Source organism: Methanothermobacter thermautotrophicus (genome assembly GCF_014889545.1).
GTDB classification, from domain to species: Archaea; Methanobacteriota; Methanobacteria; order Methanobacteriales; family Methanothermobacteraceae; genus Methanothermobacter; species Methanothermobacter thermautotrophicus_A.
On sequence record NZ_QKOF01000005.1, the window covers coordinates 284862 to 341457 of the forward strand.

General features: G+C 49.5%; 58 protein-coding genes and 2 tRNA genes (2 of these 60 only partly in view). 35 read left to right on the forward strand and 25 right to left on the reverse strand.

From position 1 onward, the window contains the following. Both hcp and DNK57_RS03985 read left to right on the forward strand, forming a co-directional pair. Positions 1-1427 carry the 3' portion of a hydroxylamine reductase gene (gene hcp / locus DNK57_RS03980; RefSeq protein WP_192961746.1) on the forward strand. It extends 49 nt beyond the left edge of the window, so the window shows 1427 of its 1476 coding nt (coding positions 50-1476); its start codon lies beyond the left edge, outside the window; the stop codon is at positions 1425-1427. A 5-nt stretch (positions 1428-1432) separates the two neighbouring features. Continuing rightward, on the forward strand, positions 1433-1750 hold the full coding sequence (locus DNK57_RS03985; protein WP_192961747.1) for a cupin domain-containing protein: 318 nt from the start codon (positions 1433-1435) through the stop codon (positions 1748-1750). 33 nt (positions 1751-1783) lie between these two features. On the opposite strand, the gene DNK57_RS03990 is transcribed toward DNK57_RS03985, so the two are convergent. Then, positions 1784-3013: an MgtC/SapB family protein gene (locus tag DNK57_RS03990; protein ID WP_192961748.1), complete on the reverse strand. Its 1230-nt coding sequence runs from the start codon at positions 3011-3013 to the stop codon at positions 1784-1786. An 84-nt stretch (positions 3014-3097) separates the two neighbouring features. Here DNK57_RS03990 and ilvD point away from each other — a divergent pair, with 84 nt between their 5' ends. The 3 genes from ilvD to argS are packed head-to-tail and all read left to right on the forward strand — an operon-like array spanning position 3098 to position 6890. Beyond that, positions 3098-4747 (forward strand): dihydroxy-acid dehydratase, encoded by a 1650-nt coding sequence (gene ilvD / locus DNK57_RS03995; RefSeq protein ID WP_192961749.1) that lies wholly within the window; start codon positions 3098-3100, stop codon positions 4745-4747. An 8-nt stretch (positions 4748-4755) separates the two neighbouring features. Beyond that, positions 4756-5190 (forward strand): signal peptidase I, encoded by a 435-nt coding sequence (locus tag DNK57_RS04000; RefSeq protein WP_192961750.1) that lies wholly within the window; start codon positions 4756-4758, stop codon positions 5188-5190. A 17-nt stretch (positions 5191-5207) separates the two neighbouring features. Next, a complete protein-coding gene (argS, locus tag DNK57_RS04005; protein ID WP_192961751.1) occupies positions 5208-6890 on the forward strand; it encodes an arginine--tRNA ligase in 1683 nt (560 codons plus the stop codon). 183 nt (positions 6891-7073) lie between these two features. On the opposite strand, the gene argF is transcribed toward argS, so the two are convergent. Further along, complete coding sequence (gene argF / locus DNK57_RS04010; RefSeq protein ID WP_192961752.1) at positions 7074-7979, reverse strand: ornithine carbamoyltransferase; 906 nt, start codon at positions 7977-7979, stop codon at positions 7074-7076. A gap of 12 nt (positions 7980-7991) precedes the next feature. After that, positions 7992-9305, reverse strand: a complete 1314-nt coding sequence (gene purD / locus DNK57_RS04015; protein WP_192961753.1) for a phosphoribosylamine--glycine ligase — start codon at positions 9303-9305, stop codon at positions 7992-7994. A gap of 137 nt (positions 9306-9442) precedes the next feature. Here purD and DNK57_RS04020 point away from each other — a divergent pair, with 137 nt between their 5' ends. From DNK57_RS04020 to DNK57_RS04035, 4 genes are all read left to right on the forward strand, one after another. Then, on the forward strand, positions 9443-11170 hold the full coding sequence (locus DNK57_RS04020) for an acetolactate synthase large subunit (RefSeq protein WP_192961754.1): 1728 nt from the start codon (positions 9443-9445) through the stop codon (positions 11168-11170). Between the two features lies 1 nt (position 11171). Further along, positions 11172-11669 carry an acetolactate synthase small subunit gene (ilvN, locus tag DNK57_RS04025; RefSeq protein WP_192961819.1) on the forward strand — a complete coding sequence of 166 codons (498 nt, stop codon included), beginning with the start codon at positions 11172-11174 and terminating at the stop codon, positions 11667-11669. Positions 11670-11764: 95 nt separating this feature from the next. Continuing rightward, on the forward strand, positions 11765-12751 hold the full coding sequence (gene ilvC / locus DNK57_RS04030; RefSeq protein ID WP_192961755.1) for a ketol-acid reductoisomerase: 987 nt from the start codon (positions 11765-11767) through the stop codon (positions 12749-12751). A gap of 31 nt (positions 12752-12782) precedes the next feature. After that, a complete protein-coding gene (locus DNK57_RS04035) occupies positions 12783-13775 on the forward strand; it encodes a methanogenesis marker 12 protein (protein ID WP_192961756.1) in 993 nt (330 codons plus the stop codon). 29 nt (positions 13776-13804) lie between these two features. Here the strand turns inward: DNK57_RS04035 and DNK57_RS04040 are convergent, their stop codons facing one another. From DNK57_RS04040 to surE, 6 genes are all read right to left on the reverse strand, one after another. Further along, a complete protein-coding gene (locus tag DNK57_RS04040) occupies positions 13805-14008 on the reverse strand; it encodes an LSM domain-containing protein (protein ID WP_192961757.1) in 204 nt (67 codons plus the stop codon). A 120-nt stretch (positions 14009-14128) separates the two neighbouring features. Next, positions 14129-14446, reverse strand: a complete 318-nt coding sequence (locus DNK57_RS04045) for a hypothetical protein (RefSeq protein WP_192961758.1) — start codon at positions 14444-14446, stop codon at positions 14129-14131. Beyond that, on the reverse strand, positions 14443-14727 hold the full coding sequence (locus tag DNK57_RS04050) for a winged helix-turn-helix domain-containing protein (RefSeq protein ID WP_192961759.1): 285 nt from the start codon (positions 14725-14727) through the stop codon (positions 14443-14445). The genes DNK57_RS04045 and DNK57_RS04050 overlap by 4 nt, the downstream gene beginning before the upstream one ends. Before the next feature lie 224 nt (positions 14728-14951). Next, a complete protein-coding gene (locus DNK57_RS04055) occupies positions 14952-15635 on the reverse strand; it encodes a hypothetical protein (protein WP_192961760.1) in 684 nt (227 codons plus the stop codon). Continuing rightward, positions 15632-15946, reverse strand: coding sequence for a hypothetical protein (locus DNK57_RS04060; RefSeq protein WP_192961761.1), 315 nt, complete (start codon positions 15944-15946; stop codon positions 15632-15634). Before DNK57_RS04060 ends, DNK57_RS04055 begins: the two co-directional genes overlap by 4 nt. Before the next feature lie 216 nt (positions 15947-16162). Further along, positions 16163-16939: a 5'/3'-nucleotidase SurE gene (gene surE / locus DNK57_RS04065; protein WP_192961762.1), complete on the reverse strand. Its 777-nt coding sequence runs from the start codon at positions 16937-16939 to the stop codon at positions 16163-16165. 244 nt (positions 16940-17183) lie between these two features. Here surE and DNK57_RS04070 point away from each other — a divergent pair, with 244 nt between their 5' ends. Beyond that, a complete protein-coding gene (locus DNK57_RS04070; RefSeq protein ID WP_320056856.1) occupies positions 17184-17960 on the forward strand; it encodes a restriction endonuclease in 777 nt (258 codons plus the stop codon). Between the two features lie 106 nt (positions 17961-18066). Here the strand turns inward: DNK57_RS04070 and DNK57_RS09055 are convergent, their stop codons facing one another. The 4 genes from DNK57_RS09055 to DNK57_RS04085 form a co-directional block, all read right to left on the reverse strand. Continuing rightward, positions 18067-18462, reverse strand: a complete 396-nt coding sequence (locus DNK57_RS09055) for a hypothetical protein (protein WP_320056865.1) — start codon at positions 18460-18462, stop codon at positions 18067-18069. A 66-nt stretch (positions 18463-18528) separates the two neighbouring features. Continuing rightward, complete coding sequence (locus tag DNK57_RS09060) at positions 18529-18687, reverse strand: hypothetical protein (protein ID WP_226891035.1); 159 nt, start codon at positions 18685-18687, stop codon at positions 18529-18531. Between the two features lie 220 nt (positions 18688-18907). Then, a tRNA-Val gene (locus DNK57_RS04080) sits at positions 18908-18979 on the reverse strand. Between the two features lie 22 nt (positions 18980-19001). Then, positions 19002-19073 (reverse strand) — tRNA-Val (locus DNK57_RS04085). 108 nt (positions 19074-19181) lie between these two features. Between DNK57_RS04085 and ilvE the strand changes: the two genes are divergently transcribed. After that, complete coding sequence (gene ilvE / locus DNK57_RS04090) at positions 19182-20102, forward strand: branched-chain-amino-acid transaminase (RefSeq protein WP_192961764.1); 921 nt, start codon at positions 19182-19184, stop codon at positions 20100-20102. 53 nt (positions 20103-20155) lie between these two features. Then, positions 20156-20986: an undecaprenyl-diphosphatase UppP gene (gene uppP, locus DNK57_RS04095; RefSeq protein WP_192961765.1), complete on the forward strand. Its 831-nt coding sequence runs from the start codon at positions 20156-20158 to the stop codon at positions 20984-20986. 144 nt (positions 20987-21130) lie between these two features. On the opposite strand, the gene DNK57_RS04100 is transcribed toward uppP, so the two are convergent. Then, the gene (locus tag DNK57_RS04100; protein ID WP_192961766.1) at positions 21131-21772 is read right to left on the reverse strand and encodes a hypothetical protein; all 642 of its coding nucleotides are present in this window, start codon (positions 21770-21772) and stop codon (positions 21131-21133) included. 22 nt (positions 21773-21794) lie between these two features. Beyond that, on the reverse strand, positions 21795-22868 hold the full coding sequence (gene cobT / locus DNK57_RS04105; RefSeq protein ID WP_192961767.1) for a nicotinate mononucleotide-dependent phosphoribosyltransferase CobT: 1074 nt from the start codon (positions 22866-22868) through the stop codon (positions 21795-21797). A gap of 93 nt (positions 22869-22961) precedes the next feature. Between cobT and DNK57_RS04110 the strand changes: the two genes are divergently transcribed. From DNK57_RS04110 to DNK57_RS04130, 5 genes are all read left to right on the forward strand, one after another. Next, complete coding sequence (locus tag DNK57_RS04110; protein ID WP_192961768.1) at positions 22962-24566, forward strand: bifunctional N(6)-L-threonylcarbamoyladenine synthase/serine/threonine protein kinase; 1605 nt, start codon at positions 22962-22964, stop codon at positions 24564-24566. A gap of 57 nt (positions 24567-24623) precedes the next feature. Then, positions 24624-25187, forward strand: a complete 564-nt coding sequence (locus DNK57_RS04115; protein WP_192961769.1) for an XTP/dITP diphosphatase — start codon at positions 24624-24626, stop codon at positions 25185-25187. Further along, positions 25187-25588, forward strand: coding sequence for a 30S ribosomal protein S15 (locus DNK57_RS04120; RefSeq protein WP_192961770.1), 402 nt, complete (start codon positions 25187-25189; stop codon positions 25586-25588). Before DNK57_RS04115 ends, DNK57_RS04120 begins: the two co-directional genes overlap by 1 nt. Then, positions 25554-26927, forward strand: coding sequence for a single-stranded-DNA-specific exonuclease RecJ (locus DNK57_RS04125; protein ID WP_226891037.1), 1374 nt, complete (start codon positions 25554-25556; stop codon positions 26925-26927). Before DNK57_RS04120 ends, DNK57_RS04125 begins: the two co-directional genes overlap by 35 nt. Before the next feature lie 88 nt (positions 26928-27015). Further along, positions 27016-28197 carry an aconitase X catalytic domain-containing protein gene (locus tag DNK57_RS04130; RefSeq protein ID WP_192961771.1) on the forward strand — a complete coding sequence of 394 codons (1182 nt, stop codon included), beginning with the start codon at positions 27016-27018 and terminating at the stop codon, positions 28195-28197. A 10-nt stretch (positions 28198-28207) separates the two neighbouring features. Here DNK57_RS04130 and DNK57_RS04135 read toward each other — a convergent pair whose 3' ends face one another. Beyond that, entirely contained in the window at positions 28208-29719 is a 1512-nt protein-coding gene (locus tag DNK57_RS04135) for a GAF domain-containing protein (protein WP_192961772.1), read from the reverse strand. Positions 29720-29836: 117 nt separating this feature from the next. Here DNK57_RS04135 and DNK57_RS04140 point away from each other — a divergent pair, with 117 nt between their 5' ends. The 6 genes from DNK57_RS04140 to pyrB all read left to right on the forward strand — a co-directional run bounded on the left by DNK57_RS04140 (position 29837) and on the right by pyrB (position 35729). After that, a complete protein-coding gene (locus DNK57_RS04140) occupies positions 29837-30505 on the forward strand; it encodes a DUF169 domain-containing protein (protein WP_192961773.1) in 669 nt (222 codons plus the stop codon). A 1-nt stretch (position 30506) separates the two neighbouring features. Continuing rightward, complete coding sequence (locus DNK57_RS04145) at positions 30507-31304, forward strand: DsrE family protein (protein ID WP_192961774.1); 798 nt, start codon at positions 30507-30509, stop codon at positions 31302-31304. A gap of 10 nt (positions 31305-31314) precedes the next feature. Continuing rightward, positions 31315-31635: a DUF5400 domain-containing protein gene (locus tag DNK57_RS04150; RefSeq protein WP_192961775.1), complete on the forward strand. Its 321-nt coding sequence runs from the start codon at positions 31315-31317 to the stop codon at positions 31633-31635. 175 nt (positions 31636-31810) lie between these two features. Next, positions 31811-34027 carry a DEAD/DEAH box helicase gene (locus DNK57_RS04155; protein WP_192961776.1) on the forward strand — a complete coding sequence of 739 codons (2217 nt, stop codon included), beginning with the start codon at positions 31811-31813 and terminating at the stop codon, positions 34025-34027. Between the two features lie 6 nt (positions 34028-34033). Continuing rightward, entirely contained in the window at positions 34034-34762 is a 729-nt protein-coding gene (locus tag DNK57_RS04160; RefSeq protein ID WP_192961777.1) for a tRNA (adenine-N1)-methyltransferase, read from the forward strand. 28 nt (positions 34763-34790) lie between these two features. Next, positions 34791-35729: an aspartate carbamoyltransferase gene (gene pyrB / locus DNK57_RS04165; protein ID WP_192961778.1), complete on the forward strand. Its 939-nt coding sequence runs from the start codon at positions 34791-34793 to the stop codon at positions 35727-35729. 22 nt (positions 35730-35751) lie between these two features. Here the strand turns inward: pyrB and cdc6-1 are convergent, their stop codons facing one another. Both cdc6-1 and DNK57_RS04175 read right to left on the reverse strand, forming a co-directional pair. Then, entirely contained in the window at positions 35752-36900 is a 1149-nt protein-coding gene (gene cdc6-1 / locus DNK57_RS04170; RefSeq protein ID WP_192961779.1) for an ORC1-type DNA replication protein Cdc6-1, read from the reverse strand. Positions 36901-37685: 785 nt separating this feature from the next. Continuing rightward, complete coding sequence (locus tag DNK57_RS04175; protein WP_192961780.1) at positions 37686-38153, reverse strand: DUF2299 domain-containing protein; 468 nt, start codon at positions 38151-38153, stop codon at positions 37686-37688. Between the two features lie 97 nt (positions 38154-38250). Here DNK57_RS04175 and cbiB point away from each other — a divergent pair, with 97 nt between their 5' ends. The 3 genes from cbiB to DNK57_RS04190 all read left to right on the forward strand — a co-directional run bounded on the left by cbiB (position 38251) and on the right by DNK57_RS04190 (position 40505). Then, positions 38251-39144 (forward strand): adenosylcobinamide-phosphate synthase CbiB, encoded by an 894-nt coding sequence (gene cbiB, locus DNK57_RS04180; protein WP_192961781.1) that lies wholly within the window; start codon positions 38251-38253, stop codon positions 39142-39144. A 43-nt stretch (positions 39145-39187) separates the two neighbouring features. Then, complete coding sequence (locus DNK57_RS04185) at positions 39188-40177, forward strand: cobalt-precorrin 5A hydrolase (RefSeq protein WP_192961782.1); 990 nt, start codon at positions 39188-39190, stop codon at positions 40175-40177. A gap of 73 nt (positions 40178-40250) precedes the next feature. Then, on the forward strand, positions 40251-40505 hold the full coding sequence (locus DNK57_RS04190; protein WP_192961783.1) for a UPF0147 family protein: 255 nt from the start codon (positions 40251-40253) through the stop codon (positions 40503-40505). A gap of 62 nt (positions 40506-40567) precedes the next feature. On the opposite strand, the gene DNK57_RS04195 is transcribed toward DNK57_RS04190, so the two are convergent. Next, entirely contained in the window at positions 40568-41143 is a 576-nt protein-coding gene (locus DNK57_RS04195; RefSeq protein WP_192961784.1) for a class II aldolase/adducin family protein, read from the reverse strand. Positions 41144-41216: 73 nt separating this feature from the next. After that, positions 41217-42665 (reverse strand): DNA-directed DNA polymerase II small subunit, encoded by a 1449-nt coding sequence (locus DNK57_RS04200; protein ID WP_192961785.1) that lies wholly within the window; start codon positions 42663-42665, stop codon positions 41217-41219. 152 nt (positions 42666-42817) lie between these two features. Between DNK57_RS04200 and DNK57_RS04205 the strand changes: the two genes are divergently transcribed. From DNK57_RS04205 to DNK57_RS04220, 4 genes are all read left to right on the forward strand, one after another. Beyond that, the gene (locus DNK57_RS04205) at positions 42818-43315 is read left to right on the forward strand and encodes a hypothetical protein (RefSeq protein WP_226891040.1); all 498 of its coding nucleotides are present in this window, start codon (positions 42818-42820) and stop codon (positions 43313-43315) included. 72 nt (positions 43316-43387) lie between these two features. Further along, positions 43388-44443 (forward strand): precorrin-3B C(17)-methyltransferase, encoded by a 1056-nt coding sequence (gene cobJ, locus DNK57_RS04210; RefSeq protein ID WP_192961787.1) that lies wholly within the window; start codon positions 43388-43390, stop codon positions 44441-44443. Between the two features lie 170 nt (positions 44444-44613). Beyond that, entirely contained in the window at positions 44614-45177 is a 564-nt protein-coding gene (locus DNK57_RS04215; RefSeq protein ID WP_192961821.1) for a potassium channel family protein, read from the forward strand. Between the two features lie 34 nt (positions 45178-45211). Then, on the forward strand, positions 45212-46543 hold the full coding sequence (locus DNK57_RS04220) for a magnesium transporter (protein WP_226891042.1): 1332 nt from the start codon (positions 45212-45214) through the stop codon (positions 46541-46543). On the opposite strand, the gene DNK57_RS04225 is transcribed toward DNK57_RS04220, so the two are convergent. After that, on the reverse strand, positions 46530-47315 hold the full coding sequence (locus tag DNK57_RS04225; RefSeq protein WP_192961788.1) for a hypothetical protein: 786 nt from the start codon (positions 47313-47315) through the stop codon (positions 46530-46532). The two genes, DNK57_RS04220 and DNK57_RS04225, sit on opposite strands and share 14 nt — an antisense overlap. A gap of 46 nt (positions 47316-47361) precedes the next feature. Continuing rightward, positions 47362-48264, reverse strand: a complete 903-nt coding sequence (locus DNK57_RS04230; RefSeq protein WP_192961789.1) for a hypothetical protein — start codon at positions 48262-48264, stop codon at positions 47362-47364. Positions 48265-48536: 272 nt separating this feature from the next. On the opposite strand from DNK57_RS04230, the gene DNK57_RS04235 reads away from it, so the two are divergent. Genes DNK57_RS04235 through amrS form a run of 4 tightly spaced genes read left to right on the forward strand, consistent with a single transcriptional unit; the run spans position 48537 to position 51368 of the window. Next, positions 48537-48935, forward strand: a complete 399-nt coding sequence (locus tag DNK57_RS04235; protein WP_192961790.1) for a Zn-ribbon domain-containing OB-fold protein — start codon at positions 48537-48539, stop codon at positions 48933-48935. Beyond that, complete coding sequence (gene cfbA, locus DNK57_RS04240; protein ID WP_192961791.1) at positions 48907-49338, forward strand: sirohydrochlorin nickelochelatase; 432 nt, start codon at positions 48907-48909, stop codon at positions 49336-49338. Before DNK57_RS04235 ends, cfbA begins: the two co-directional genes overlap by 29 nt. 28 nt (positions 49339-49366) lie before the next feature. Next, positions 49367-50350: a thiamine-phosphate kinase gene (gene thiL, locus DNK57_RS04245; RefSeq protein ID WP_192961792.1), complete on the forward strand. Its 984-nt coding sequence runs from the start codon at positions 49367-49369 to the stop codon at positions 50348-50350. Positions 50351-50360: 10 nt separating this feature from the next. Beyond that, positions 50361-51368 (forward strand): AmmeMemoRadiSam system radical SAM enzyme, encoded by a 1008-nt coding sequence (amrS, locus tag DNK57_RS04250; RefSeq protein ID WP_192961793.1) that lies wholly within the window; start codon positions 50361-50363, stop codon positions 51366-51368. Between the two features lie 70 nt (positions 51369-51438). On the opposite strand, the gene DNK57_RS04255 is transcribed toward amrS, so the two are convergent. Both DNK57_RS04255 and purE read right to left on the reverse strand, forming a co-directional pair. Next, the gene (locus DNK57_RS04255) at positions 51439-52710 is read right to left on the reverse strand and encodes a UbiD family decarboxylase (RefSeq protein ID WP_192961794.1); all 1272 of its coding nucleotides are present in this window, start codon (positions 52708-52710) and stop codon (positions 51439-51441) included. Between the two features lie 56 nt (positions 52711-52766). Beyond that, complete coding sequence (gene purE / locus DNK57_RS04260; RefSeq protein WP_192961795.1) at positions 52767-53771, reverse strand: 5-(carboxyamino)imidazole ribonucleotide mutase; 1005 nt, start codon at positions 53769-53771, stop codon at positions 52767-52769. Between the two features lie 152 nt (positions 53772-53923). On the opposite strand from purE, the gene DNK57_RS04265 reads away from it, so the two are divergent. Beyond that, positions 53924-55618 (forward strand): glycosyltransferase, encoded by a 1695-nt coding sequence (locus DNK57_RS04265; protein WP_192961796.1) that lies wholly within the window; start codon positions 53924-53926, stop codon positions 55616-55618. A gap of 63 nt (positions 55619-55681) precedes the next feature. On the opposite strand, the gene mmp11 is transcribed toward DNK57_RS04265, so the two are convergent. Continuing rightward, positions 55682-56596: the 3' portion of a methanogenesis marker protein 11 gene (gene mmp11, locus DNK57_RS04270; RefSeq protein ID WP_192961797.1), read on the reverse strand. It continues 18 nt past the right edge of the window; 915 of the gene's 933 nt are visible here — the last part of the coding sequence; the start codon falls outside the window, past its right edge; it ends in the stop codon at positions 55682-55684.

Here is a 56596-nt window from a genome sequence, read left to right on the forward strand (position 1 = left end):
GTGACCCCCGCTCAGGTATAGAACCCGGGACACCCTTTGAGGAACTCCCGGATGACTGGCTCTGCCCTGTGTGCAACGTGGGCAAGGACCAGTTTGAACCCCTCAGGGGTGAAATAAAACACGTGAGGCCAGAGGATATAGACATGTTCTGTTATCAGTGCTCCCAGACCGTCCGTGGAAGGGCCTGCACAATCAGGGGGGTCTGTGGAAAGGAACCAACAGTTGCCAGACTCCAGGACAACCTTCTATTCGCAATAAAGGGGATTTCAGCCTATCTCTACCATGCCAGGGAACTCGGATACACTGATGAGGAGGTGGACGCCTTCCTAGAGAGGGGATTCTACTCAACCCTCACAAACGTTAACTTCGATGCAGAGGAGTTCATAGACCTTGCCCTTGAAGCGGGTGAGATGAACCTCAGGACCATGAAGCTCCTGAAGAAGGCCCACATTGACACCTACGGGGAACCTGAGCCCACAGAGGTGAGGGTGGGGGCCCTTGAAGGTCCCGCCATAATAGCAACCGGCCACAGCCTCAGGGCCCTTGAAGAGCTTCTGAAGCAGACAGAGGGTACCGGTATCAACGTATACACCCATTCAGAGCTCCTGCCAGCCCACGGCTATCCAGGACTCAGGAAGTACCCCCACCTGGCCGGTCAGCTGGGGGGTCCATGGTTCGACCAGAGGGACACCTTCTCACGCTACAGCACGGCCATACTTGGAACTTCAAACTGCGTCCTCCTTCCCCGCGACGCTTACAGGGACCGCATGTTCACCTGTGGCGTCGCAGCATTGCCAGGAGTTGAACACCTGGAGGGTTATGACTTCAGTCCAGTCATAGACAGGGCCCTTGAATTACCCCCACTCACTGAAGAGGATGCCACGACCCTTACAACAGGTTTCGGGTTATCAACCATACTCTCACTGGCAGATAATATCAAAGAACTGGTTGAGGATGGTAAGATAAGGAGATTCTTCCTTGTGGGTGGCTGTGACTCCCCCCTCCCAAAGGCAAAATATTACACTGATTTCGTGAGAAAACTGCCAGATGACACCGTTGTCCTTACACTGGCCTGCGGGAAGTACCGGTTCAACTCCATGGAACTGGGTGACATTGATGGGATTCCGCGGCTAATAGACCTAGGTCAGTGCAACGACGCCATAGTGGCAGTTGAACTCGTCGAGGCCCTCAGCAACCTCTTCCAGATGGACATAAATGAGCTTCCACTCAGCATAATCCTTAGCTGGATGGAGCAGAAGGCCGCAGCAATACTCTGGAGCCTCCTTTCACTGGACCTCAGGGGCATGTACATAGGTCCCATACTCCCTGGATGGGCCAACGAGGACATAGTGAAGTTCCTGGTTGACAGATATGACCTCACACCAATAGGTGACCCCGAAGAGGATATAAGGAAGATACTGGGGTGATTGGGATGGAACTCAGGGGAAAGGTAATTAAGATCAGCGACCTCATTGATTACCAGGACGACTCGGTGGTCAGCAGGGAGATAATCCGCAGGGAGACCGGCACTGTGACCCTATTTGCCTTTGACAGGGGCCAGGGCCTCAGTGAGCACATCGCCCCCTTCGATGCCATGGTACAGGTCATTGATGGTGAAGCCGAAGTCACCATAAGCGGAGAGAGGCACCGCCTGGTTGCAGGTGAGATGATAATCATGCCAGCAGGCAAACCCCATGCGGTGATGGCTGTGAAGCCCTTCAGGATGCTCCTTACCATGATAAGGTCCTGAACCGCCAGGAAAGGTCACAAACAATGCCTTGAGCTATGTTAGTAGGGCAGCCAGCAAGCCGGCTGTTACGATTGCAATGAAAAGGGTTCCCACCCTTCTCCCGAATTTTTTTGTTCCGAGGACAAGGGCTATTCCACCCTTTATCAGGGTGTTTGACACTCCGGCCAGTGTTATGGCGGCTGCAGCAGTTGATTGTGAGATGGAGCCCCCAGATGCAAGAATGGACATGCTCACAGTGATTGCATCAACATCAGCAACGCCTGAGATCACACTGGCCACAAGTACACCCCCACGGCCAAGATAGACACTGGCAGCCTTTGATATGAAGAGTATGGCAAGGAATAGTGCCCCGAATATGAGGGCCGGTTTAACAGAAAAGGGGTTTTCGATTTTGATCTCTGAATCGATTCCTGATGATGACCTCATGAAGAGGGCTGCAAGCATAACACCCAGAAAACCCATGGTAATCATGGGAGGGGCCACATAGACCAGAAGTGATGTGTTAATAACAGATACCTCCAGCAGTATCCTGAAGAACATCATTGAACTTGAAATGACCGCCGCGAATACTGCTGGCCCCATAAGGTCCTCTGATTCTCTCACCCTGCCTGCCATGGCAGTTACCACTGCAGTACTTGAAACCAGACCTCCTATGATCCCTGTGGCCCCAAGACCCCTTTCAGGTCCGGCTATTTTCATGGCTATGTACCCGGCATAGCTTATTGCAGATATGAAAACCACCATGAGCCAGACCTGGTAGGGATTGAAGACACCCCACGGGCCAATTGAGGTGTCAGGAAGGAGGGGGAGGATTACGAAGGCTATTATCAGGAACTTTATGGTGTCTATCATCTCCCTCTCACTTATCCTCCTCACTGCGATGTGTATGTACCTCTTCAGGGCCAGGATGGCCGTTACTATGATTGAGAGCATCACCGCCAGCCGGTAATCATATGCAACACACATGGCCCCCAGGAGAAATGTGACAAGGGCTGCCACCTCCCCGGTTATCCCTATATCACCGCCCTCCCTTGTGCTTGCGGTGTAACTTACGATTATTAGGAGGATGAGTCCAAGGAATGCCACAGGAAATGCCAGGAAAAACGTCCCTGAAAGATAGGCTGAAAGTGCCCCTACAAGTGATATGAGCATGAAGGTCCTTATACCTGCAAATTCAGTCCTCTTGATCTTCCGCTCCCTTTCAATGCCCACCAGTGCACCTATTGCAAGGGCTATCAAAAACTTAATTACCGGGAAGTCCATGTTATAATATATGGCAGTAAGTTTAATATTAATTATCCCCTAATATTTAATAATAATCGGGTTGATGATAATAATGGTGATTCCATGAAGAGCGATACAGTAAAGAGGGGAATACAGAGGGCACCCCACAGATCCCTCCTGAGGGCCTGCGGCCTCACAGATGATGACTTCGAGAAACCATTCATAGGTATAGCCAACAGTTACACTGACATAGTCCCCGGGCACATCCACCTCAGGGAACTTGCAGAGGCTGTTAAGGAGGGTGTGAATGCTGCAGGAGGCGTTGCATTTGAATTTAACACCATGGCAATATGTGATGGAATAGCCATGAACCACGATGGGATGAAGTACTCCCTGGCATCAAGGGAGATAGTTGCAGACACGGTGGAGAGCATGGCCATGGCCCATGCCCTTGACGGTCTGGTACTGCTTCCCACCTGCGACAAGATAGTCCCGGGGATGCTGATGGCAGCGGCCAGACTTGACATACCGGCCATAGCAGTGACAGGTGGGCCCATGCTCCCTGGAGAATTTAAAGGGAAAAAGGTGGACCTCATAAACGTGTATGAGGGTGTTGGAGCAGTCAGCGCAGGTGAGATGTCAGAGGATGAACTGGAGGAACTCGAAAGATGCGCATGTCCAGGGCCAGGATCCTGCGCAGGCCTATTCACAGCCAACACCATGGCATGCCTCACAGAGGCCCTGGGCATGAGCCTCCCTGGCTGTGCAACGGCCCACGCTGTAAGTGCACGTAAGAGGCAGATTGCAAGGCTCTCTGGTAAGAGGATAGTTGAAATGGTGAGGGAGAATCTGAAGCCGACCATGATAATGAGCCAGGAAGCCTTTGAGAATGCTATTATGGTCGACCTCGCCCTGGGGGGTTCAACAAATACCACACTCCACATCCCTGCCATCGCTGCAGAGATTGATGGTCTCAACGTCAACCTGGACCTCTTTGATGAACTGAGCAGGATGATACCCCACATAGCATCAATCTCACCGGCAGGTGAACACATGATGCTGGACCTTGACCGTGCAGGAGGGATACCCGCCGTCCTAAAGACCCTGGAGGACCATATAAATGGGGAATGCCTAACATGCACCAGCAGAACAGTGCAGGAGAACATTGAAGGGGTGGAGGTAAGGGACAGGAACGTCATAAGGTCCCCTGAAAAGCCAGTCCACAGTGAGGGGGGCCTTGCAATACTCAGGGGGAATCTGGCGCCCCGGGGATCGGTTGTGAAACAGGGAGCCGTTGCAGAGGACATGATGGTGCATGAAGGTCCTGCGAAGGTCTTTAACAGCGAAGATGAATGTGTGGAGGCCATATTCGGTGGCAGGATAGAGGAGGGTGATGTTGTCGTCATACGCTATGAGGGACCCAAGGGGGGCCCCGGCATGAGGGAGATGCTCAACCCGACATCTGCAATTGCAGGCATGGGCCTTGAAAGGGTTGCCCTTATAACCGATGGAAGGTTCTCAGGTGGTACAAGGGGACCCTGTGTTGGTCATGTATCGCCTGAAGCCATGGAGGATGGCCCCATCGCCGCGGTGAAGGACGGGGACATCATCAGAATAGATATACCCTCCCGAAAGGTTGAAGTTGACCTTACTCCCCATGAAATTGAGGAGAGACTTCAGGGCGCAGTTAAACCCCTCCGCAGTGTGAAGGGGTGGCTTGCACGTTACCGTAAACTTGCAGGGTCAGCAGACACGGGTGCAATACTCAGATAGGTGTTCATATGAAGGACAGGCGCGAAGTAATTGAGGCAGGCGCATACATCCTCCTGCTTGTGCTGGCAGTGGTTGCCTCCCAGCACATGAACGTTGTTGTATCCGGGAGCATGGAACCCGTCTTCTACCGTGGAGACATAGTCATAATCGAGAAGACCAGCTTCCTGGGGATACAGGAGCTGAACCCTGAAAGCATCAGGAAGGGCGATATAATCATCTATGACGCCACCTGGTTCCCTGAACCAGTGATACACCGGGTTATAGGTGTTGAGACTGATAGAAACGGGAACAGATATTACATCACAAAGGGTGATAACAACCCTTCACCGGACCCGGCCCCTGTCTATCCATCACAGGTTGAGGCGAGGGTGCTGACGGTGGGGTCACAGCCACTCATGATACCCAGGGTTGGATACATAACACTATGGCTTAAGGGACTCTGAAGAAGGCAGGTGAAGAGATGTTCAGGTACATTGAAAAAGAGGCTAGAGATTCTATAACAGCGGCGCTTGAAAAGCTCGGGGTACCGGTACCCCATGAGATAAAGCTTGAGGAACCACCAAACCCCCAGCTCGGGGACCTTGCATCCACGGTATCCTTCGAACTTGCAGGTGAACTGAAAAGGGCCCCCATTGAAATAACGGCTGATATAATGTCTGTGATAGAAACTCCTGACATATTTGAGGCCATTGAATCCAAGGGGCCATACATAAACTTTTTCGTCGATTACAGTAAATTCTCCAGAAGACTCCTGGAGTCCATCAGGGATGACTACGGTTCACACCCCCCCAGGGGGGAGAAGGTGATCCTCGAGCACACCTCAGCCAACCCCAACGGCCCCCTTCACATAGGCCACATAAGGAACGCCATCATAGGTGATTCCCTTGCAAGGATACTGAGGATGGCTGGCTACGACGTCGAAACCCAGTACTACGTGAATGACATGGGGAGACAGATCGCCATGATAGTATGGGGCCTCCTGAACCTTGATGGAGACCTTGAGGACTACCCGGGGGATAAGATGGACCACAGGGTTGGTAAACTATACTTCGAGGTTAATCAGAGGCTCCAGGAAAATCCAGGGATCAGGGATGAGGTGGATGAATTAATAAGGAAGTACGAGGCCGGTGAGAATGAGGAGATTTTCAGGAGGGTCGTTGAGTACTGCCTCAGCGGGATGAAGGAAACAATGAAGAGGCTCCACGTTCACCACGACCGCTTCGTATGGGAGGGCCAGTTCGTAAGGGATGGTACCGTTGAGAGGGTGATAGAAGCCCTCAGGGAAACAGGTTACGCCCAGGAGAACGAAGTCCTCTACCTGGACCTTGAGGAGTTCGGCCTTGAGAAGGAACTGGTCCTCACAAGGTCAGATGGAACCTCCCTCTACTCGACCAGGGACATAGCATACCACCTGCAGAAGTCAGAGGATGGGGATGTTATCATCGATGTCCTTGGATCTGACCATAAGCTTGCAGCCGAGCAGGTGGGGATCGCAGTGGAACTACTGGGTGGTAAACGGCCCGAGGTCATATTCTATGAGTTCATAACACTCCCTGAGGGTTCAATGTCCACCAGGAGGGGTGTTTTCATATCCGTGGATGAGCTAATGGATGAAGCCCACGGCAGGGCCCTTGATGAAGTTAAAAAGCGTAGGGATCTTCCTGAAGATGTTGCAGATGATATCGCAGAGTCCATAGGCAACGGTGCCATAAGGTACTACATAGCGAGGCTCTCACCGGAGAAGCACATTGTATTCCGGTGGGATGATGCCCTCAGCTTTGAACGTGGCTGCGCATCCATCCAGTACGCCCATGCGAGGGCATGTAAACTCCTTGAGAAGGCTTCATTCACGGGTGAAGAGAGTATTGAAGATGGATGGAAGCCTGATGGTGATGAGAGGGAACTTATCCGTCTCCTTGCACGCTTCCCGGTGGTGGTTGAGGAATCTGCCCTTGCAAGGAGGGTTCACCCTGTGGCGCAGTACGCCCAGGATCTTGCAAATACATTCAACAGCTTCTACAGGTCCACTCCTGTTATAGGGTCTGATTTTGAGGGTGCGCGCCTCAGACTTGTTGATTCTGTTAGAAAAACCATAAGGAACGCACTCGACCTCCTGGGGATACACGCCCCCGAGACCATGTGAGATCGTCGGACAATTTCACCACAATTAAAATTTTCAATAATCATTACGGATCTTTAACTTAAAATTAAATTTTTTTGAATAAAACTGATTCTCAGTATTTCATAACCATGGAAAATCTGAGTAACCTGATCCCGATGAGTTTTAATGAGTTTGCATCAAGCCCATAAACCCGTGGACTGGAACTCAGACATCCCCCATTAGCCAGTGCATTATGGCCTTCTGGGCATGTAGCCTGTTTTCTGCCTGATCCCAGACAACCGAATGAGGACCATCAATAACCTCAGAGGTTGTTTCCTGGCCCCTCACAGCAGGCAGGCAGTGCATGAATATTGCGTCGGGGGCTGCGAGTTCCATGAACTCCAGATTCACCTGGTATGGTCTGAAGGCCTCTAAACGGTCCTCTGTCTCATCCTCGTATCCCATACTCACCCAGACATCAGTGTAGACCACATCAGCCCCAGTGACAGCCTCGACAGGGTCATGAATTATCCTTATCCGTGCCCCTGTCTCATCTGCTATTTTCCCTGCCATCTCCCTGATGCTGGGGTCAGGTTCATATCCAGGGGGGCAGGCCACGTCCATGTCCATCCCCAGGGTTGCTGTTATTAGTAGCAGGGAGTTGCAGACATTGTTACCATCACCCACGAAAACCAGTCTTCCATCAAATCCTCCAAGCTTCTCCCTGACAGTCTGCATATCGGCCAGGGCCTGGCATGGATGTTCAAGGTCCGTCAGACCATTGATAACAGGGACAGATGCCTCGCTTGCAAGTTCAACCACGTCGGAGTGGCTTATGGCCCTTATCATTATCCCGTCAACGTATCTGCTGAGGGTCCTTGCTGTATCAGCTATGGGTTCACCCCTTCCCAGCTGAAGGTCCGATGCGGATAGATAGAGGGGCTGAGCCCCCATCTGAGATGCCCCTACCTCAAAGGATACCCTGGTCCTTGTTGATGACTTCTCAAATATCATGGCAAGTGTTTTGCCCCTCAGGATCTTCTCTTTGACCCTTCCCTCCTTGTAGTCAGAAGCGAGGTCAAGGAGGTCCGCCACGTTATCCATGTCACATACAGATAGTAGGTGCTTCATCTGCCCAGCTCCTCAGGACCTCAGGTCCTCCATGTGTTTAACCCTCTTCTCAACGAGTTCCCTGGTGCCTATGTCCCTCCTGTGGTAAAGCCTTCCCTTAACATGGGCTGTTGCCTCCTCGCAGAGCTCCTCTGCAGAGTATATGTCCTCTGCAAGGGCAACAAGTGCAAGGGCCCGGGATGATGATGTGTATATACGATCATCCTCCTGGTTTACAGCTGCATAGTATGTTATGACACCCAGGTCCTCTATACTCCTCTCGTCAACCCTTATCTCGGCGCCTGCCACACCTGACTCAGGGTAGCCCTCAGGTACCAGATACTTGCAGACCGTTGCAAGGTCCCTGAAACGTGCTGATCTGAGGTTTCCGTCCACTATACCCTCACATATTTCAAGCATGCTTGATTCAAGTAACGGGAGCACGTTCATTGCCTCAGGGTCCCCGAATCGTGCATTGTACTCTATTAGCTTCGGACCATCTGCAGAGAGCATGAACTGGCCATAGAGTATGCCCCTGTATGGCCCTTTCTCCTTCCTTATGGCGTCCACGGTCCTCTGCATTATATCCACAGCGTCTTCATAGTCCTTCTGTGTTAAGAATGGGAGAAGGCCATCTGAGTCAGAATATGATCCCATCCCTCCTGTTATGGGGCCCTGATCGCCCTCATAGGCGTGGGGGTGGTCCTGGACTGCTGGCATTGGCACTATGTGTTCACCGTCGGAGAAGGCCTGTACCGTGAATTCCTCTCCAACAACCCTCTCCTCTATCACGACGCTGGAATGACCACCTATCCTTTTCTCAATGACCTCTGTTGCATATTTAAGGGCCTCCATGTTGTCCCTCAGGTGTTCCCCGACTATCTTGACTCCCTTTCCTCCTGTGAGGCCCACTGGCTTTACAACCGCCTCCCCCTCAAAGCTCTCCATGAATTCACGTAGCTCCTCAGGGTCACTGAAGACCCGGTATGTTATTGATCCCGGTATCCTGTAATCCTCAAAGAGTTTGCGCATGAATGATTTATCTGTTTCGATGCGGGCTGCGTCCCTGGTTGGCCCGACCGATGGGATGCCTGCCTCCTCGAGGGCGTCAACCAGCCCGGCCTCAAGGGGGGCCTCCGGCCCTATGAATGCCATGTCAACTCCCTTCTCTGATGCGAAACTGACCACCCCTTCGGTGTCAACTTCAGGAGCAACAGTGAATTCCCTGGCGAGCCTTGATATACCCGGGTTTCTGTTACCCATCACAGAGTATATGGTTGCTTCATCTGCAAGTGCACTGCAGATGGCATGTTCCCTTGCTCCTGTTCCCACGACAAGTATTTTCATCGGATAATCCTCCTGGAAATTGATAATGTTAAATCTCCCTATTATTTTATATAATCTTAGCACTTATTTGAAAGTATATACTCTTATAGGAAATATGTCATTAATAATAATGACAGATTCCGTTCAAGGTGTTTCCAATGAAAGGTGGGCAGGCAATAATCAGATCACTTCTGGATCAGGGAGCAGACACCGTATTCGGATACCCCGGTGGACAGTTACTGCCACTCTATGACATGCTCTATGATTCTGAACTCAAACACGTTCTCGTAAGACATGAACAGTGCGCAGCACACGCTGCAGATGGATATGCGAGGGCCTCAGGAAGGGTGGGGGTCTGCATAGCTACCTCCGGTCCCGGGGCCACGAATCTTGTAACAGGCATTGCAACAGCCTACATGGACTCATCCCCAATAGTGGCCATTGCAGGACAGGTCCCAACACACCTCATTGGAAATGATGCATTCCAGGAGGTGGACATGATAGGGATAACCATGCCTATCACCAAGCACAGCTTCCAGCCATCAGACGCCAGTGAGATACCTGCAATGGTCAGGGCAAGCTTCCACATAGCAAAGACAGGCCGCCCAGGACCGGTTGTCATAGACCTCCCCAAGGATATACAGGAACAGGAGATCCAGGAGGAGGTTGATGATCTCGAGCTTCCAGGTTACAGACCAAATGTAAGGGGTCACCCCCTCCAGATAAAGAGGGCCGCTGAACTCATAAGAAGGTCAGAAAAACCTGTCATACTAGCAGGGGGAGGCGTTATAATATCAGGGGCCTCCAGGGAGATAATGGAATTATCAGATCTGATAAAGGCCCCTGTGACAACAACACTTCTTGGTAAGGGAGCATTCCCCGAGGACCATCCATCCGCCATGGGCATGCTCGGCATGCACGGCCGCAAGGTGGCTAACCTGACAGTGGACGAATGCGACTGCCTCATAGCCGTTGGATGCCGGTTCTCAGATCGCACAACAGGGAACGTTGCAGAATTCGCCCCGGGCGCCAGCATAATACACGTTGACATCGACCCCGCTGAGATAGGTAAGAACGTTGGAGTTGATGTCCCCATTGTTGGAGATGCAAGGAACGTCCTCAGGGAACTCATAGCAAAACTCAAAAAATATGAAAAGAGGGAAAGCCAATGGCTTGAAAGTGTACAGAAATTCCGAACCGAGTGCATGCCAAGGATGAGCTATGACGACGTGCCACTGAAGCCTCAGCAGGTTATAAAGGAGATAAGCCAGGTCCTTGATGATGAAACCGTGGTCACAACAGATGTCGGGCAGAACCAGATGTGGATGGCCCACTTCTACACATCCCGCACCCCGAGAAAGTTCATATCATCTGGAGGCCTTGGAACAATGGGCTTCGGTTTCCCGGCCGCCATAGGTGCCAAGGTAGCACTGCCTGATAGTGACGTTGTTGCGGTTTGCGGTGACGGTGGATTCCTGATGGTCTGCCAGGACCTTGCAACCATCAGGGAATACGACATCCCGGTGGTGATATGTGTCATGGACAACAGGCACCTTGGAATGGTGGCGCAGTGGCAGCGCCTATTCTACGATGAGAGAATGTCCCATACACACCTCGGTGAGGTTCCAGACTTCGTGAAACTGGCTGAATCATTTGGAGTTGAGGCTGAGAGGATAGAAAAACCTGGTGAAACATCCGAAGCCCTTTCAAGGGCCATAAGGTCAGGTGAACCTGCGCTCCTTGACATAGTAATAGATCCGGATGAGATACTCCCAATGGTACCCCCTGGCTGTCGTCTAACCGAGATAGTCGGGGAGTACCGGGTTGAAAGGGAGGACCCCCAGGAAATTAAATACTCCCCAAAGGTAAAGGTGGATGGTGATTGAGATGGAACCCGACACCCACATCATAAGCGCCCTCGTGGAACACAAACCCGGAGTGCTCCAGCGCGTTGCAGGGCTCTTCACAAGGCGTGGATTCAACATCGAAAACATAACGGTTGGGGAATCAGAAACGCCAGGCATTGCCAGGATGACCATAATCGCCAGGGGCGATGACAGGGTGCTTGAGCAGATAACAAAGCAGCTGAACAAGCTCATAGACGTCATAAAGGTCAGGGACCTTGAACCCTCGGCGACGGTCAAGAGGGAGCTATGCATGGTTAAGGTCCACGCCCCATCAGAGAGTGAGAGGTCAGAGATAATACAGTACACCAACATATTCCGGGGGAGGATAGTGGATGTGAGCCCTGATGCCCTGACGGTTGAGGTTACCGGGGACTCTGAAAAGATAGACGCCTTCCTGGAGCTTCTGCGGAACTTTGGAATAAAGGAACTTGCAAGGACAGGGCCAACCGCAATGTCCCGTGGAAGCCGGACAATGTGATGTTAATGCACGAAGGACTCCTGATCCGATAGGAGTGAGGCCATACATAAATTTATTTTAAATGAAGTGTTAATTAGAAGTTGAGGAGGTTTTTTATGAAGATATACTATGAAAATGACATTGACATGGAGATACTGGCAGATAAGAAGATAGCTGTCATAGGTTACGGGAGCCAGGGCGAAGCACAGGCCAGGAACATGGCCGACAGTGGACTGAAGGTGATAGTTGGGCTCAGAAGGGGAGGTAGCTCCTGGAAGAAGGCCCATGATGACGGCATGAACGTCATGACCATCGAGGACGCCGCCCGGGAGGCCGACATCATACACATACTCATACCCGATGAGATACAGGAGACTGTCTTCGAACAGTCAATAAAGCCCTACCTGAAGGAGGGCAACACCGTATCCTTCTCACATGGATACAACATCCACTACGGCTACATAAAGGCTCCTGAAGGAGTCAACGTCACAATGGTGGCCCCCAAGGGTCCGGGTGCCATGGTAAGAAGGACCTACCTTGAGGGCTTCGGAATACCCGGCCTCGTGGCTGTTGAGGTTGATGCAACAGGCGATGCACTAGAGCAGGCACTTGCAATGGCAAAGGCTTGTGGACTTGCAAGGGCAGGGGTTCTGGAGACGACCTTCCGGGAGGAAACAGAGACTGACCTGTTCGGTGAACAGGCTGTGCTCTGCGGTGGTGTCACAGAACTCATAAATACTGCGTTCAGGACTCTTGTGAAGGCAGGTTACCAGCCAGAGATAGCATACTTTGAAACCTGCCATGAACTCAAGCTCATAGTGGACCTCATCTATGAGAGGGGATTCCAGGGTATGTGGCACAATGTGAGTAACACCGCAGAGTTCGGCGGCCTTACAAGGAGAGGACGGATAATAACAGAGGAGACTGAGAAGGAAATGGATGAAATCCTCAAGGAAATCCAGAACGGTAAATTCGCCAAGGAATGGGCCCTTGAGAACAGGGCAGGGGCCCCCATGCTCAAGAGGATGAGGAAACTGGAAAGTGAACTGGAGATAGAGGAAGTCGGGGCAAAGCTGAGGAAACTCTGCGGACTCGAGAAGTAAACCCCTAAATCTCCTTTTTTCAGGTGATTTTTTGGTATTTGTGGGTATGGACCATGGGACAACGGGTGTCTCCTTCACCATCCTCGGTGATGATGCTGAACACTTCAAGATAGGGAGGGAGGATCTATCCGCAGGCAGGGTCTCCGCCCTTGCTGAACTCAGAGAGAGGGTTCCCCTCAATGATATAGACCTCATGGCAATAACATATGCCATGGGTGACGCCATTAGCACCATAAAGCCCATTGAAAGGGTGAAGAACAGGGGCATAATCTCCATTGGAGGTGCGGGTAAGGTCACAGGTGGCGGAACCGCAGTATACAGTGAAATAGAATCATCGGGGATACCCACAGTCCTCATCCCCGGCCTCCACCGAAACACGCCCTGCCTTGATGAGAGGTTCAGAGCCGCCTACTCCCACCATGCAAGCCCCGAGAAGGTGAGCATCTGCTACAACGCATACCTTGAGACAGGCTGGGAGAATATGATCGTCTCAGACATAAGCTCAAATACCGTTACCATGCTGATAGAGGATGGCAGGATAGTCGGTGCCATGGACGCATGTTTAGGTGCCATGGGAGTTATACATGGACCCCTTGACCTTGAAATGCTCAGGAAGATAGATGATGGGGAAAAGACAGCCAATGAGTGCTTTTCGCATGCAGGAGCAGTTAAGATAGCAGGTATCGATACCAGGGTCTCAAGGGCAAGGGAGGAACTCCTTGAGATGTACCTTGCAGGTAGGGATGAAGCGAAGCTTGCCCTCGATACCATGATGATGACCATAGCCATGGAGATATGGGGACTTGCAGGGATCTCCAGTGGAGTTGATGGGATCGTACTAACTGGATCCATTGGAGCCATGCGGGAACCCTACGACTTCCATGGAAAACTGAGGGATATGGTGAAGGAAATCGCGGATGTGAGGCGTGCAGATCCAACTTCCGGTTCCATGGGAAGTGCCCAGATCGCAAGGGACATACATAACGGTAAAAGGGAGATCCTTGGAATAGAGGTGGAGGTTTAGTCCAGGTCCTCCATCCACAAAGTAAGCGATTATTCCATTGCGATGAAGGCTATCTTGGTGCCCTTAATAAACTGAAGGCCCTCCTCTGTCTGGAGAACCGTGTTAAGGTAGTTGTCGATTGATATGAGTTTTCCCCTTGCCTCTTCATTGTTCTTCAGGGTGAGGAGAACATTCTTATTTTTAAATTTTAGAAACTGCCTGTTAACCCTGAATTCCTTGTCACTGTCCTTCATTATAAATCCCCTTAACTGATTTAGTAATCCTATAATGATTCACATATATATAGTTCACAGGCTGAGGTCCGGCAAAGACCACACAAAGACTCCTCAAACACACCGAACCAAAACCACAGACTACTCCCATGCTATCTTAAGGAGTACAATTAAAGCTGCGAGCTGGCATAGATTAACACTCAGAACAGGAAATCCGATCCCATGTCCCCTGAATCCCTCACGGGTCACCATGAACACTATGAATATTGTGTTCTGCAATATCAGGAGTACGGTGAAGGCCACAAGTCCCAGAGTGAAGCTGGACTTTATCCTCCTGTATCCTGAAAGATAAATTCCGAGAAGTATCAGGAGAAGAAACACGTTCAAAAGCCCCACAATGATGGCCAGAAATGTGAAGTTCTGGTCCTGGATGAAATCATGTGCACCCCTTCCCCTCATTCACACACCTCGATTCTGTTCCATATCTCCTCAAAGAGGGGATAATTCTCCTCCATCATATCTGAAAGAAAGTACATTCTACCGTACCTCTCCCCTGAGGATACTATGATCTTATTCTTCTCAAGGACCCTCAGATGATGCTGAACTGTCTTATAGTCAAGTCCAAGGGCCTCTGCTAACTGGTTGTTATTATATGGCCTCTCATGCAGCATACTGATTATCCTCGCACGGTTATGTCCTCCTCTTGTAGCTGCAAGAAGCCACCATAACAACCTCTTCATAGAGACCACATTCAGAATCCTGTATAGGATTATGGTGGTCCCCCAAGATATCACTTTAGGTTACCTCGGTCATAGAGTCCTCTGGATCTGCATGTGGTCGGAGAAGCTCCAGATATCCTCAGGTTACCATCGGTCCCTGAGAGAGGAGCATCTTGATATCCCCTCAAACCGGGAGGAACTGTTCTCATCGGCATTAATTACATCAGCAGATACAAATGCGTGGCCTAAGGAGATGAGATCTTATTTTTGATGTGCCTGAAAATCCCCCTGAATTGCTTCCAGTAGATGTGTATATGGATTAATGTCCCTATGACCATGAGAATGGCCAGTTCTGCGTGCCAGTAGGTAACTGATGGATTCAGAGCCGTCTTTATGCCTAGACGTATGAATAGTAGAAGTAGAACCCCCGTAACTCCAGTCCCGGCATATCCAGCTGTAATTATAACATTCCAGATCCTCCTGTACATCGATTTCCGGATAAGGCCGCTCCTCAGGAGGTAGAGTGTAACCATGTAAGCCGCTGTTAGGATGAGGCTCAGGGGTATCATATGATAATCTGCAGGGGTTTCATCAGCTGGTGGGGGCTGAAGTGTTTCCTCTGGAGTATCCACACCTCCACTGTGACCCGCCCCATTACCTGAATCTTCTGCCACTTGGAAATCCTCTGAGTTGCTCTGGTCATTAGAAGCATCCTGAGATGTATCCTCAGCTGTGCTGTAGTCTGTGGTTGACTGTGAAAGGTCACATATCCCGTCCCCGTTAAGATCTGTGAACCTGGGGCACTGTCCAGGGTAGGGGTCATTCACAAGTCCATAGGGACAGGATGCAGCGCATGCCACGTCAGCCACCATGATGCCTGCAAAGGGTAACACGCCTGTTAGAGTCCTTAAAATTCTCCTGATCCTCATGTTCTCATCCCCATAATTCTCCTCAAACTCCCCCTGTAGCAGTGAAAGTGAAAAATCGTGAGGGGTATGAGGGCAATCCCGGCCTCCACATGCCAGTATAGGAGTTGAGGGTTAATATAGAGCTTCACACCAGCTTCAGTGAGCAGCATGAGGATGAAGCCCCCAATTCCTGATATCATAAATGCCAGCAGTATCCCGAGGTTCCAGAGATCCACATGAAAAGCTCTGCGCATGAAACCCGCCCTGTAGATTAAATAGGTGGCCATATAAAGCCCCGTGACGGGTATTGCGGGTAAAATACTGTATCCCATTCAATTATCACCTTTAAGTTCTCTTTATAAGTGGATGGGTGAGCCTCCTAAAAGAATTTTTTCCGTATTTATACCCAGATTTCAACCAGATTCGCCTGGAAATAGATACTGAGAATCAATGGTGCATATTATCACGGCCATAAAATAAGGAATACCCATCCTGATGGATGGCTTTGAATAAAAAAGGTTCTTGAATTTAAAAATCAGTTCCTATCTCTAATCAAGCCAGCCCTCCATTGATTCGTGGTTTGCTGTACAGTCCAGTGATATGGGGGTTATGGTGGCAGTATTTTCTGCCTTAAGTGTGTGGACGTCTGTACCGGGTAGGTCTGTGCCTGCAGGGTCACCATCTATCCAGTAATAGGGGCGTCCTCGGGGATCCAGCCTTTTCTTTATGTGAACATTGTACATCCGGTCCCCCAGCCTCGTGAGCCTTATCTCATCGCTCGCTGGATGAGAGGGTACATTAAGGTTCAGGAAGTCAACACCCTCAGGAAGTCCCTTTCTGAGAATCCTCGATGCAACCCTCCCTGTGAGTTCAGATGCCATTGAAAAGTCGACGTCAACATGGCCGTCATGGAACTTGATATCACCTCGCCTCACCTGGAGCGAAACTGCGAGGGATGGCACTCCATGCACAGCAGCCTCCATTGCCGCACCTATTGTCCCTGATGTCGTTAGTTCTGATTTGCCAAGGTTCTCGCCCATATTTATCCCTGATATCACGAGGTCAGGCCTTTCATCCATGAGCTCGAATATCCCTATGATAACAGCGTCGGTGGGTGTCCCTGAAACAGCGTAGGCCTCTGATCCATCCCTGAGGGTGACCTCAGTTACCCTCACAGGTTCAAAGAGTGTCAGGGCATGGCCTATCCCGCTCTGCTGCGTGGCGGGGGCAACTATGATCGTCTCCCCAAGGTCCTCAACGGCCCTTCTTGCTGCAAGGATGCCTGAAGAATTAACTCCATCGTCATTTGTTATAAGAATCTTCATTGCTAATCATTTCCTCCCTAGACTAAAGATAATCTTCAATCATCATCTTCTCTCCTATTGACTAAAAGGCTGATAATAGTCCTCATCAAGCTCAATTATGGTAATCATCAGGTTTCTCTTCTTCTATGGATCCTGAAAACTGATGGTTAATCTTCATCGGAATCATCTCTATCTTTTTATAGTCCTTTATATCAAATTTTAAGTATATGTTATAACATAGCTCTATTAAGTCTAACCCCGGCAGGTGGAAGAATTGAAGAAACAGAAACTGGTGGATTTTATTGCCAAGGTCATGGAGGATTCCGGTTTTAAGGTTTACAAGGACTTCAGGACCTCCCAGCATATAGTGGATATATACGGGATTCTTCCAACCGCCCTCGGGGATATCGGGGTTGTTGTTGCCTGTAAAAATTATGATGAAAACTGGAAGGTTGGAATGGATGTCCTTAAGGAAATGGAGATGGCTGCAAAGACCCTCAAGGCGTCCAAGGTAGTGATTGTTACGACATCTGATTTCTCATCCCAGGCAAGGAATTATGCTGTGAAGAGAAACATGAAACTCATAGACAGGAATTGTCTTATACGTATTGCAGAGGAATTCTCAAAGAAAATACAGGCCCCTGAAGATGAGGATGAGGATGAGGATGAGGAGTACTATGATGAGGAAGAGGTCGAGGTCTACAACCCCCCCTCAAACATCTTCCACACCCGCCCGGGGAGGGGGGTTCTCTCAAGAAAAGAGAAGCGGGCCCCTGTGGCCCCCATTATAAGGGGGCTGATGCAGAACACCATAATACTGATCCTCACCGTTGTTGCAGTCTCATTCATCATTGCAACACTGCTGCAGATTGCGGCTGGACTCGGGACAAGCCTCACAGGTGTTTTGAAACTGATGATTGCAGCAGCCCTATCCTATGGTATACCCTACCTTGTGGAGGAGGATGGTGCTGTTGTAATGATAAAGGGTACTATAGTGTTTTTCAGTTCTCTCCTTCTCCTGGTTATCCTGATACTGATCTAATCCCTCCATAAAATAAGCAATGCAATGCGCAAAAAATAGAAAAAGAGCTTAAACCTCAGCATAGACCTGAACAAATGTCCCTCATCAAAAAAATAAATTTTTTGGGTTATCTTCTTGAGATAACCATTCCTGTTCCAAGGATACCTATTCCAAGGACGAGTAACCCTGCCCCTGCGCCTGTATCCTGCATTGGAACCTTACCTGCTTCAGCTTCCGGGGCCCCCTGAGATTCCTTTATGGTTATTGTTGCTGTGTCATTGTTGTTTGTAACGTTGAGGTCTGGCTGGTCACCTGTGATGGTCGCCGTGAACTGTGCGGTTCCCGGTGCCGTGGCCCTCTGATGCACGACAAGTCTGTAAACTGCTCCCACAGGGAGATTCCCTATGGTCCACGTGCTGGTTAAAGGGTCGTAGGATGGATCGTTATAGAGCCATGTTGCCCCATTGTCCCATGAAACCTCATGCTCAAGGTACTCAAAGGGATACTGACTGCTCCTTGTTATATCAACCTTCCCCCAGTTGCATTTGTGGGGCCAAGATTGGTAACTGCAACTCCCTCGAAGACCTCATCACCAACGCTGGCAGTGTTTATAACGTTTTTCATCGAGATCAAGGTATTCTGCATCCACTGCAAGATCCGAATTTACCTGTAGATTGTCATCAGTTTCCTGGGCAGTTGCTGCTCCCATTGAAAGGAAAATCATGGCAGCCAAAAGAAGTCTGTACATTTCTTCACCCCCCCCAATAACATGAAAAATAAATTCCCATGTTTATTTACTGCATATCTTCCATTTATAATAAATATTGTGTGGCGGATATTCAAAAGCCGGGTCTATGGCAGTACCTTAATGAGCAATCCCACACAGACCCCTTTTTATGAACCATGAAAAGAAATGATGGTTACTGAAGTTCAGTAGATTAAGTGCCTCTTAAAAATGAGAAATCCAGTGGGCCGGACGAGATTCGAACTCGTGACCACCTCGGTGTGAGCGAGGTATCATACCCCTAGACCACCGGCCCCTGCTGATCCCCAGAAAATCAATGGGCCGGACGAGATTCGAACTCGTGACCACCTCGTTGTAAGCGAGGTATCATACCCCTAGACCACCGGCCCTCAGTGTGACTTTAAATTTTCACAGTATATAAAGTTTTCCGGTTATGGAGAGCATTATATAAACCTTAGAGTATAACCTATCCTAGTAAATCATCCGAGGTTATTCTCATGTCATGCGAAGCCAGTGGAAAGATATGGTTCAACGGTGAAATGGTTGAATGGGAGGAAGCCACCGTCCACATACTCTCACATGTTGTGCACTATGGTTCATCAGTCTTTGAGGGAATAAGGTGCTACAGGAACAGTAAGGGGTCAGCCATCTTCCGTTTGCGGGAGCATGTTAAACGCCTTTTTGATTCTGCCAGGATATACAGGATGGAAATACCCTACAGCCAGAAGCAGATATGTGATGCCATAGTTGAGACCGTGAAGGAGAACGGACTTGAGGAGTGCTATATAAGGCCCGTGGTATTCAGGGGGTACGGTGAGATGGGTGTTCACCCGGTGAACTGCCCCGTGGAGGTTGCTGTGGCTGCCTGGGAATGGGGGGCCTATCTGGGTGCAGAGGCCCTTGAGGTTGGAGTTGATGCTGGTGTTTCAACCTGGAGGAGGATGGCCCCAAATACCATGCCCAACATGGCAAAGGCCGGTGGGAACTATCTTAACTCACAGCTTGCCAAGATGGAGGCCTTCAGGCATGGATATGACGAGGCCATAATGCTGGACTATCATGGATACATAAGTGAGGGTAGCGGTGAGAACATATTCATCGTCAGTGATGGTGAAGTTTACACCCCTCCTCTCTCATCATCACTTCTGAGGGGGATAACAAGGGACTCTGTAATAAAGATAGCCAGGGCCGAGGGTGTTACTGTGCATGAGGAACCCATAACCAGAGAGATGCTCTACATTGCAGACGAGGCCTTCTTCACCGGCACGGCCGCAGAGATAACACCCATCAGGTCAGTTGATGGTATAGAGATAGGTGCCGGGCGAAGGGGTCCTGTGACAGAGCTGCTGCAGGATGAGTTCTTCAAAATAATCAGGGCTGAAACAGAGGACAGCTTCGGATGGCTAACCTACATCTGAATACCTCGGATTATAAGTGATAACTTATAAGTTAAAAGTTAAAGGTGATGTTCATGGACGTCTTTCAGGCCATAATCATTGGAACAGTGCAGGGTTTGACTGAATTCCTGCCAGTAAGTAGCTCAGCCCACCTGGTGCTGGTGCCGGAGCTGATGGGTGTTAGCTCCAGCCTCGCATTCGACACAGTGCTTCATGTGGGAACACTTGTGGCTGTCGCTGGATACTTCTGGAATGACATAGTTCACATGGTGGGGGCATTCCTCTCAAGTCTGGGGGACATCCCTTCAGGCAGATTCAGGAGTGGAATCAGAGAGGACCCCTTCAAGAGGCTTGCCTGGATGGTGATCATTGGTACCGTGCCGGCGGGCCTTGCTGGTGTACTGTTCAAGGACTTCTTTGAATCCCTATTCAGCAGTTTAACCGCTGTAGGGTTCTTCCTTCTGGTCACAGGCTTTCTGCTCTGGGGATCAGAGAAGATCAGCAGACGTGTGAAGGAAAGGCTGCCAGTTGAGAAACTGGGTGTCAGGGAGTCACTGCTTATAGGGTGTGCACAGGCCCTTGCAATAGCCCCCGGCATATCACGTTCAGGTGCAACCATATCCGCGGGCCTGTTTCTTGGATTTGATAGGGAGCTTGCAGCAAGGTACAGCTTCCTCCTGTCCATACCTGCGATACTGGGGGCCGCCCTCATCCAGGTTAAGGACATTGGAGCCGGCATGGACCTCCTGGGTGCAAGTATAGTTGCAGGATTTGCTGCGGCGGCTGTATCAGGTTACATTGCCATAAAGTTCTTCCTTAAGCTCATAAAGGAGAGGGACCTCTACATATTCGCCTACTACTGCTGGGCACTCGGTGTCCTTATCCTTGCAACCACCCTCATCTAAAGAGGAGGATACCTGCAGTCGTCAACATGGCGAACTGCATCTATTTTATTTAAAAATTCAAGCTGGTCATTTGTTAAATCATTGTATCAAACTAATTCACCTTAATGCGTTTAAAAACTTGATACCTACATTTATGAGTAAAAATCATAGCTCCACAGCTGCTACATGGGTGTAGAAGTAGGTCCACGAGACAGGCCCATGGGTGAGGTTGTAAACCCACCAGGTGCTCCAGAAGACCTCCAGAATCGCCGCAATGGCGAATAAAAGTATTATCAGTGGTATGAGGAATGCAAGGTTCTCCCTGAGGGCTGTGACGATGGGTCCAGGGGATCTTTGCTGGATGGCCCCCAGGACTGATCTCACAAATACAAGGGCTGCCTGTAGTGAAAGGAGGCACCCTGTGACCTCAAGGTGCAGGTGCAGTGTTCCTGCATAGATCATGAGGCCCCTGACCCCCCAGCCCTCCAGAAGATTATGTAGAAGGGCCCCGGCAAGGATGAAGATCTTGAGAACAGGATAAACTGTTGCCAGGGTGAAGATGAACACTGTAACCTGGGTTATGTTTGATATGAATACCCAGAGGGCAGTTGCAGAGAGGTAATCTATGAACTGCTCCCTGAAACCAGGGAATGTGGAAAAGTGGACCACCATATCCCCTGTGAGGAACCCGTAGGCCAGTGATCTTCCCGAAGCATCCAGTACAAAGCCAAGAAAATACAGTACCATTGCAAAGGCAAGGATTCCAGGGTGTGGGATGATCCCATCCCATCGGGACCCTGAAGTCATCTGGAACCTCCATTAAAGTATTTCAGGCCAGTATTGTATTGCAGAGTTCCTCAATACGCTCCCTGACCATTTCAACGGGTACGCCATGGAGCAGTGCCAGGAGCATGGCGCCTCCGGCACCAACACCCTCCTTCACAGAGCCACTGAGGTACTCATGGAGGCCCCTGTGGGACGCAGCCCCGAAATCAGGGTCAACCGCATAGATGTCAATATCACCTATCTGATCTGCTATCCTGTTTATATCAGAGGTGCTGTCCTCTGCAACAAATATGGTCGTTGCAATTGCAGTATCTGAAAAGTCGAATTCCGGGTCAATGGCCTTCATAAGGGCGCAGACCGCTGTCATCTGGGTACCACCTGCGAGGGTCACCGGTACAGTGCTCCCCATGCATATCCCTGCAACAGCAGGTATCATGGGGTCCCCCACTGCCTCCACTGCCCTGAAGGGTTCCCTGCGACAGTCTCCCTTCTCGATTCCGGCATTACTGAGGCCTGCCATCACAACCTCCCTCTTGAGGTCGTGTGGGTTGTGGGGCATGCTGGCGCTGACCCTGAAATCAGCATCATAGCCCAGGGCCGTTAAAACACCCAGAGCGGTTGTTGTACCTGCCGGTGTGCTCTCACCAACCACGAGGTGCTCTGTGAGGCATGAAAGGGTTCTTCCAACCATCAAGCCCCTCTCATATATCCTTTCAGGATCAGAGACCGCCCTCCCCGTCCTTATATCACCCCCGGATTCAGAGTTGATGTTTATGTATGGGACGTCTGGTTTAACCGAGGCCCCGGCATCTGCCACCAGGAAGGGGACCTCCGCAAGTTCCAGGGCCACCTTGGTTATCACTGCTGGTGTGGGGGCTGCCTCCCCCTCCACTATGGTCTGGGGTATCTCAGGAAGACACCTTGGAGCATCATGAACTATTAGTTCAACATCGGCTGCCGGAGTGTACTCTGTGAGTTCGGGGCTTGCCCCTGCCCCTGTTATTCCGGGGATTTTTGATGTCTCAGTTGTTGCAACGGCGCAGATGAAGAGGGCATCCCTGTCAGTAACACCTTCAAGGTAATCGCCTGAACCATAGATCTTCAGTCCATCAAACATTTCCATTCACCTTTCCAACGATACAATAGTTATAACCGGAGATACATAAATTAGTTACACTCCAAAGGAGCAGGCCCACAGGTGGTTAATTAAATGTTGTGTCTTGGTATAGAGGGAACTGCAGAGAAGACAGGTGTTGGTATCGTAGATGAGGATGGAACTGTCCTATCCCTGCGCGGAAAGCCACTTATACCTGAAACCGGAGGTATACACCCAAGGGAGGCTGCCGAACACCACGCAAAATGGATACCCCGCCTCGTGGACGAGGCATGCAGTGATGCAGGTGTTGAACTGGGGGAAATAGGACTGATATCCTTTTCAAGGGGGCCGGGGCTTGGGCCAGCCCTCAGGACAGTTGCAACAGCTGCAAGGACCCTTGCACTTTCACTTGATGTCCCCATAGTCGGTGTTAACCACTGCATAGGTCACATAGAGATAGGCCGGCTCACCACAGGGGCCAGTGACCCTGTTTCACTCTATGTGAGCGGCGGGAACACCCAGGTCATAGCCTTCAACCAGGGAAGGTACCGTGTCTTCGGTGAAACCCTCGACATAGCCGTCGGGAACATGCTTGACCAGTTTGCAAGGGAGGCCGGCCTGGGGCACCCGGGGGGGCCGGTCATTGAGAGGCTTGCATTGAAGTCTTCAGAGTACATTGAACTCCCCTACAGTGTTAAGGGGATGGATATATCCTTCTCAGGACTTCTAACTGCTGCTTTAAGAAAACTGGAGGTTGGCGCAGGGCTTGAGGACCTGGCATACAGCATCCAAGAAACAGCATTTTCAATGCTGGTGGAGGTTACAGAGCGTGCCCTGGCATACACGGAAAAGAATCAGGTCCTCCTATGCGGTGGAGTGGCTGTTAACAGTCGCCTGAGGGATATGCTGAGGGACATGTGCCTGGAGCACAACGTGGAATTCCACATGCCTCCCCCTGAGTACTGTGGGGATAACGGTGCAATGATAGCCTGGCTCGGCCACCTCGTCTACAGGTACAAGGGCCCCGATGCCATTGAGGAAACAGGGGTTGTGCAGCGCTACAGGACCGATGATGTGGATGTTCCCTGGATGAGGGAATCAGAGGATGGAATAGAGCTCCCGCCTGACATCCTGGCCAAGGGTGCTGAGGCGAATATATACAGGGGCCAGTGGATCGGTAGGCCATGCATAATAAAGGAGAGGATATCCAAGGCTTACCGGATACCTGAAATTGATCAGAAACTCCGATCATCCAGGACCAGAAGGGAGGCCAGGCTCATCAACCAGGCAAAGGGCGCCGGGGTACATACGCCCATCCTCTTCGATGTTGACCCCCATGGAGGGGTTATGGTCATGGAGGATGTTAGCGGGACCCAGTTCAGGGACGCTGTTGAGGATACAGGCCTCTGTTTAAGGATCGGTGAGGCCATAGGGAGGCTCCACCGGGCTGGTATAATACACGGGGATCTCACAGGGTCCAACATAATCCTCAGGGGGGATGAGGTGGTCTTCATAGACTTTGGACTTGGCAGGTTCTCAGATGAAGTAGAGGATATGGGTGTTGATCTCCTCGTCCTCAAGAAGTCCCTTGAGAGCACCCACTACGCCCTTGCAGAGGAGTGCTTCAGCAGGGTCCTTGAGGGTTACGGTAAAATAATAGATGCTGATATCAGGTCAAAGATAAGGGAGATAGAGTCCAGGGGAAGATACACTGACTGAGGTTCAGAATTAGAGGCAACACCCAAACCAATGAACAAGCCAACCTGGAGGTTCATCATGAAGATAACATTTATAACTGGTAATAAACACAAGTTATCTGAGGCAGAGAAGATATTCCATGGTACTGGAATAGAACTGATGCATGCTGATCTGGGCTACCCTGAACTTCAGGGAACACTTGAGGAGGTGGCCCGCTACGGTGCAGAGTATGCTGCCAGGATCATGGATGGTCCTGTGATCGTTGAGGACGCAGGACTCTTTATAAGGGCTCTTAAATGGTTTCCAGGACCCTATTCTGCCTATGTACAGGATACCATCGGAAACCCCGGCATATTAAAGCTCATGGAAAATGTTGAAGATCGCTACGCCGAGTTCAGGTCGGCTGTTGGGTTCTGCACCCCCAACTCCGAACCCGAGGTTTTTTTAGGCGTGGTGAAGGGACGTATAGGCACTGAGGAACGCGGAACCCGGGGTTTCGCCTTCGACCCGTTATTCTATCCCGAAGGGATGGATAAAAGCTTCGGAGAAATCAGTGCCGATGAGAAGAACAGGTTTTCGCATCGAAGCAGAGCCCTTAAAAAATTTGCAGAATGGTACATTGAAAATTATGAGGTGATTTGATGTCTCTAAAACCTGAGTGGGTTGAATACTCAAATGAAGAAATAGAGGATCTTATAGTCAAGCTATACAGGGAGGGCAACTCCGCCAGCAAAATAGGTATAATACTGAGGGACCAGCACGGTATACCCAGCGTAAAGGCCGTTACAGGGCTTAAAATAACACAGATACTTGATAAGCATGAAATGAAACCTGAATACCCTGAGGACCTGATGAATCTCATAAGGAAGGCTGTTAACATAAGGGACCACCTTAAGGAACACCCAAAGGACCTCCACACCAGGAGGGGCCTTCAGATTGTTGAATCAAAGATAAGACGCCTTGTCAGGTACTATGTGAGAGAAGGTGTCCTTCCTGAAGGATGGAGATATGACCCACAGAAAGCAGCCCTCCTCGTCAAGTAAACTCCCCGACTCAATTCTCAAGAAGGGTGCAGAGGCCTCAAAGGTCCTTGAAGAGCACCTTGAAAGGGGAAACATAATAAGGATCATATCCCACAACGACGCGGATGGTCTATCAGCTGCGGGAGTTGTTGCAAGGGCCATTTCATCCCGGAATGGCCAGTTCCACATCTCCATCCTCTCCAGGCTGAAGAAGGATTTCATTAAGAAATTATCGGGAGAGAAATACTCCCTCTTCTTTTTCTGTGATATGGGAAGCGCCTACATTGAAGAGATATCCCGCCTGAAGGGTGATGTCATAGTAGCTGATCATCATCAGCCCTCTGAATCAGGGGCAGAATCCAATGTTGTTCACATAAACCCGCATCTGCATGGGCTTGATGGTAGCAGGGACCTTAGCGCGTCCGGGACAGCCTATCTGGCCACTAGAGTCATTAACAGGGACACCGCACCCCTCGCCCTCGTCGGTGCCCTGGGGGACATGCAGTACACTGACGGATTCACCGGTGCAAACAGGTTCATCATGGAGGAGGCTGTTGAATCGGGTGTCCTTCAGGTCCACAGTGACCTCAGGCTGGCATCAAGGTACACCGAACCCCTCTACCGGTCCATTGCATACACCTTCAACCCGGCCCTGCCTGGACTCACCGGGGATATGGAGGCTTCTATGGGATTCCTTGAGAGGACGGGTGTATCCTATGGCGTTAAGTACCCTGATCTGTCCCCTGAGGAGAGGGATGTTCTGAGGGATGAACTTACAAGGATAAACCCCGACATATTCGGGGAGGTGTTCACGTCCAGGGAATTCAGGGATATCGGTGACCTCTCTGACATTGCAGGGGTGCTTGATGCCTGTGGAAAGAACCGGAAATACGGCATAGGAATCGGACTGTGCCTCGGTGAAAGGGGAGGTGCCCTTGATGTGGCCCTCGAACTCCAGAAGAACTACCGCGAGGAGCTTGTGAAGGGCCTTGCATGGATAAGGAGGGAGGGCTCCACGACCATGGAGAACCTTCAGTACATCTACAGTGAGGATAAGGCCTTCAAGGGTATAATGGGGACCATAGCAAGCATATCCCTCTCCCTCAAAATTCTTGACCCTGACATCCCACTCCTCGGACTTTCCAGGATGGATCAGCACGTCAAGGTATCTGCAAGGACAACCAGGCCAGTGGTTGAAAGGGGCGTTAACTTGGGGGTTGCACTGAGGGATGCTGCCGCAAGTTTCGGTGGCACTGGGGGAGGACATGATATAGCTGCCGGGGCCATGATCCCCTACAGGGATATGGAGAGTTTCCTGCAGCTAGTTGATGAGATACTGGGGACCCAGAGTGGTTCCTGAATGGTATATAAAGAGTTTAGAGTTTCCAGAACTCGATACGGGACCAATCCTGGTTCCGCATCAGACGCCATGTGTGGGGTTGTGAAACGTGTACCTTGATAGGACAGAAGAGATGATGTATGATGGTGAATTTGGTGAGACGATCCAGCAGAGTATGGAGATACTCGTTGCCCTTGGTGATATCTACGGTGCTGAGAGGATGGTTGACATATCCTCTGCCCAGGTCTCAGGGGTATCCTACAAGACAATAGGTGACGCAGGCCTTGAATACCTGGAGGACCTCCGTAAAAGGGGTGCTCGGGTGAAGGTTGCAAGTACCCTTAACCCGGCAGGAATGGACCTGCAGAGATGGAGGGAGATGGGTTTCTCAGAGGAATTCGCCAGTAGGCAGATAAGGATAGTTGAGGCCTACTCTGCCATGGATGTCATGAACACCTGCACCTGCACGCCCTACCTCATAGGTAACATCCCCCTCAGGGGCTCACATGTTGCCTGGTCAGAGTCCTCAGCAGTTTCCTATGCCAACTCTGTTCTGGGAGCCAGGACAAACCGTGAGGGTGGTCCAGGGGCCCTTGCAGCAGCCATATGTGGTAAGACTCCAGAGTATGGTTACCATCTCCAAGAGAACCGCAGGGCCACCCTGAGGGTTGATGTTGAATGTGAACTCTCGGGCTCGGATTACGGGGCCCTTGGTTACATTACAGGAAAGATTGCAGGTGAAGGTGTGCCCTATTTCACATTCACTGGAAATTCCTCTCCTGATGACCTCAAGGCCCTTGGGGCTGCCATGGCATCGTCCGGTGCGGTTGCACTCTACCATGTGGACGGGGTGACACCCGAGTACATGGAGGCCTCTCCTCATGAAGCAGAGGACAGCATTACGGTTGAGGCCGCTGATATACTTGAGGCAAGGGAGGAGCTGTCCACCACGGACGATGATCCTGACCTCATATGCCTGGGATGTCCGCACTGTTCCCTGGATGAGATCAGGAGGATAGCCTCATTTTTAAGGAAAAATAGGTCTCCCTGTGACCTGTGGATTTGTACCTCTGCTGCCGTAAGGAGTGCTGCAAGGAGGATGGGCTACACAGAAGTCATAGAGGCCGCGGGTGGAATGGTTGTATCTGACACCTGCATGGTGGTTGCACCCGTGGAGGAGCTGGGCTATGAGGTTCTTGGTGTTGACTCTGCCAAGGCCGCCAACTATGTCCCCGGCATGTGTGGCCTTGATGCTGTCTATGATGACTGGATGAAGCTCATCAGGCCTTAAAAGTTATAACTTATAAGTTATAACTTTTCCTCTGGAGAGCGCTTCCAAGCTGGAGCCCTATTGATGAAATGTTCTCAAGGCTTATCCTGTTGTAGGGTTTAACACTGTAACTTGCCAGGTTTAAAATTCCAGTTATCTCGCCTGAAAACTTAATAGGGATCATTAGAATTGTTTTTATATTGTTTCTTCTTATGGATTCATGTAGCATGCGGTATTCAGGGGACTCCGAGGTTATGTATATAACTCCCTCCTTCTCAATGGACCTCTCAAAGAGTTCTGTGAAGGCTCCGGCCATGCACATTCTGCTGAGGGTTTCTGGAAGATTCCTCTGAACCCTGAGCTGGAGTTCCCTCTCCTCCTCCATGAGATAGATGCAGCCCATTTCAAATTCCAGGGTTTCTATCACGGCCTCGATTGATTTCTCAAGCATTTTATCCTCTTCCTCATCACTGTTTATAATTTCGGAAACCCTGTTCATTGCAAGGAGTGTTCTTATGAACTCATCCTTCTCCTGTCTCAGTTTCTCCATTTCAAGGTACTCTGAGACCTCGTCGGCCACCATCTCTATGATTTCAAGAATCTGTGATGATATGGAGTCATCGGGGCTTCTGATGATTAGGGCTCCCTTCGCCCTCTCCTCTGTGATTAGGGGTACTGCAAGCATGAGCCCCTGGTCATGCATCCAGGGCACCGTCTCGAGGGTTTCAATGCTCCGGTAGATGAAGTATTCAAATTCAGTTAGATCCCCTGACTCGGGGTATTCGTAGACCCTCCTGATTCCAGATGCGTCGCTGAGGACCACTGAAAGCTGTCTAAGGTCCATTATGGTGGATAACTCGTCCCTTATTGAATTCATAAGTTCCTCAATGCTGCCAGAGGATGACCTCAGCCTTGTGATGGTGAGCAGGACCTCAAGTTCATTCTTCGAAAACGATGAAGTTGCCATGTCCCTCCCTATTATGACCCAGAAATTGTTTACAGGTGTGACTGAGAGGCTGTAGTTCCTCCTTATCCCATCCCTTCCCCTCAGATCAACCTGTATCGTGCCCTGGGACTTCATCCTGTTCTCAATGAGGACAATGCTCTCCCGGTCCATGATATCCCCAAGGCACTGTGCACCCGGGAACATCCTTCTGAAAAGGCTGTTGGATACCACTATGTCCATGAGGGTGTTTATGGTGAACACAAGTTTATCAGGGTCATCTATTTTTCTTTCAAGTTCCAGGAGTTCCAGGAGGTTGCTGTGAATTTTTGAGGCATTTTTTATAAGTTCAGAGTCTCTGGAGGTGTCTCCAGTGTATTCAACAGCGCCCTCAAGGTCTCCCACAGGCATCCACAGCTTGCTCCTTCCAACCGTCCTGTATGTTACAAGACCCCTGGCCTCCAGTATGTGGAGGTACTTGAGCACCGTAGCCCTGCTCCTGTTTATTCCACGGGTTATCTTGTCCAGCATGCACTCCTCTGGAGGATTTGATTCCAGGTAGGACATTATCATCTTCTCGGTTTCAGAGAGTTTCTCCACTGACATCACCCCAATGATAACTATAGTATAACCATTAATTATAACTGTATAGAAAAATTTAAATACCTGTTTTTTATACTTTTTTGTATAGTTATACTATAATGTAGAGGTGGTTAAATGGATTACCGGAAGATTGCAGAAGATCTCAAGGAACTCCTGGAAATGGAGGGCAGCCCGGTGGCTGTCAAATTAGTTAAAAATGAAGAAATAAATGGTGAAAAACTTGAAAAGAAGAGGCACTGCGAGTTCATACAGGATTCACGCCTTAAAGGTGTCAGGGGATATGCAACCGCAGAAGAACACCTCTGCAAGGGTGGCGCAGCAGTCCTTGGACTATGCAGGGTACCGCCCCAGGTTGCAGATGGAAGCCTCTACCACAAACTTGGAAACTACAGCACGCTTGAAGCTGCCGCCGAAACCGTGGAGGCCGTGCCTGCAGTCGATGGAGAGTACCATGCCTCAGTCTATGCTCCACTCGAAGATGCTGACTTTGAACCAGACGCCGTTGTTTTAATACTTAAACCGGCACAGGCACTTAGACTCAGCCAGGCATACCTCCATGATAGAGGTGGTAGGATAACCGGTGACTACTCAGGGATACAGTCACTCTGTGCAGATGCAGTTGCAGCTGTCATGGAGCGGGGAATCCCAAACATGACAATGGGCTGTAACGGTTCAAGGAAATATGCAGGTATCAGACCAGAGGAGCTTGCAGTCGGATTGCCAGCATCCGACCTTGAAGGAATTGTGGCTGCCCTCAAAAAATTCAGGGAAAAATGGGGATAAAATGAAGGTAAATCTTAGAGGAGTGAACAGATACGCTGCAGCCATAATAACAGACAATATCCTCAAAAATGGTGTTCAGAACCTCCAGCTGATCCTGAAGGAGGACTGCGAAGAGGTCAGAAGAATTGCAGAGAAGCACCATATGGACTATTCCCCCAGAGAGACAGAGAAGGGTCTGGTGGTTAACATTTCACCTCAGGGCATTGAAGAGATAGATGTTACCGGAGAAACATGTCCAGGGCCGGTTATAATCGCAGGGGATAAAATCTCCTCAATGGAGGCCGGGATGAGGATAAAGATAAAATCAGGTAGCAGCGACGTAATTGATGACCTTGCACTCTCAGCTCCTGAAATGAACGCAAAGGTCATTGAAAAATCAGATAACCACCTTATCCTGGAGAAAACAGATGCTCCCCGGAAATTGGAATTTGCAGGAAGGGATAAGGTACTCGTTGTCCAGAGCAACGGGACAGGGAATGCAGAGAGGGCCTACGCCACCTTCATATTCTCAAAGGCGGCCCTCAGCATGGGAAAGGATGTCACCATATTCCTCCTCATGGATGGTGTGAGTATTGCAAGGAAGGGTGGTGCAGCCACAGTAAAACATCCCGCCTTCCCGCGACTGGATGAACTCATGGCCGAGGTCCTTGATATGGGCGTTAAGATCTATGTCTGTGAGATGAGCGCCCAGTTCAGGGGGCTCAGAGAGGATAACATTGTTGAGGGCTGCAAGATAGCGGGTGCAGCCACATTCATAACACTGCTGAGTGACCCCAGCTACGCTGTGGTAAACTTCTAGAGGTGATAATATGTATCAGGTCATTATATTCGCACTGCTCCTTGCAGGAATCCCATCAGGTTTCATAACCTTCCGTATAATGGGGATGAGGATGGCCCCACACTTTGGAGTTCTCATCCTGGCGCTCATTGCAACTGCAGCAAATATCATGGCAGGCAATGTGACCCTGAACTATGTTGCAGTGGCTCTGCAGATCCTCACAGGGATTTCAGCCTACACACAGTTCCTCCCTGTTCTGAGGGACAACTTTCAGGCCGCGCCGCTCTATGCATGTCATCTGAGCACAGTCACCGTTGCTGCGGTGCTCGCAGCTGCCTCAGTCCCACTTTAACTTCCCTTAAATCTTTTAGACCAGTTGAACACGCATCATCCCCAATAAAACCCCATTTACTCCTTCTTTTAATCTCTGAAACCTCAAATTAGGAAGGCCAAAGCCTCAGGTAACCTGATTTTCAGCACTGAAAGTAACCTGAACCTTAAATAAATTGATGACCAGATAAAAGACCATGGCAAGGTACATAGAGCACCCCCTCATAAAGCCAGAGAAAATAGAGGCAAGGACCTACCAGCAGTTGCTGGCGGCAGACGTCCTCAGAAAGGGCAACTCAATGATAGTCGCCCCCACTGCCCTCGGAAAGACGGTTGTGGCTGTCCTTGTGGCTGCAGAGAGGCTCAGGAAATACAGGGAATCAAAGGTACTTATTCTATCACCAAGCAAACCCCTGGCCATACAGCATGAGGAGAGCTTCAGGGAGTTCATGCTTGCAACCTGCACATCCCTCACAGGCAGCATAAAACCTGAAGAGAGAAAAGAACGGTGGATTGAATCCCAGGTGATATCCGCTACCCCACAGACAATCGAATCCGACATCCTTGCTGGAAGATACGACCTCAGGGACGTTTCACTCATTGTATTCGATGAATGCCACCGGGCGGTTGGATCATACTCATACGTATTCCTTGCATCAAATTATGTACAGAACGCCAGGAACCCCCTCATACTGGGACTCACAGCATCTCCCGGTGCGGATGATGACAAAATAAAAACTGTCTGCGAGAACCTCTTCATGAAGAAGATTGTGGTTAAAACTGAGGGGGACCCTGATGTTAGGCCCTACCTCAAGCCCATAAAAATAGAATGGGTTAAGGTCAGGATGACCCCAGAACTTGAGGAGATAAGGGAACTCCTGAGAAAGGTCCTTAAAAATCGGCTCAAGATGCTCAAAAACCTCGGGGTTATAGACACGGTCAGTGTGGGTAAGAAGGACCTCCTGAAGGCAAGGGGCCGCGTCCAGAACAGGATAGCGCGGTCAACCACGCCACCAAAGGCATGCTACAGGGCCATATCACTCATAGCATCCTGTATAAACGTTGAACACGCCCTTGAACTCCTTGAAACCCAGGGCATAAGGCCACTCCACAAGTACCTTCTAAGATTAAAGGGGAAAAAAACAAAGGCCGCAAAGGGCCTCCTTGCAGATCCTGACTTCACGAGAGCAATGCACCTCACAAGAAGAGCCATGATGTCAGGGATGGAACACCCTAAACTTGACAGGCTAATGGAGATACTTAAAGGGGAACTTAAGGGGGATGACGCTAGGATAATAGTTTTCACGCAGTTCCGCGACACCCTGGAGGAGATATACCAGAGGTGCAAACGTGAAGGTATCAGCGCGGTTAAATTTTATGGACAGAACAGCAGGAGCGGAGAGAAGGGTCTCACCCAGAAACAGCAGAGGGACATAATAAAATCCTTCCGCATGGGAAACCATGATGTGCTCCTATCAACCAGCGTGGCCGAGGAAGGGATAGATATCCCCTCTGTAGACCTTGTGGTAATGTATGAACCTGTCCCCTCTGAGATAAGGATGATACAGAGACGTGGAAGGACTGGGAGAAAGAGGAGGGGCCGCATGATTGTCCTCATAACAGAGAAGACACGGGATGAGGCATACTACTACTCAAGTATCAGGAAGGAGAGATCCATGAAGGAGAACCTCAGGGGAGGATCAATCAACGTGGAGGTTAACCCCGTGGAGACACCCAAATCCTTGGGGCCCTTCATCTATGCTGATTCCCGTGAGGTAAACTCAAGGGTACTCCGGGAACTCAAAAAGATAGGGGTGGATTTTGAATTGAAACCCCTTGCGGTGGGTGACTATCAGATCAGCGAGGAGACCATAATTGAGAGAAAGACAACACAGGACTTTATTGGTTCAATTATAGATAAAAGACTGTACAAACAGGCAAAGGAGATGGTCAAAAACTTTAAAAGGCCTGTTATGATCATAGAGGGTGATGGCCTTTATTCAGGCTTCATAAATCCAGACGCCATCAGGGGTGCCCTTGCAGCCGTGGCAGTTGACTTCGGGATACCGATAATACCCACAAGGTCAGCCGCAGATACTGCTGCAATGATAAGGAGGATAGCCCTGAGAGAACAGAGCGAAGGCAAACCTGATATCCGTGTTCGCACAGATAGGAAGCCCCTTACCCTGAGGGAGAAGCAACTCTTCATCGTGGAATCACTGCCAAATATCGGTTCAAAGTATGCTGAAAGGCTACTGGAGACCTTCGGTTCAGTTGAGGGTGTTATGAACGCCTCAGAGAAGGAACTGCGTAGCGTTGATGGTATAGGTGCAAAGAGGGCCTCGGAAATCAGGCGTGTCATTGAGGCAGAATTTAGGAGACCCCATGAAGCCACAAATTCAAGGGATAGGTGATTGAACTTGCGCATACTTATGGATGAGAGAGGTAAAAAATATCTTTTAGAGGAAGGAGAGGACTTCCAGAGTGATATGGGAATCATCGAGGCAGAAAAAGTTGAGGATTCCAAACCAGGGGATGTCCTCAGGACCCACCTCGGAAAGGAGATCTATGTCATAAAGCCCAGCCTCTCAGATTACCTTGAACTCATGGAGCGGAGGTGTTCAATACTCCTCCCCAAGGATATAGGGATGATATGTGCATATACCGGGATAGTTGAAGGTTCAAGGGTTGTTGATGCGGGTACCGGTGCGGGTACAGTTGCAATGTACCTCGCCAATATGGTGGGAGAATCAGGGCACGTGACAACCTATGAAATACGTGAGGAATTTGCTGAGATAGCAGAGAAAAACATTTCAGCCTTTGGATTCAAAAATGTGGAGGTTAAGAACAGGGATATAAAGGAGGGTATAGAGGAGGATGACCTCGACCTGGTTTTTCTTGATCTGCCAAGGCCATGGGAGCTTATGGAGGATGTTCATGATTCCCTCCTGAAGGGTGGCTGGGCAGTCTTCTACAACCCCTACATTGAACAGGTGAAGCTGATACACAGAATAGGTTCAAAGGTTGGATTCACAGATATAAGGACATTTGAAACCATTGAACGTGAAATAGAGGTCAGAAAGCAGGGAACAAGGCCCCGTACAAGGATGGTCGGTCATACAGGGTACCTGACATTCATGAGAAAGTAGGTTATGAATAAATCTGGAAGGGTTGCTGATGTTTGAAAACGTTATCTCAATAAAGGATTTTAGAAGGGAGGATATTGAGTTCATCCTCAGGGAAGCCGAGAAGATGGAGCCTGTTGCATCAGGAGAGAAATCTTCCAGCGCCCTCAGGGGGAAGATACTCGGGATGATGTTTTATGAGCCATCAACAAGGACGCGTTTATCTTTTGAAACTGCCATGAAACGCCTGGGGGGGAGCGTTGTTGGATTTGCAGATACAGGGGCAACATCCGCAGTCAAGGGTGAGAGCCTTACTGACACCGCAATGATGCTTTCGGCCTACTCCGACGCCATAGTTATAAGGCACAACCTTGAAGGTGCGGCCCGTTACATATCGGACGTTGTGGATGTTCCTGTGATAAACGCAGGGGATGGTGCCGGGCAGCACCCTACCCAGACCCTACTGGACCTCTACACCATGAAGAGGTACTTTGGGAGGATAGGTTCCCTCAGCGTAGCACTGGTTGGTGACCTGAAATACGGGAGGACAGTTCACTCACTTGCCTATGCCCTTGCTGTTTTCGGTGCCAGCATGAGCTTTGTATCACCGCCAGTCCTCAGGATGCCAGATAACATTATACATGACTTGAGGGGAGCAGGAGTTGAGGTTAAGGAGACAGAAAGACTTGATGATGTCATAGACGATGTGGATGTCCTTTATGTTACAAGGATACAGAAGGAACGCTTCCCTGACCCTGAGGAGTATTCAAGGATAAGGGGAGCCTACCACATAGATAGATCCGCCGTTGCTGACAGGGACCTGATAGTGATGCATCCACTCCCCAGGATAGATGAGATATCCCCTGAGGTGGATTCGCTTCCACAGGCCATGTACTTCAGGCAGGCATTTTATGGTGTTCCGGTCAGGATGGCCCTCTTGAGGATGTTAATAATGGGGAGGGGAGGAGCAGAGAATCAGAAGATAGTTTGACAGGAAATGTCCATGGACAGCATCAGACACCCCAGAGTGAATCCTCCAGGATCGATGTCTCGCACTGGAGGTCTATTATATTTGTACGTCCCTTACCCCTTCCCCTTGAGACCGTGTTTGTGGATATCAGGCCAAGCATTTCAAGCTCATTTATGAAGTCAAATATTCTCCTGTAGGAAACAGAGTCTCCCTTAGCTATTTCCTTGTAGACCTCATAGAGCCTTCCGGAGGTTATCTCCTCCTTCCTCTTTGTAAGGTAGAGTATGGCCTCAAGCACCCTCTGCTGCTGGCTTGGCAGTGTCAGTATTATGTCTGTGATCTTGTTGTGTTCTATGTAGTCCTTGGCCTCCCTCACAAAGTCGCCCAAGACCATGTCAGATTCCCTTTCATCAGCAATTTCGCCGGCTGTCCTCAGGAGGTCCAGGGCGTACCTTGCGTCACCCTCCTCCTTTGCCGCCAGGGCTGCGCAGAGGGGTATGACATCATCCTCAAGGGCACCCTCCTTGAAGGACAGCTTCGACCTCTCCTCAAGGATGTCAACAAGTTGCTGGGCTCCATAGGGTGGGAAAACTATTTCCCTGTCCCTGAGGCTGCTCCTGACCCTGGGTTTTATGAATTTCTTAAACTCGACATAGTTGCTTATGGAGAGGATGGAGACATTATCCGTCCTTGTTAGGGTGTAAAGGAGGCCATCACCATCGTTTCTTAGGAGTATGTCTATCTCATCAAGGACAACCATGAGTATCATATCCTGGCCAAAGGCGTTTTTCTTGAACATGTTCCTGAAGGTGTTCACGATTTCAGCCTTTGTCCAGCCACGGTAGGGGACATCACGACCAAGTTGCTGGCATAATCTTGCTATCACCTGGTACTCTGTTGTGTAATCTGTGCAGCGGATGTACTCTGTCCTTATATTCACGTCACAGTCCTTCGATGCTTCCTTCAGCTGCTTCATTGCAAATTTTGCAACTGCAGTTTTCCCTGTACCTGTTTTACCATAGATTGTGATATCAGGGGGTGTGACTCCATTGAGGGCCTCAACCCAGTACTTGGCTATGGATCGTATCTGTTCCTCCCTGTGGGGTAACCTGTCAGGAAGGAACCTGTGATCAAGATATTTTTTATCCTTAAAAACAGATTCTTTGTCCCCTATCTCATCAAAAATGTTCATAGTACCACTTCAACTAATTTTTAGAGAAAACTGCTGCGTAAAATCTCAATAAAGGCCCTGAAACTTGTGTGCAGTTAAATTTAGGATTATTTTGACCTTTTTAGCTGGCAGCGCCCCTTCAATACCATGCCCTAGATTCTGGGTGTGGTGGATTTCAAGTGTAAATTCTCTTATTCTAACTATTAGATAAAAGTTTTTATTAAAATCAGAGTTTTAGATAATAATGCCTGTGAGACATCCATTTCAACTGTAACTATATGCGTCACTGACAGAAATCAGATGAGAGAGGTGGATTTCAAGTGTATCAATTATTATTAATTCATGCTCCAGTTGGTAGGTGTGAGACATCCATTTCAACTGTAACATGATGTTACTACTGATATCCTCTGAGAGAGACATTGATTTCAAGTGTAAGTTGTTATTAATCAACCATGATTTTTTGAGACATCCACTTCAACTGTATTTAAGGTTCTCCCCCTGCTCCTTGAACCTGTAACTGGGAGCTAATGTTACACTTGAAACCAATGTCATCGTTTAGATGAAACTCTTAATAAAAATTTACAGTTGAAATTGACCTCTCTCTGTCAGACACTCACATACATCCGCAGGTTACAGTTGAAATTGACCTCTCTGACCTGAGATAACAAGTGATAAGATAGATGTTACACTTGAAATCATTGACCCACACTCCAGGAAGAGTTATTCAGATAATCTTACAGTTGAAAAGGATCCCCCACAGAGCAGAATAAAATTTCAAGGAAGCATTACAGTTGAAACTGACCCCCCTAAACATACATGCTATCATGTTCAGTTCGCTCTTCACCGAAACGTTCCTGTATCATCCACATGACCTGCAGTTTGGCCCTGAACACATTTTTTATACTTGAAATTAATCTATCCTTTGAAAGTCCATCAAAGAATATCTCATCGGTGACAAGGTAACTGTTGAGGACGTTCTCCGGGTGATCCAGCTGAAAATCAACCCCGAAGCGATTCAGTGTAAAACGGACCTTCCATATGAATTCAGTCCGCTTCTCCATGCTAAGTGCCCGGATCCCTGCCTGATGCTCTGGACTAACACTGGTTGCGCAGGCTATCAGGACCATGTCCTCCTTACCTGCTGGCTGGATTATATCAATAACGTGATCATCCGGGTAGTTCACAACATAGTGGAATCTGGCGTTTTCGTCAGGGACTTCCATACGCAGGAAACCCTCTTCCTCAAGCCATTTCTTGATCATTTCACTGGACATGTTATCACGGCTATAACTATATCAATTCATGAATATATATATGAAAATTATTACAGGTCTCAAATTATATAATGGAGCACAGTTAAAAGAGGAGTACATGAATGAAGTTTCAGTCCTCCTCTTAGCCCTCATCTTCGACGTTCTCCTTGGGGAACCACCCAGAAGGGTTCACCCTGTTGTCTGGATGGGTTCGGCAATAGAGGTGATGAAGAGACTCCTTGGAAAAGGTCGCACGTCGGGTATAGTCCTTACAGTCGCAGTCGCAGTGCCATTCACACTTCCCCTACTACTGATCAACCATATTCAAGGCCCCCTGAATGTCATGATATCCTCCCTCCTACTTTCAGCGGTGATATCAGTGAGGCTGCTCGTAACCTCTGCCCTGGAGGTCGGAGGATCCCTCAATGATGACATTGAAGAGGCCAGGAAGAAACTTTCAATGCTTGTTAGCAGGGATACCAGTTCCCTATCAGGCAAACAGATAACCTCAGCGGCCATTGAGACTCTCACAGAAAACATTACGGATTCAGTGACAGCCCCCCTCTTCTATTTCATTCTCCTCGGCCTTCCAGGCGCCTTCCTGTACAGGGTGGTTAATACACTTGATGCCATGGTAGGCTACCTTGACAACGAGAACAGAGATATAGGGTGGTTCCCTGCAAAGCTGGATGATGTACTCAACTACATCCCAGCGAGAATAACAGGTTTCCTGATGGTCCCTGCAGCCCTTCTCCTCGGCATGAACTGGAGGGGATCCCTCCGGATCCTTTTGAGGGATGCCAGGATGACCCCAAGCCCAAACTCAGGTTTCACCATGGCTGCAGCGGCAGGGGCCCTTTCAGTTCAGCTGGAAAAGCCAGGGGTTTATGTCCTCGGTGACCCCTCTGATGAACTGAACAGCGGAAAACTTCTTGAGGCCGTGAAACTGAGCTCAATGACCTTGATAATCTTCACAGCCTCTGCAGCGGGACTGATGCTTGTGATACCATAAAGGGCTTGACCTCATACTAAAATGTGCTGATGCTTGTGATAGCATGATGGTAACCATAGTCACACTGACAGAGAGGGCAAGAAGACTCGCGGAGGAAATAAGGGAGAAACTCATCAATGATCCAACCATCCTCTCAGTTGAGGTTATACACCGGAACATGGACCTGCGGGATGTTTTCGCTAAAAGTGATGTTATAGTGGGTATAATGGCTGCAGGTATAATGGTGAGAAAGATGGCACCGCTGATCAGTAACAAATTATCAGACCCGGGGGTCCTGGTTGTTGATGAAATGGGCTCAAATGTTATAAGTCTGCTCTCTGGTCATGCAGGGGGTGCCAATGACTTTGCAATTAAACTTGCAGGCCTTATAGGCGCGAATCCTGTTATAACAACATCAACAGACGTCAATGGCCTCGTAGGTATCGATACATTTGCAGCCAGGTACTTCTACAGGATACTTGACCCCCACCTCATCAGGCACTTCAACTCCTCAATTATCAGGGGGCACAGGGTCGAACTTCACTCATCCAGAAACCTGGAGGCCCTAATTGATGATGATATGAGCCGAACCTACAGCTATGTACCTGAGGGAGACGAGATTGTGAGGGCACACTGCAACTCCAGGGTCATGAGGCTGGCCCCCCTGAAACTCTCCATGGGGATAGGGACAAGGAGGGGGGTTGGATCAGATAGAGTAATCGCCCTCATCATGGACACCCTGAAACTGGTTAAAATACCTCCTGAACGGCTTGATGCCATTGCAACGGGCTACATGAAGAGGGAGGAGGGGGGGATAATGGAGGCCGCCAGGCTCCTGGGGGTGCCTCTTGAATTCATAGGCCCTGAAGAACTTGAGTCCCAGAATACCCACTCCTTTTCTGAATTTGTCCATGAAAAATTTGGAGTGGGGAGTGTATGTGAAGCAGCAGCCCTCAGCAGCGCTGGTAAGGACTCAAAACTCGTAATAAGAAAAACAAAGGCCAATGGAGTCACAGCTGCACTTGCAGTTTCAGGGAAACCAAAATCTTTTTAACCCAAATGATATAAACGAGATTGAATATAAACATTATTCTGTATTCTTCAGGAATCAGTAGGGAGGACCCAACATGAGTAATGAAACATTCAATCGCGTTTCTGAAATTTTGAGGCACATTATGGAAGACAGCAGCGTCCCCAGGAACATTAGAAGAGCAGCAGAGGAATCAAATGAGATCCTGAATAACCCTGATGAGGACAGCACAGTCAGGGCCAGTACTGTTATATCCATCCTCGATGAGATAAGCAACGACCCCAACATACCCATACATGCAAGGACGCTGGTATGGGAGATACTCAGCGAACTTGAATCCATAAGGGAATAAACTGTTTCTAATTTTCAGGGTTTCAGGAGGTTAAACCAGTTTTAATATTTTTATGCGGCTGATTATTTTTTCATTGATTCCAGGACCCCCGATATGAACTGGGTCCTTGCAGACTCCTCAACGAATTCTGCCAGTAGAAGTGCGTCCCTTAGACTTTCACCTGCACATACAACCCCATGGTCTTCCAGAATGGCAGCATCCTCATCAGCCATCACCCTGCCGCATTCAGCTGCAAGTTCTCTGCTGCCTGGAGGGTGGTAGGGAACCATGGGTATGTAACCCCTCCCGAGACCCCTGAAGCCTTCCATCTTCTCAATTTGAACCCCTGCAATGGAGAAGGCCCTAGCATATGGTGAATGTGTGTGCACTATCCCACCCACATCTGGCCGTGCCCTGTAGACCTCCAGGTGGAGTTCCAGTTCAGAGGATGGCCTCCCTCCCCTGAGGACCCTTCCATTAAGGTCCACCACAACAACATTCCTGAGTGAAACCTCACCGAGGGGTACCATGGTGGGTGTTATGAAGACCCTGTCACCACGCCTTGCACTCACATTTCCACCTATACCAGATACAAGCCCTGTCCTGTAAATATGAAGTGAAACGTCAACAACCTCTCTTATCGTGTTCAAGTCTATCACCTGTGAAGTGGCTCAACAGCCTGCACTGTATCAACTCATTAGCAACTTCGGCCGGCTTTATCAGAGGATAACCTCAATTAAATTCAAGGAGTTTCATCACACCCCTGTTAAGAACAGGAACCTGACCACAGGTGGGGACAATGTTGTAGATCTTCTGAAACTCTGTCTGGGACTGGAAGGTACCTGAGTTTATGAGGTGCACTCCCTTGTATTTCCTGTAGGCGTTTATGTGCACATGGCCGGTGTGGAGTATATGCGGCACATCCTCGATGACAAGGTGGTCCTCTATCTCAGATGCCAGAGGTGTTCTCTCCCCATAAATTGGTGCAAGGTGCCTCTTCTCAAGGAGCTCCTCCATTATGAGGTCTGACCTTTCATGTGACAGCCCATTAACACTCATGGCCATATCATCAAAGCTACGGCCATGGTATATGAGGGTCCTCACACCGTCAAGGCTAACAAGGGATGGATTGCTGAGGAACTCAATGTTCCTGATACTATACAGTGATTTTGCATATTCCTCTGGTATCGCTGGCTGGGGCTCCGCTATCCTTGAGGCATCGTGGTTTCCAGGGATCATAATGATCTTTATGTCACTCCTTATATCACCGAACAGCCTTGCAGCCTCCTCATACTGTTCATGGATGTCCTTTATAAGGAGTTCCTTCTCCTGGCCCGGGTATATACCAATACCATCAACGATGTCACCTGCAACCACAAGGTACCTGACATCGGCTGCAAGACTCCGCTGCTCCTCTGAACCGAAATCACCGTTTATCCATTTCACGAATTTCATGAAGGCATCCTCAAGGAAGGTCTGGCTCCCTATATGAACATCTGATATGAAGGCAACTGAGAAGTCCATCTCTTTCTCCTGTATCCTGGGCACCCCTGGATGGAATATCTCGGATGCAACCACGAACCTACCCTTTTTTGTTCCTTGAACACCCACAACCTCGTCCCTAACAAGCTTCTCGGACCTCTCAAAGAGCCTGTGATTTTCGTTGTGCACAACAACACTGATTTCACCTGTATCATCCTCGAGTTCAATTATCCTGTGATTGTTCTTGGTGCTCCTGACATCATTAACCATCCCTATTATGCTGATGACGTCATCTCCCCCCCGCAGGTCAGCAATTGGAATATGGCCCTTCAGTTCAGAACGCTTACTGAGAAGGCTTTTCAGGCGGTTGTAGCGGCTGTTGAAGTATGCAATCATGTCCCCTATCTCACCGCTGGTGTAGGAGCGGTTACTTGTGTCACTTATCACCTTAAAATCAAATTCCCTCTCTTCAGGGACCATCAGGGGACCTCTGGCCTTTATCTCGGAGGGGTTATCTATTTCAAAGAATTCATCCAGCATTTCAGAGGTTAAAACTGTGAATTTAGCACCATTGCTCTTTATCTTAACTATGAGCTCTGAGGACACAGTTACAGGGTCCTCCATTTCCCGTAGCCTGAAGTAGGCATTATCCTCTATTAGTATCCCTTCCCTTGCAAATTTCCCGATTATTTCGTTCATTTTAATCCTTCATTTGCCCTGTAAAGTGATCTTGATTTGATTCAGAAAAGATTTAAAATATGTGTGCAGTAAATATTATGTTGAGTTCATATATTCTTTATCAAAATATTAATTTACCCTTTGGGTTTAATCACAGAGAAAAAGGTGATGCATTGCCAAGGATAATCAGACTCCTGCTATTCCTCATCATGTTCCTGGCCTTCTTTGAGGTGGGACTTATAAGCTCATACACCCTGGTAACGTCGAGGCCCCCGGATATAGGGAAACTCATGGACATGCAGATAGAAACTGTCTCATCATTCCTTGATTCAGGTAAAAACATAACCTCCACAATCACCGGAGGCCCTGAGGAGGTCAGGATAATAAACAATGCAGACGTTGCAGACGCCCTTAAAAACAAGACTAGCCTGGATGGTATAAATATAAGATCCCTCAATGCAACAACCACCCAGGACACCTCCCTTGAGATGATTGAAATCAATATAACAGCAACAGGGTACCGTGAAAATCAGACAGGAAAGGGCCAGATAGTGATAAGGCCGACTGAACAGTTCAGTGTAATTGCAGCTGCAAGGGCGCAGACAAGGTCATCGGGGGTCTGGGTCGATGTGAAGACCCTGAGGATTTTATCGGTGACAAGGATCTACTGAGGCCAGTCATTGGCGGCGATTTCATGGTCTCTCCACGCGGAGAGGGGTTTAAATTAAGTCTCAGGTGGCTTCATGATAAGGATAATAGGAATTGGACCAGGAAGGGATGATATAACCATAAGGGCCCTGAAGGGCTTGGAGGATTCTGACGTCGTTATAGGCTATGCAAGGTACATACGCCAGATAGAGGATCTACTTGATGGAAAGGAGGTCATAAGGAGTGGTATGGGGGATGAAATTCAAAGGGTGGAACTGGCCATTGAAAAACATCGAGAGGGCCTTGATGTTGCACTTGTGAGTTCAGGGGACCCTGGTGTTTATGGCATGGCCAACGTATTCTTCCAGATATTTGATAAATATTCAGACATCGAATTTGAGGTCATACCTGGTGTTACAGCGGTTAACTATGCAGCGTCAAAGCTTGGAGCGCCCCTCCATGACTTTGCAGTTATAAGTCTGAGTGACATCCTTACACCCCTATCTGAAATAAGGGCCAAGGTCAGGGCTGCTGCAGAGTCCGGGATGATAATAGCCCTCTACAATCCACTTGGAAAGAGGAGGAAACGGCCCTTCAGGGAGGCGGTTGAAATACTGAGGTCTGAACTACCTCCTAAGACACCGGTTGGCATAGTCAGGACCGTGGACGGGACTCCCGATGTCAGGATAGTGGACCTTGAGGCCCTTGACGAGTCCCTCGTGGACATGTCAACCATAGTTCTGGTGGGCAACGTAACGACCTACACAAGGGATGGTCAGATGATAACACCCAGGGGCTACGCTGTGGAGACACCCCTCCATGAACTTGCAAGGGAGTTCTATGAGGAAAACCCCCTGGGAAAACCCTCAGGTCCAGATGAGGAATGTGAGTTCTATCCATGTCACTTTGAGGGTCAGAACTGTGCATTCTGTTACTGTCCCTTCTACCCATGTGCCGAGGGGTCCACCGGTGGGCGCTGGATAAGGGACCGGGGAGTGTGGAGCTGCCAGGACTGTACATGGATACACACGGACAGTGCAGTTGAATGCGTTAGGAGGGGCCTTGGAGAGATAATTTCAGGGGCAGATGATCTCACGAATAAAAAGAGGGAGCTCCTAAAACTCCGTAGAGAGTGCCTTATGCGGAGATGATCACGTTAATGCCCTAAGGCATCTCTGGACCTCAAGTACCTGGCGGTCACTTCATTTTTTAGTCAGATGATTCCATCACAGCAACATATTTATTTTAATTCATCCAATATCAACCCACCAGCCCAGGAGGATGAAAGTTGTCTAAGAGTGTTAAGGATATCCTCATTGAAATGAAGAACCTTTCGGAGCTCATGGTGGATCTTGCCTACTCGGCACTGCTATTTAACAGCAGGGATGCTGCTGAAGAAGTTATAAAACTTGAGAACAAGGTCAACAGGCTCAACTATGAGATAAAGAAGGAGTCACTGCTTGCAGCGAGATCCGTAGAGGACGCTGAGGAACTCACAGCCCTCCTTGAGGTGGGTGAAGCTGCTGAGAGCATTGCAAACTCTGCCAAGGATATCGCTGATCTGGTGCTCAAGGGAATAAAGCCCCACCCTGTCTTCAAGATGGTCATGGAGGAGTCTGACGAGATCATCGTGAGGGTAACCATTGAGGAGGGATCCGAGCTCGCAGGAAAATCCCTTGGAGACCTTCTACTTGCAACCAGGACAGGTATGAGGGTTATAGCCATTAGAAGGGGCGAATCATGGATATATGGGCCTGACAGGAACACGGTACTTGCAGAGAGGGATACACTCATTGCCAAGGGAAACGAGGCAGGAGCAGAGCTACTATTTGCACTGGCGAAGAATGAGATGACCCTTGAGGATATTGGCTGCAGTATAGAGTAGCGGCGGATGATGGAAATGTTAGCAGGTGATATTCATGAAGAGAAGAGGAAGATTTCTGAGGATGACTCGGATCCTACTCCAGTCCCTGCTAACATTCACGGTGAACATCTCCATAGCCGCCTCAAGGGGATGGGTAAGGGCCTTTAACCTATCCAGAAAGTTTGGCAGCTTTTTCAGGGATTCCAGGAGAATTATCGGGGAAAGCTTCGTTGCCCTTTTCATCTGTGCAATGGGGGACCTTGTGGCGGGCATATTCCTTGGTAAGATGTCCCCCATGCTTGAATCATACCCAGGTCTCCTTGTACTCATACCCGGGGCCATAGGTATGAGGGGTAACATCTTCGGAGCCCTGGGCTCACGCATTGGGTCTGGCCTCCATATCGGTGTGCTCTCACCTGAACTGCGAAGATCAGATGTCCTTGCAGACAACATTGAAGGAACCATAATCCTGACGGTGGTCATGTCACTCTTCCTGGGATTCATGGCCTGGATCTTCTGCCACCTCTTCGGCTTTGAGAGCATGGGGATAATGGACTTCACTGTTATCTCCGTCATTGGGGGTATAATCTCCGGGGCTTTCCTGCTCCCTGCAACGGTTCTCATCTCCCTTAAGAGCTATGAAAATGGATGGGACCCGGATAACGTGACAACCCCCCTCATTGCAGCTTCAGGGGACCTTTTCACGCTACCATCAATATTTGCAGCCCTTGCAGTCCTTGAAATGGTCAGGAACGGATTTTTTGAATGGGTACTCTTCATAGGATTCATTTTGATGGGTTTAGCCGGCCTCATAGCTGGTTTCAGGGGAAGATACAATCTCAGGAAGATTATCAAGCAGAGCGTGCCGGTCCTCCTCATCTGTTCTGCCCTGGGGACGACTGCAGGTACAGTTCTAAACAGTAAACTATCATTTATACTAGACAACCCGGCTATACTGGCCCTCGTGCCTCTATTTTCAGGTGAAAGCGGGGACCTGGTGAGTATACTCGGTGCAAGGCTCTCCTCAGGGCTTCACTCAGGTATAATTCCAGCATCCCTGAGACCCCACGGGGAGGCCCTCAGGAACTTCGGGATAATCGCTGTGCTGTCCCTCCTCATATACCCCACGATAGGGCTACTGGCCCACGTCGTAAGCGATTTCCTCGGCATAGGATCCCTGGGTCCATGGAGGATGGTTCTCATAAGCTCCATTGCAGGTTACATGCTCACTCCATTCCTCCTTCTTGTGGGCTTCTATCTCAGCTCGGCATCATACAGGCTTAGACTCGATCCTGATAACATTGTGATCCCCCTTTCAACGAGCATGACGGATCCTGTGGCAAACACATGCCTCGTCATAGCCATAATGGCTGTCATGGGGCTGTGATGACCTCAATTATGCATGGCTGGACATGGAAGTAGTCTGGTGGCATGAGATAATCCCTGCTGCCATGGGGAAGGGCAACAACGGACACCCTTCCGCTGCCATGGACATGTAGCCATGCCACACCATCACCTGTCAGGTTGAGTTTAATGCTTCCATAGATGAGATCCATCTCATCACAGCTCCTGTTAAGGTCTGTATCCAGCACCCATGAACCATCCTGTGTCTCAGAGATCAGATAATAATCCATTGAACTGTTGAAGTGGAAATTCATGCAGGTCCAGTTCTCACCATGTGTCCTGGGACAGACGGCCTTATTCAGTTTTATTACATAATCTGAGAGGAAATTGCAGTTAACGGGTCTTCTCAGCACCGAAACCTCATCCCCGCTGATGTTTTCCCCGGCCACCAGTGGACTGATGCTGGAGTTGACGGGTCTCAGTACGAGCTGCACCTTCATACCATGGAATGCCCTGCCAAGGATCTCAGGCCGGGACTGGAGTTTCCTGAACTTTTCATAGGATATCACTCCTCTCTTACCAGGCACAGCCAGTCCAGGTGATTTACAGGCACTTAAAGGAATTTTTTCCCAGTTCAAAGGATCTCCGGGGCTTTTTATCAGAATTTCAGCTGCGGCAGTGACTTCCTGGTCCACGTGACCCTCCCTGAACTCCTCGCTGAGGCGCCTCTCCTGGATGTCCATCAGTTCTGCAGATGTCCCAAGGATAACGGCCACTATGATCAGTGAAAGTAGAAGGTCGGTTGAGAGTATCATGGGTTTTCTGCTCCGTACTTTTTGTGAAGGTGGAAGGTTGAGGTTATCATGGGGTTTCTACTCCATACTTTGTCCTGTGACCTCCGTCCAGGTAAATGATGAACCCTGAGATGTTAAGGGCCTCCCCATTGTAGGTTTCGTTAAAGAGGACGTGGTCAATGGACACCGGTGCCTCCCCCACATCCACTGAGGGGATTATGAATGTTTCAAGTCCCATGTGGGGGCACGATGTTTTTCCCTCCAGCCTGCAGAGGTAACAGGCACCATCCCTGCTTTCATGGTAGTATCCATTTAGAATGCAGGCATGAAGCCCCTCAAGTCCATGGCAGCTGTAGGGTTCGTAGGGACATCTTCTTATTATGAGGGGACCCGTTGCATTGACGTATGCTTCACCATCCACACCCTTAGAGTCAAGGTACCCCCTGAGGGCATCACCATATTCTATTGAGGTGGCACTGTGTTCAGGCCTCCCCAGGACCCTGAAGGGCAGTGGATCAGGGAGTCCCTCAACCGTGACCCTCACAGATATGTTCTCAGCGTGTTCAATGTCTCCTCCATGGATTTCAATTGTTGAGTTGACCTCAACCTGGAAGGGGTCCTCTGTTCCTTCAACTGAATTCACCCTGCAGCTTGCATTGATGTTCCTGTGGCTCATGCACAGACGGTCAACACGCTCCTGGACCCGCCCCCTCACCAGTTCCCTGACATCACCTTCAGGGATGGTACCATTGATGACCTCCCATGCGGTTTCATTCAGGATTTCCCGTGTTATGATGGGGATATTGTCCCTGATATCCCATGCAGCACCCTCCACGGAGGCTGAAAGTGTTCGCTCTGTCTTCATGTCACTGTTTGCTTCACTGAGACTCAGCATCATGGCTGTGACTATGAGTGCAGGTATCATCAGGAGGAGGGCTGTGCCTGCCATGACGTATCCACAATCATCCATAATATCACCATATGGAAATTAAGTATTACAGATATAAAAATATTACTTATATATTAATAAAGTATTATTAATTCTCTTTGATGAAAAAAATGAATATAAGCCCATTTTATAACTAAAGGGAGTTCAGTATACATTATACAGTATCTCTGAGCAACAGGGATCTTTATTATCCCTTCAGGGAGCCAGTGATTTAAATAGGGGATGACCGTATGATTTAATTATAATGAACCAAGATAGATAATGAAAAGTGATTACTGTATGGAGGTTACATGATGACAGAAACCGTCAGGACATGGCGCCATATACCCCAGCGCTACAATCTTACAGGCTCAAAATGTCTTCAGTGCGGGAATGTTTTCTTCCCCAGCAGGATAATATGCCCTGAATGCAGACGTAAGGGTAAACTCGAGGAATTGAGGTTCAGCGGGAAGGGAAGGATACACAGTTACTCAGTCATAAACACCCCCACCGACGAGTTCAAGGACATAGCCCCCTACGTGGTGGCCATAGTAGAACTCGAGGAGGGTGCAAGGGTAACAAGCCAGATAGTGGACTGCGACCCTGATTCAATAGAAATAGGCGATGAGGTTGAGATGGTATTCAGAAGGGTTAGAGAAGAGGGCGAGGATGGAGTGATATCCTATGGATTCAAATTCAAACCAAAAACCTAAGATAGGCGTTCTCCTGGTGGGGCACGGCAGCCGCCTTCCCTACGGTGAGGAGGTTATAAACGGTATAGCCGACATCTACCGACAGGATGCAGACCACCCCGTTGCAGTGGGCTTCATGAACATGTCAAGACCATCAATACCCGAGGCAATAAATGAACTTGCAGCAATGGGTGTTGAGAAGATCATAGTCACACCTGTCTTCCTGGCCCATGGAGTGCACACAAAACATGACATACCCCACATACTTGGCCTTGACAACGGCAGCGAAGGACACCATTACCATGAGCATGAGCATGAGCATGAAGAATTTGAATTCGATGGTGAGATAGTATACACAGAACCCCTCGGCGCTGACCCGAGGATAGCCGAGATAATCCGGGACAGGGTTAAATCAGCAATTTAACTGTTCCCATCCAACTATTTTTGATAAAATGCATGATAGAATATCCTCCCTTGGGGAAAAAAAACTCATATCAAGGATAATATCCAGATCCAGATCAGTTTTCGGATCATCAAAGCTCATGGGACTGGGGGACGATGCGGCCCTCATAGATGCAGGGGATGATTATCTCGTTTTAACCTCTGACCTCCTACTTGAGACCAGACACTTCCCTGACCCTGGAAGACCACGGGATATGGGCTGGAAGACGGTCACTGTTAACATGAGCGACCTTGCTGCAATGGGATCTAGACCTGAAGGATTCATCCTCTCGGCGGCCCTACCCGACCTTGAACTTGAATTCTTTGACTCCATAATGGATGGCGTGATAGAGGCATGCTGTCACTACCAAGCCCCCCTCATGGGAGGGGACACAAACGAGGCAGATGAAATAATACTCTCAGGTACAGCCATCGGCAGGGCGGCAAAGGACAGGGTACTCATGAAGTCCGGGGCCCGGCCAGGGGACCTGGTGGCTGTCACAGGACCCCTGGGGGTTGGTGCAGCGGGTACAGAACTCATACTCTCTGGTAAAAGTACAGAGGGCTTTGAAGATGCAGTTGAGAGATCCCTCAGACCAGTGGCCCGCATAGAGGATGGAATCATCCTCGCAGAATCCGGCCTGGTTTCATCGGCCACTGACATAACCGATGGCCTGGTAAGTGAACTCGGGGAGCTCATGGATGCAAGCGGGACAGGCATGAGGATATATGAGGAAAGCTTACCCATAGGAGAGGAGGTCCCTGAGATTGCAGCCATCCTTGGCATGGATCCACTTGAACTGGCCCTCTACTATGGCGAGGACTTTGAACTGGTATTCACAGCACACCCCGCCGGGATTGAAGAACTCTCCACCATGATGGATATTCATGTAATCGGTGAGGTCACCGGGGGAGGCAGTATTGAAATGGTTGATAAGGATGGAGCTACATATAAATTACAGGTGAGGGGCTATGAACATCTAAGCCCCGCATAGGGGGTATGCCATGAGGAAGGAAGCCATACTTTATGAAGGGGTCGGTGATAGGCTCAGGTGCCTGGTGTGCAACAGGAGGTGCCTCATACCTGAAGGTGGGAGGGGCTACTGTCTCACCCGTGAAAACAGGGACGGACGGGTATACTCACTCACCTATGGTGAGGTGTCCTCGGCAGCCGTTGACCCCATAGAGAAGAAGCCTCTCTTCCACTTCCATCCAGGAACCCTCGTATATTCACTTGGAAGTGTGGGGTGTAACTTCAGATGCAGGTACTGCCAGAACTGGAGCATATCCCAGGCCAGGATAGACGAATTTCCCACAAGGTACATGTCCCCTGAGGAGGCCGTTGAAAATGCCCTCAATGCCAGCTGCCGGTCCATAGCCTGGACCTACAATGAACCCACAATGTGGCTCGAATACACCATTGACTCAGCAGAACTTGCAAGGGCCGAGGGACTGGCGACGGTCTATGTAACAAATGGTTACATGAGCAGGGAGGCCCTTGACATAATAGGGCCACTCCTGGACGCTGCAAACGTTGACCTAAAGGGGATGTCAGAGAGTTTCTACAGGGAACTCTGCGATGCAAAACCTGAACCAGTACTTGAGAACATAATAAGGATGCATGATATGGGCATCCACCTTGAGGTCACAAACCTCCTGATACCCGGATACAATGACTCGGACGATGATATAATGGCCCTCATAAACTTCATGGTCTCTGAGGTGGGAGTCGAGGTTCCCCTGCACTTCACAAGGTTCTTCCCCCATTACAGAATGCAGGATGTACCACCCACAGGGGCTGATAGGCTTATGAGGGCGAGGGACCTGGCACTTGAGGCTGGAATGAGGTACGTATATGTTGGTAACCTTCCGGGCACCGATGCAGAGAACACCTACTGTTCATCCTGCGGGGAACTGGTTGTAAGGAGGGATGGCTACATCACAGAGACCCCGGGACTGGCTGATGGAAGATGCAGGTTCTGCGGCTCTGAAATGGATATTGTAACTGATTGAACATGGATTCCCTGCTGAACAAATTTCTCAGAGATTAATTTAGAAGAGTAAAAAATGGTTAAGGGCCTGCTTACTCTGACCTGCTGACCCTCTGGAATTTCTCAGCCGAAGCAAGGGGTGCAGTTGCATCGACACCGACCTTGGTGGTGGTGCCATCCGGCAGCGCAGCAGGATCAAGGGACGAACCCCTGGCCCCTGGAACTATGAGGATGTCATCATCGCCCTTAACCCTTGTTGCAATAGCATATTCAATTTCCTCAGGGTCAAGGACGTCTATGTCATCATCCACGACCACGACATGCTTCAGGGAGGGGTGGGCCGCAAGGGCGGCCATTATGACGTTCTTACCATCACCCTCAGTCTGTTTTTTAATGGACACAGCGGCGTGGAGCCAGCAGCACCCACCCTCTGTTAGAACAACGTTCCTGACAGTTGGGACGGTGTTCTTAACGGCCCGGTATATCCGTGGCTCCTGGGGTAGACCCTGGAGGAGGCGGTGCTCAAAGCCGGCCGGTAGAATGGCGTGGTACATCGCATCATCCCTGATGTGCATCCTTTCAAGGGATATGACGGGTTCATCCCTTACAACGTCATAGGTGTCTGTCAGATCAACAAAGGGACCCTCCCTTTCCCTCACACCACAGAGTATACGCCCCTCAAGGATTATCTCTGCAGGGGGGACCTCCATGTCGACTCCCTCACACCTCACAAGTTCCAGTTCACCATCATGGAATGTGTTTGCTACCTCCATCTCATCTGCATCTATGGGTATTGAGGTGGTGGTGGCAAGGAGTGTTGCAGGATCCATACCTATGGCTATGGCTATCTCAAGGTCCTCACCCCTCTCCTCAGCCCTCTGGAGGTAGGTGTAGAGGTGCCTCGGCACTATGCGGACGGCCAGTCTGTCATCACCTATGACCATCATCCTGTGAATTGAGGCGTTCCTCACACCTGTATCAGGGTCCCTGGCGAATATGACCCCTGCGGTTATGTAGGGGCCACCATCCCTCCTGTAGTGTCTGAGGACTGGGAGCTCTGAGAGGTCAGCCCTCCCTGATCTGTAACCATGGAGCCCCATCACCCTCCTGATGGGGGTGGGGTTTTCCATGGCCTCAACTATCCTCTGGGTTATCTCATGGACCCTGCAGTTGAGGGATAGGGCTATCTTCTCCCGGGTATTGCAGAGCCCTGATATGACCGGTATTTTAGATTCTCTGAGGTTTTTTAGTATAACAAGGTCCCTTGGATGCTCCCTCAGTATGCTGGCAGCCTCAAAACTGGTTGATACCTCATCCTCAATTACTATGGCCTCATCGCCGATCTTGTCAAGAAAACGTCTCATTAAATCACCATCAGAATCTAAGTGAATGTCTCTTCTCCGTCTTCCACATCTTAATCCTAGAACTTAACGGAACGGCTCTTTATACTTTTTATCCTGGATTCTATCCTCTCATCGTATATCCCAAGCATTTCAGCAGCAAGTATTGCGGCGTTACCACCGTTACCCACCCCCACCGTCCCAACGGGCACACCAGGGGGCATGTTGATCATTGAGAGGAGTGAGTCCCAGCCGTTCATCTTGAGGGGACATGGGACCCCTATAACGGGCCTGTCGCTCAGGGCAACGACAGCACCTGTCACATGTGCGGAGAGGCCGCTTATTGCTATGAAGAGCTTCACGTTCTCCATCTTCTCAAGGTACCTCTCAAATCTGTCAGGGTACCTTATTGGTGATATGACGTTTAGATCATAGCTTATACCCATCCTTTCAAGGAACATGGTGGTCTTCTTGGCTATCTTCATGTCAGAGTAGCTGCCAGGTATTACGGATACCATTGGCCCATCCTCAGAATCTGATGGGGCCCTATCCTCCATGGGAGGCATTTCAATCTCCAGGGGCGCATAGTAGGACCCCTCTATGCTGGTGAGCACCTGACATTCATCTCTCCGCACGCGTTCATAGAAACCTCTCCTTAGCTCCGCAACCTTTTCCCTTACCCCGGGATCCCCTATCCCTATTATCTGAGCAGCTAGTATTGCGGCGTTTTCTCCCCTGTCAACCCCCACAGTGGCAACAGGGGCCGGGAAGGGCATCTGTGAGCATGCAAAGATGGCGTCGAGTCCTCCAAGTTTAACGTCAACAGGGACCCCTATAACGGGCCTGTGGGTGTTTGCAGATATCATGCCTGGAAGATGGGCTGAAAGCCCTGCTATTCCTATAAATACCTCGACACCCGCCTTTACACCCTCTGATACTATTACCTTCACCTTTTCATGTGTTCTGTGGGCTGAGGCAACCCTGAGGTCATAGGGTATTCTGAGTTCCTCAAGGATTCCCATGGCCTTTTCAGCTATCCTGAAATCAGATGCACTTCCGAGGAGTATCATCACTCTGGGCTTCATCTGTAGATTCACCTTCAACTTTATACAGAAAGATCTATCTGAGGTCATATTTAATAGATGGCTCACCTCATCGCCACGAGCAGCTCTCAGCCACTTAACAATATATAAGTGGATTGTACCATAGAGAGTTACAGAGGATCAGAGGTGTACTGATGTCATGGCTCATTCTAATGGTTGTGTTCTTTCTATGCGCTTTCAGGGCAGTGAAGGACAAAAAGCACACTGTATCAGTGGTTATACCAGCATTCAATGAGGAAAAAACGGTTGGAACTGTAATTGAAGCAGCGAGAAAATCAGATATGGTGGATGAGGTCATAGTTGTGGATGATGGATCCACAGATAACACTGCAGGTGTTGCAGAGGATGCAGGTGCAACTGTTATAAGGCATACAAGCAATCGAGGAAAGGGTGCAGCCCTGAAAACAGGTTTCAAGCATTCCAGGGGCGACATAGTGGTCTTTGTAGACGCTGACCTTGAGAACATGACAACCGAAAAGATTGAAAGGATGATAAAACCCATAATCAATGGGAGGGCTGACCTCACAAAGACCCGATTCAGAAGAAGGGCAGGGAGGGTTACTGAGTTAACAGCCAAACCCCTCCTTAAGTTCTTCTTCCCTGAGATAAAATTTGAACAGCCCCTGAGCGGACAGTTCGCAGCTAAAAGATCAGCCCTTGAGAAGATGAAATTTGAGGAGGACTACGGGGTTGATGTTGGCATAGTACTGGACGCCGATGTCCTGGGCCTCACTGTGAGGGAGGTGGATATCGGGAGCATACACCATGACATGGCAAGCCTGAAGGATCTCAATGTCGTCGCCAACGAGGTTGTGAGGACAATAGTTGACAGGGCCCTTGAGTATGGCAGGATAACCATGATGGATTCCATGGGAAAATCCATAAGGATGTGCATCCTTGGCCTGTCACTCACAACTCTGGGAATATTCAGCATATTCTTCATAAGAGCCATACCTGCAGTTCTGGGTGTTATAATATCTCTTGCAGGATTTATAATGGCGGTCTACTATTTTTTAAGGCTCATCCGGAGATCCATATATGTTTTCAGGCGTTCAGCAGGGAAGCTTCAGACAGTGAGGTCATTCATCTACATGCACTTCCCAATACTCATATCTGCCCTCATACTCATTGCAATGATATCAACCCTCCTGGGGGCTGTGGAGGTGGATGACGGGAAGATATCCATTGAACCAACATCTGGAAACCTCATAATATGGAAGAAGAGCACTGAAAACAGGACATTCGATGTCAGGGGACCATACAGGGTTGATAGCGCCCTTGAAAATGAGAATAATTCAATAAGAATTCCCGAGGAGGCCATAAACACCCTTGACCTCAATTACGGCGACCGCATATTCCTGGCCGGAGAGGCCTATACACTTAACAGGACACGGGAAGGTGAAACCAACATAATGAGGGTGCCATCCGGGGCAAGGAACGCCCTGGGGCTCAAGGTGGGTGATGTCATCCAGGATGGTAACCTCCGCAAGATATTCAGCAAGGTCTATGCAGTGAGAAATATCTCCAGCTCAAATCTGACGGTCTACAATGGCATCATAATCCAGGAGGATGATTCGGCCGGAGCAGAGGTACGGATCTATGTGGATGATCGGATGGTTGCACGCACCACCGGGGCTATGGAGAATGGCACATACACGGTTTTCCTTAATGGTGTTTCTGCGGGAAGAATAATATTCAGGGGCGAGGACACCGAGCAGAGGATTTACTGGGGAGGTCATGTAATAAAAATTGAGGTCCAGAGTGGTGCTATGGATGATATGCGCTTTGCTAAATCCTCTGAGGGAAGGTTCCTGAACCTGTGGCTCTGAATTCATAGGGAAACAGGGTTCCTAAGGAGTACTGGGCCACCATAAACAGCGAAATTTATTCAATTAGTAGTAGACCCTGGCGGCCTCCTCAGGATCATCGTAGAGTCCAAGGGCTGCGAGGGCCCCTATCTTGCCCTGGGAACCAGTGATCTCAATTAGCTCCACACCAGCTTCCCTGGCTACTCTTTCGGCTTCCTCCAACTCCATGAGGGTCCTCTTGGATCTTGCCGCATAGTCCCTTAGTTTTCCAGGCACCACTATACCCTTCATTACAGCCATGGCTGTCTTATCTGAGAGGGTGTTCTCCCTCAGGAGGTCCCTTACCAGTGCCACCAGTTCATCTGCTTCACCAGGTTTAACTGCAAATGCAAGGGCAACCGACACACAGTTCTGTGTCTTGTGGGGGTTGTGTGGGTAGAGCTGTACCGTGACGTGGTCAAGGTACTCAAAACCCCTCGTCCTGGCCTCCAGCCCTATGTTGTTTGCAAGGGTCCAGGTGGCCCCGCTCTCAGGTGTGTCTGTGTCATCTATCCCTATAACGACCTTCTCAAGGCGGGGGGTTATGACAGCGGCCCGGCCCGGCTTTGAACCACCCCCCAACTCGTAGAGTTCGATCCTCTTAACACCCTCAGCCATGCCACGGCACATGGCGGCACCGACACCTGCACCTGCAAGGCCTGCATGCACAACACGGACCTCATCGCCCTCAACCGCCACCTCCTCTATCCCGGCGGCGTTAAGACTAGCCTGGAGCTCAATGGGTGCCTTACCTGTACGTGCAAGGTAACTGTGTCTGTTACCGTCCCTCCGGGCCCTCTCTATAAGCCTGCTGGACCTCTGGTACTGATATATCATCCACTCTGACCCTGAAACGCAGGGGTGGTACTCCAGGATCTCAACCAGGTCCCCATCAACCACTGTGAGGACCTTCCGGTAGGGTGAGATCCAGGGGTCCTGGAACCTCTCCTTAAGGTCAGA

Excerpts from the sequence above, each read along its gene's own strand:
- DNK57_RS04125 (WP_226891037.1), top strand. The coding sequence starts at position 25,554 with ATGACCCACAGAAAGCAGCCCTCCTCGTCAAGTAAACTCCCCGACTCA.
- DNK57_RS04190 (WP_192961783.1), top strand. The coding sequence starts at position 40,251 with ATGAGTAATGAAACATTCAATCGCGTTTCTGAAATTTTGAGGCACATT.
- purD (WP_192961753.1), bottom strand. The coding sequence starts at position 9,305 with ATGAAAATACTTGTCGTGGGAACAGGAGCAAGGGAACATGCCATCTGC.
- cobT (WP_192961767.1), bottom strand. The coding sequence starts at position 22,868 with ATGTTTGATGGACTGAAGATCTATGGTTCAGGCGATTACCTTGAAGGT.
- ilvN (WP_192961819.1), top strand. The coding sequence starts at position 11,172 with ATGGAACCCGACACCCACATCATAAGCGCCCTCGTGGAACACAAACCC.
- thiL (WP_192961792.1), top strand. The coding sequence starts at position 49,367 with ATGCATGATAGAATATCCTCCCTTGGGGAAAAAAAACTCATATCAAGG.
- DNK57_RS04220 (WP_226891042.1), top strand. The coding sequence starts at position 45,212 with ATGAAGAGAAGAGGAAGATTTCTGAGGATGACTCGGATCCTACTCCAG.
- DNK57_RS04120 (WP_192961770.1), top strand. The coding sequence starts at position 25,187 with ATGTCTCTAAAACCTGAGTGGGTTGAATACTCAAATGAAGAAATAGAG.
- cobJ (WP_192961787.1), top strand. The coding sequence starts at position 43,388 with ATGATAAGGATAATAGGAATTGGACCAGGAAGGGATGATATAACCATA.
- DNK57_RS04000 (WP_192961750.1), top strand. The coding sequence starts at position 4,756 with ATGAAGGACAGGCGCGAAGTAATTGAGGCAGGCGCATACATCCTCCTG.
- cdc6-1 (WP_192961779.1), bottom strand. The coding sequence starts at position 36,900 with ATGAACATTTTTGATGAGATAGGGGACAAAGAATCTGTTTTTAAGGAT.
- DNK57_RS04225 (WP_192961788.1), bottom strand. The coding sequence starts at position 47,315 with ATGATACTCTCAACCGACCTTCTACTTTCACTGATCATAGTGGCCGTT.
- uppP (WP_192961765.1), top strand. The coding sequence starts at position 20,156 with ATGGACGTCTTTCAGGCCATAATCATTGGAACAGTGCAGGGTTTGACT.
- DNK57_RS04055 (WP_192961760.1), bottom strand. The coding sequence starts at position 15,635 with ATGAGGATCAGGAGAATTTTAAGGACTCTAACAGGCGTGTTACCCTTT.
- cbiB (WP_192961781.1), top strand. The coding sequence starts at position 38,251 with ATGAATGAAGTTTCAGTCCTCCTCTTAGCCCTCATCTTCGACGTTCTC.
- DNK57_RS04020 (WP_192961754.1), top strand. The coding sequence starts at position 9,443 with ATGAAAGGTGGGCAGGCAATAATCAGATCACTTCTGGATCAGGGAGCA.
- DNK57_RS04140 (WP_192961773.1), top strand. The coding sequence starts at position 29,837 with ATGGATTACCGGAAGATTGCAGAAGATCTCAAGGAACTCCTGGAAATG.
- DNK57_RS04200 (WP_192961785.1), bottom strand. The coding sequence starts at position 42,665 with ATGAACGAAATAATCGGGAAATTTGCAAGGGAAGGGATACTAATAGAG.
- DNK57_RS04050 (WP_192961759.1), bottom strand. The coding sequence starts at position 14,727 with ATGAAGAGGTTGTTATGGTGGCTTCTTGCAGCTACAAGAGGAGGACAT.
- ilvD (WP_192961749.1), top strand. The coding sequence starts at position 3,098 with ATGAAGAGCGATACAGTAAAGAGGGGAATACAGAGGGCACCCCACAGA.
- DNK57_RS04100 (WP_192961766.1), bottom strand. The coding sequence starts at position 21,772 with ATGACTTCAGGGTCCCGATGGGATGGGATCATCCCACACCCTGGAATC.
- ilvE (WP_192961764.1), top strand. The coding sequence starts at position 19,182 with ATGTCATGCGAAGCCAGTGGAAAGATATGGTTCAACGGTGAAATGGTT.
- DNK57_RS04235 (WP_192961790.1), top strand. The coding sequence starts at position 48,537 with ATGACAGAAACCGTCAGGACATGGCGCCATATACCCCAGCGCTACAAT.
- ilvC (WP_192961755.1), top strand. The coding sequence starts at position 11,765 with ATGAAGATATACTATGAAAATGACATTGACATGGAGATACTGGCAGAT.
- argF (WP_192961752.1), bottom strand. The coding sequence starts at position 7,979 with ATGAAGCACCTACTATCTGTATGTGACATGGATAACGTGGCGGACCTC.
- DNK57_RS04255 (WP_192961794.1), bottom strand. The coding sequence starts at position 52,710 with ATGAGACGTTTTCTTGACAAGATCGGCGATGAGGCCATAGTAATTGAG.
- surE (WP_192961762.1), bottom strand. The coding sequence starts at position 16,939 with ATGAAGATTCTTATAACAAATGACGATGGAGTTAATTCTTCAGGCATC.
- purE (WP_192961795.1), bottom strand. The coding sequence starts at position 53,771 with ATGAAGCCCAGAGTGATGATACTCCTCGGAAGTGCATCTGATTTCAGG.
- DNK57_RS04155 (WP_192961776.1), top strand. The coding sequence starts at position 31,811 with ATGGCAAGGTACATAGAGCACCCCCTCATAAAGCCAGAGAAAATAGAG.
- argS (WP_192961751.1), top strand. The coding sequence starts at position 5,208 with ATGTTCAGGTACATTGAAAAAGAGGCTAGAGATTCTATAACAGCGGCG.
- DNK57_RS04175 (WP_192961780.1), bottom strand. The coding sequence starts at position 38,153 with ATGTCCAGTGAAATGATCAAGAAATGGCTTGAGGAAGAGGGTTTCCTG.
- DNK57_RS03990 (WP_192961748.1), bottom strand. The coding sequence starts at position 3,013 with ATGGACTTCCCGGTAATTAAGTTTTTGATAGCCCTTGCAATAGGTGCA.
- DNK57_RS04230 (WP_192961789.1), bottom strand. The coding sequence starts at position 48,264 with ATGGATGATTGTGGATACGTCATGGCAGGCACAGCCCTCCTCCTGATG.
- DNK57_RS04265 (WP_192961796.1), top strand. The coding sequence starts at position 53,924 with ATGTCATGGCTCATTCTAATGGTTGTGTTCTTTCTATGCGCTTTCAGG.
- DNK57_RS09060 (WP_226891035.1), bottom strand. The coding sequence starts at position 18,687 with ATGTACAGACTTCTTTTGGCTGCCATGATTTTCCTTTCAATGGGAGCA.
- pyrB (WP_192961778.1), top strand. The coding sequence starts at position 34,791 with ATGTTTGAAAACGTTATCTCAATAAAGGATTTTAGAAGGGAGGATATT.
- DNK57_RS04110 (WP_192961768.1), top strand. The coding sequence starts at position 22,962 with ATGTTGTGTCTTGGTATAGAGGGAACTGCAGAGAAGACAGGTGTTGGT.
- DNK57_RS03985 (WP_192961747.1), top strand. The coding sequence starts at position 1,433 with ATGGAACTCAGGGGAAAGGTAATTAAGATCAGCGACCTCATTGATTAC.
- DNK57_RS04185 (WP_192961782.1), top strand. The coding sequence starts at position 39,188 with ATGATGGTAACCATAGTCACACTGACAGAGAGGGCAAGAAGACTCGCG.
- DNK57_RS04115 (WP_192961769.1), top strand. The coding sequence starts at position 24,624 with ATGAAGATAACATTTATAACTGGTAATAAACACAAGTTATCTGAGGCA.
- DNK57_RS04145 (WP_192961774.1), top strand. The coding sequence starts at position 30,507 with ATGAAGGTAAATCTTAGAGGAGTGAACAGATACGCTGCAGCCATAATA.
- DNK57_RS04045 (WP_192961758.1), bottom strand. The coding sequence starts at position 14,446 with ATGAGGGGAAGGGGTGCACATGATTTCATCCAGGACCAGAACTTCACA.
- DNK57_RS04215 (WP_192961821.1), top strand. The coding sequence starts at position 44,614 with ATGAAGAACCTTTCGGAGCTCATGGTGGATCTTGCCTACTCGGCACTG.
- cfbA (WP_192961791.1), top strand. The coding sequence starts at position 48,907 with ATGGATTCAAATTCAAACCAAAAACCTAAGATAGGCGTTCTCCTGGTG.
- DNK57_RS04060 (WP_192961761.1), bottom strand. The coding sequence starts at position 15,946 with ATGGGATACAGTATTTTACCCGCAATACCCGTCACGGGGCTTTATATG.
- DNK57_RS04150 (WP_192961775.1), top strand. The coding sequence starts at position 31,315 with ATGTATCAGGTCATTATATTCGCACTGCTCCTTGCAGGAATCCCATCA.
- amrS (WP_192961793.1), top strand. The coding sequence starts at position 50,361 with ATGAGGAAGGAAGCCATACTTTATGAAGGGGTCGGTGATAGGCTCAGG.
- DNK57_RS04040 (WP_192961757.1), bottom strand. The coding sequence starts at position 14,008 with ATGAAGGACAGTGACAAGGAATTCAGGGTTAACAGGCAGTTTCTAAAA.